Here is a 55,889-nt window from a genome sequence, read left to right as displayed (position 1 = left end):
GACGCTTTCGGCATCGGCAATGTCACCGATTCCTGCTTCGCCACGGCCCCTGCCGCCTGCAACAGCGGCAACTATTTCTACACCGACGGCGTACACCCGACCGCCCTGGGACATCGTCTGATCGCCCGGCTGGCCAACGACTACCTCTATTACGCCGACATCGGCGCGGCGTCGGCCCTGCAGGGCGAGACCGCCTATCGTCACCGCGAGGACAGCCTGGACATGGCGACCGAGAGCCTGTCAGGCCGCGCGCCCTGGGCCGCCGGCACGACCCTGGCGGTCAGTGCGACGATCGACAAGACGGACACGGACGCTCGCGGCGCGGTCGGCGATGCCTCGTCCGAATCCTATGGGGTCCAGATCGCGCTGGAGTCCGGCCCGTCCGAGAACTGGCGCTTCGGCGCCCTGGGCTCGTTCCGCCAGGACGAGGTCAAGTCCGGCCTGCTGAACTTCGACGTCAACACCATGTCGATCGACATCTACGGCGGTTGGCGCTCGGGCGGCATGTTCGTCACGGCGGCGGCCGGCCTGGCCAATAACAACTTCGACGACATCGAGCGCCTGACCTCCCTGGCCCCGCTGGTGCACACCGCCGAGACCAAGGGGACCAGCAGCGGTTTCCGGCTTCAGGCGGGCTACTGGTTCGAGGCGGGCGGGTTCGCCATCTCGCCGCGCGTGGGCCTGACCTCGGCCTCCAGCGACGTTGACGGCTATTACGAGCAGGGAACGGCGGCCCAGTACCAGTACCAGGACCGCACGGTCGAGGCCCTGACCGGCGAGGTCGCGTTGCGAATCGAGGGCGACATGGGCGGCTGGGGCGTGTTCGCCGAAGGCGGCTACCGCGACAACCTCGACGACAGCAGCGATGCGGTCGGCGTCGGCATCTACGGCAACAGCGCCCGCGTTCTGTATCGCGAGGTGGAAGACCCGTTTGGTGGCCAGTTCCTGGCCTCGCTGGGCCTCGAAGGCGACCTGGGGCCGGTCAAGGTCAGCGTCGGCTATCGCGGTCGCTTCGGCGATCATGCCGACAGCCACATGGGCGCCATCCGGTTCGCCCTGCCGCTCTAAGGCGTCTGTTCAGCAAATGGGGCGCGTCGGTCGAGAGGCCGGCGCGTCTTTTTGCTTTCGGACATATGACTTTGGTTCCGGGTGCGACGGTCTGTCGCCCTAACCGCCCCAAAGTCGCCCCAGGTGAGCGCGATAGGGACGCTCCTTCGAGCCCGCGCCGCTGATGTGGCGTTCGCCGCCGCGCTCCGACCGGAGCCGCGACGCATGGGCTGTCCCTGCTCGATGAGCCGATCCTGGAGCGCAGATCCTTGCGACGCCAAATTTTCACGCGCCCGTTCTCGCGCCTGTATCCGACCGTCCGGTCGTTCGTCACCCACACCAGCCAGACCGCAGGTCTGGTCGCGGTCGCCGTCCTGGCGATGGCGGCGGCCCCCGCCCAGCCGAGCGAGGAAGCGCCCCTTGTCGGCTCGGTTCCGACCGCTGTGCCCATCGCCGCCGTGGCCAAGCCCGCCGGTCCTGCGACCCGGCTGATCGCCTTTGGCGAGCCTGTGCCCGGCCATGCGATCAACTCCAAATTCGGGATGCGACGCCTGGGCGGCGAGCGGGGCGCGCGGATGCACAAGGGCGTCGACATCGCCGCCGCAAAGGGCACGACGGTCGTCGCTCCGTCAGAGGCGCGTGTCATCCGTATCGGCCATGACGCCGGTGGCTATGGCAACTTCATCGAGATGCGCCACCCCAACGGCCTGACCACCCTGTATGGCCACCTCAGCCGTATCGACGTGGGCAGCGGCGATGCGATCGTGGCGGGCCAGCGCATCGGCCTGGTCGGCTCCACCGGCTATTCGACCGGCCCCCACCTGCATTTCGAGGTCCGTCGCAACGGCGCCCAGGTCAATCCGACCAAGGTGATCGGCCGAACCTTCCCCGTTCGCGTGGGCTGATACCCCGCGCGGGGGACCAAATCGGCTTGTCAGCCCCATGGGCTGCGCTAGGCTTTCCTTCGGTTACCGGAGGACGATATGGCGGCGGCGCTGACGCTTGAGGCCCTGAGCAAACGCTACGGCGACTTCCAGGCGGTGCGCGACCTGTCGTTCGAGGTCGAGCAGGGCTCGATCTGCGGCTTCCTGGGCCCCAACGGCGCGGGCAAGACCTCGACCATCCGCATGATCCTGGGGCTGCAGGCCGCAAGTGCCGGGCGCATCACCATCCTGGGCGCCGACGACGGCCGCAAGGTGCGCGACCGGATCGGTTTCCTGCCCGAGGAGCGCGGCCTCTACAAGAAGATGACCCCGGTGGACGCCATCGCCTTCTTCGGCTCGCTGAAGGGGCTGCCGGCGCGCGAGGGCCGCAAGCGGGCGCGCGAGATGCTGGACGCCCAGGGCCTGGGCGAGGCCAAGACCAAGAAGATGAAGTCCCTGTCCAAGGGCATGGCGCAGAAGGTGCAGCTGATCGCCTCGGTCGTGCATCGGCCCGAGTTCGTCATCCTGGACGAGCCGTTCAGCGGTCTGGATCCGGTCAACCAGCAGGGTCTGGAGACCGTCATTCGCGACCTCGCGGCCAATGGGGCGACGGTGCTGTTCTCGACCCATGTGATGCAGCACGCCGAACGGCTGTGCGACAAGGTCGTGCTGCTGGCGCGGGGACAAAAGGCGTTCGAGGGCACGGTGGGTGAGGCGAGGGCGACCTCGCCGCGATTCCTTGAACTTGAGGGCGCGATCCCGGTCGAGGCGGCGCAGAGCCTACCCGGCGTCATCGCCGTGACCACGGTCGCCGAGATCGACGGCGTGCGCACGCTGAAAGCCTCGCTGAAGCCCGGCGCCGGGGGCCAGGACGCCTTGAAGGCCGCCTTCCTGACCGGGTTGGACGTGCGCCGGTTCGAACTGCGCGAGCCCAGCCTGCATGACGCCTTCATCGCCCTGACCGGCGACCGGCCCGATGTCGATCAGGCGGTGCTTCAGGGAGAGGCCCGATGAACCGGATGCTGCTGATCGCCCGGCGCGAGTTCCTGGCCTATGCGCGCACGGTCGGCTTCTGGCTGTCGCTTCTGGCCTTTCCGATCTTCGCCGTTCTGGGCGGGGCCGTGCCCCTGTTGTTGCAGACCAGCGAGCCGGTGCGGCAGGTCGCGATCGTCGAGGACGGCCCCGCCGCCTCTGGCCTGGCCGCCGCCGTGCGCGACACGTTGCAGGCCGACACCGACCGGCGAGCCGCCCGTGCGCGCGAGGCGGCCGAAAAGGCGCGGCAGGCCAGCGGCGGGATCGACAATCCGCGCGCCCGCTCGGCCATCGAATCCCTGTCCAGGGACCGCGTGGTCCTGGTCGCGACGCCGCATGACATCGCCACGGCCTTGCCCGGCCCGGCCCAGGACATCGCCGTTCGCAACCACCTGATCGAGGATGCCGTCCGGCCGCTGGACGCCGTCATCTTCCTGACCCGCGTGGATGGAAAGCCCGGCGCGCGGGTCTGGACCGCCAAGCCGTCGGACCGGATCATCGAGGATTTCGTCGGCGAGGCCCTGAAGACCGCCAACCGGCGCCAGGCGTTCGAACAGGCCGGCATCGACCCCGCCGTGGTCGCCCGCACCGACGCCTTCCGGCCCGAGGTGAAGGCCTTCTCGCCCCGCTCGGTCAGCGGCGGCGAGGTGTCGTTGCAGGACCGGATACCCGGCTATATCGGCCTGGGCGCGGGCTTCTTGCTGTGGTCCCTGATCATCACCGGCGCCTCGATCCTGCTGAACAGCGTGATGGAGGAGAAGTCCAACAAGATCCTGGAGGTGCTGCTGTCCTCGGCCTCGGCGACCGAGATCCTGACCGGCAAGGTGCTGGGGGTGGCGATGCTGACCCTGACCGTCATGCTGACCTGGGCAGCGATCGGCGGGGTCGGGCTGGTCATGGCGGCGCCTGAGGCCGCAGCGACAGTTGGGGCGGCCCTGCTGCAAGGCGGCCTGATCTTCTATTTCCTGGCCTATATGGTCGGCGGCTACCTGATGTACGCGGTGCTGTTTGCGGCCATCGGCGCCTTTTGCGAGACGCCGCGCGACGCCCAGACCCTGATGGGGCCGATCATGATGGTGCTGGTGGTGCCGATCCTGGTCATGCAGGTGGCGCTGCAGACGCCCGATGCACCCGTGGTGCGGTACCTGTCCTGGGTTCCCTTCTTCACCCCCTTCCTGATGAGCGCGCGGGTGCCCAGCGATCCGCCGATGATCGAGATCGTCGGCACCCTGCTGGGGATGTTCGCCACGGCCCTGCTGATGGTTTGGCTGGCCGGCCGAGCGTTCCGCGCCGGAGCCCTCTCGGACGTGAAGCTGAGCTGGAAAAGCTTCGTGGGCGCCATGGGTGGGCGGCGCTAAAATCGCACAGCAAAAAGGCCGCCCCGTGAGGAGCGGCCTTTTCAAATCTGGTCTGAAGCCTGGGCTTAGGAGCGGTTTCCACCGCCGGCAGCGCCCGGACCCGGCACGCGGGGCTTCGGAGGCGGCAGCAGGCCTTCGCGTTGCATGCGCTTGCGGGCCAGCTTGCGAGCGCGACGGATCGCCTCGGCCTTCTGGCGGGCGCGCTTCTCCGAGGGCTTCTCGTAGTGCACGTGGCGCTTCATTTCGCGGAAGCTGCCTTCGCGTTGCATCTTCTTCTTGAGGGCTTTGAGCGCTTGATCGACGTTATTATCGCGAACGAAAATCTGTACCAGGTTGAACTCTCCTTTGGCCGCCCGCCGCGTCCTGTGAGGGAGACGGGCAGACAAATAAAATCTCTATCCCGGGGGCGACAGCCCACCGAGCGAAGGCGGGCGAATACACCAAGCCTGCTGTGGTGTCCAGTTCATCCCAAGCCAAACACGTCATTCGGCTGAAGGCTCGCGAACCCTGGCGGGGACGCGTATCATGAAGCCATGACCGAGGCTCCCCACCTGTCGAACACCGCCCCCACCGCCGACTGGGCGGACCAGATGGAACAGGCCGTTCTGGACGCCGCTGTCCAGCGTGCGCCTGCCCTGGGCTGGAACGGGCGGCTGGTCCGCGCGGCCTGCGAGGCCAGTGGTCTGTCGCTGGGCGATCAGGAACTGCTGCTGCCCAATGGCGCGCGCGATCTGGCGGCCCTGCTGTCGCGCCGACACGATGCGCGGGCGCTGAAGGCGCTGGAGCTCACGCCGGCTGCGACCCTAAAGATGCGCGAGCGAATCGCTGCGGCCGTCTCGGCGCGGATGGAGGCGGGGGCCGCCGATCTGGAGGCGACCCGCCGTTGCGCCGCCTTCCTGGCCCTGCCGACCAACGCCGACCTGGGTCTGTCGCTGGCGTGGGAGAGCGCCGATGTCCTGTGGCGCTGGGCCGGGGATACGGCGACGGACTGGAACCACTATTCCAAGCGGACCATCCTGTCGGGCATCCTGATCCCGGCCCTGACCATGCGCTGGTTCGACGGACGCGAGGCGGCCGAGGCCTTCGTGTCTCGACGGATCGACAACGTCATGACCTTCGAGAAGTGGAAGGCGGGCAAGGATTTCGAGGCCCCGCTGAAGCGGGTGACCAGCGTGCTGAGCCGCCTGCGTTACGGCAGAGCGTCCTGATATTCAGCTCATCGCCGCTTTCGCCGGAATGAGCGGGGTTTCAGGCTAGACGGCTGACCCGATTGACGTGGGCCATCTTGCGGCCTGGGCGCGCCTCGGCCTTGCCGTACAGGTGCAGGCGGGCGTTGGGTTCGGCGGCCAGGGCGGGCCACTGATCGACATCGTCGCCCAGCAGGTTGGTCATCTCGACCTGGGCATGAGCCTCGGTAGGGCCGAGGGGCCAGCCGGCGATGGCGCGGATATGCTGTTCGAACTGGTCGCAGAGACAGCCGTCCTGGGTCCAGTGGCCGGTGTTGTGGACGCGGGGCGCGATCTCGTTGACCAGCAGGTCTCCGCCCCCCAGATCGAACAGCTCGACGCCGATGACGCCGACATAGTCGAGGCCTTCCAGGATGGCTTCGGCGATCTCGCGGGCGCGGGCGGTCGTTGCGGCGTCGACCTGGGCCGGAGCGAGGGTGGTGGCCAGGACGCCGTTGGCGTGATGGTTCTGGCCCAGCGGATAGACGGCGACGGCGCCGTCGTGGCCACGGGCGGCGATGATCGACAGTTCGCGAGTGAAGTCGGCGCGGGCTTCGAGGATGGCCGGGCGGCCGCCGATCTCGGCGAAGGCCTTGGCCGCCTGTTTGGCGGTCTTGATCCAGACCTGGCCCTTGCCGTCATAGCCGTCGCGCCGGGTCTTCAGCAGGGCAGGGGTCCCCAGGGTCTCCAGAGCGGCGGTCAGGTCCTCGAGCGTGTCGACGGCGACAAAATCCACCGTCGTGGCCCCGACCGCGTTGAGGAAGGTCTTTTCCAGCACTCGGTCCTGGGCGGTGGACAGGGCGGTGGGGCCGGGCGCGACCAGGGCGCCGCCGCCCGCCAGCTGTTCGGCCGAGGCGGCGGGCACGTTCTCGAACTCGAAGGTGACCACGTCGCAGACGCGGCCCAGCACCGTCAGGGCGGTGGGATCGTCATAGGCGGCGACGATCTGGCCGCGCGAGACACGGCCCGCCGGGCTGTTCTCTTCGGGGTCGAGGATGACCACGTCGAAGCCGAGGCGCGAGGCGGCCTGGGACAGCATCCGGCCCAGCTGACCGCCGCCCAGGATGCCGATGGTCGATCCGGGCGGCAGGGGCAGGCTTATGGAATCCTGGGCGGTTTGCGTCGTCCGGGCCAATCAGTCCTCGACGGTTTCGGCGACGGCGTCCGTCTGGGAGGCGCGCATGGCGGCCAGGCGCTGGGCCAGGCCGTCATCCGATAGGGCCAGGATCTGGGCCGCCAGAATGCCGGCGTTCTTGGCGCCAGGAACACCGATGGCCAGGGTGGCGACGGGAACGCCGCCGGGCATCTGGACGATGGAAAGCAGGGAATCCATGCCCTTCAGGGCCTGGGATTCGACCGGCACGCCCAGGACCGGAAGCTCGGTCATCGAGGCCGCCATGCCGGGCAGGTGCGCCGCGCCGCCGGCGCCGGCGATGACGACCTTGAAGCCGGCGGCCTTGGCGCCCGTGGCGAAATCATAGAGGCGTTTGGGGGTGCGGTGGGCCGAGATCACCTTGGCCTCGAAGGCGACGCCGAGGGCCGTCAGCACGTCGGCTGCGTGTTTCATGGTGGGCCAGTCCGAGCGGCTGCCCATGATGATCGCCACCGGCGTCGTCTTTATCGTCATGTCCCTCGACCCCTGACGCAAAGCGGCCCGTTACAGCACACGCGTTGCGCCCGCAACCAAGGTCGCTAGCATTGCAGTGACGCCGCCCCGATTGAGTCGGCGGGCACAGGAGCCTGACCGACCGTGAGCAACGCGGCCGCCATCGATGTGAATAGCGAACTCGAGCGCCTGCGCGCCGAGGTCGAGGCCCTGCGCGCCCATGCCGCCGGACTGGAGCGCCGCGCCGAGGCGGCCGAGGCGGCGGCCGATCACGACGTGCTGACGCCCGCCCTCAACCGGCGCGGTTTCGTGGCGGCGCTGAACCGGGCCATGGCCTGGTGCACGCGGTATTCCGAGCCCGCCGTGCTGCTGTACGTCGATCTGGACGGGTTCAAGGGCGTCAATGACAGCCTGGGCCACGCGGCGGGCGACGCAGCCCTGGTGCGGGTCGCCGAGCTGTTCCTGTCCAATGTGCGAGAATCGGACGCGGTCGGCCGCCTGGGCGGCGACGAGTTCGGTCTGCTGATGCTGAACGCCGGGCTGGAAGAGGGACGCGACAAGGCCAAACGCCTGACCGCCAGCCTGAACGCCGAGGGTTTTGTCTGGAATGGCGAGAAGACGACCCTGGGCGGATCGTTCGGGGTGCGCCCCTGGGCCGGACAGGCGGATGCGGAAACATGGCTGGCCGAGGCCGACGCGGCGATGTGGGTACGGAAACGGTCGCGCTGACGGCGCGTTTGGCCTGTTGAAGGCATGATCGTGCGGCGTTTGACCTTGTCGGTCTCCGCGCTCAGCTTCTGCCGGATACCGCCTTCGAGGAGCCGCCCATGTCGATGTCTGAAACCCCCACCCTCAGCAAACCTTCGGGCTCGCTGCTGGACCTGATCGGCAAGACGCCGATGGTCGAGGTGACGCGGATCGACACCGGAAAATGCCGTCTGTTCCTGAAGCTGGAGGCCCAGAACCCCGGCGGTTCGATCAAGGACCGGATCGCGGTCTCGATGATCGAGGCGGCCGAGCAGCAGGGCTGGCTCAAGCCCGGCGGCACCATCGTCGAGGCCACGGCGGGCAATACGGGCCTGGCGCTGACCCTGGTCGGCAAGCAGAAGGGCTACAAGGTCCTGCTGGTCATCCCCGACAAGATGTCCAAGGAGAAGATCCAGCACCTGCGCGCTATGGGCGCCGACGTGCGTCTGACCCGCTCGGACGTGCCGCACGGCCACCCCGAATACTATACCGACATGGCCGAGCGTCTGGCCCAGCAGATCCCCGGCGCCTACTTCGTCAATCAGTTCGCCAACGACGCCAATACCCGCGCCCACTTCGAGACGACCGGCCCCGAGATCTGGGCCCAGATGGAAGGCAAGATCGACGCCTTCGTCGCCGGCATCGGCTCGGGCGGGACGATCACGGGCAACGCCCAGTATTTCAAGTCGCAGGATTCGGACGCCAAGATCATCCTGGCCGACCCGGTCGGCTCGGCCCTGGCCGGCCTGATCAACGACGGCGTCGCCGGCCCGGACGGCAGCTATACCGTCGAAGGCATCGGCCAGAACTTCATGCCCGACACCGCCGACGCCGACCTGATCGACGTGGCCTATTCGATCCCCGACGCAGAAGCGATCGCGACGGTGCGCGAGCTGCTGCTGAAGGAAGGCATCCTGGCGGGCTCGTCCTCGGGCACCCTGATCGCCACCGCCCTGCGCTGGTGCCGCGAACAGACCGAGGAAAAGCGCGTCGTGACCTTCGTTTGCGACACGGGCGCCAAATACCTGTCCAAGGTCTACAACGACGCCTGGCTGGCCGATCAGGGCCTGACGGAGCGTGAGCTGCATGGCGACCTGTCCGACCTGATCAACCGCAAATACGCCTCGGGCGACGTGGTGGTGATCGGCCCCGACGACACCCTGGACACCGCCTTCAAGCGGATGAAGGGCGACGGCGTCTCGCAGCTGCCGGTCATTCAGGACGGTCGTCTGGTCGGCATCCTGGACGAGAGCGACATCGTCCACATCATGAACACCGACGAGATCACCCGGAAGGACCGCTTCGCCAAGCCGGTCTCCTCGGCCATGACGCGCGACCTCGACACGCTGCAGGTCACCGAAAGCCTGGACTCCCTGATCCCGATCTTCGACCGGGACCGCGTGGCCATCGTGCTGGACGGCGAGACCTTCGTCGGCCTGATCGCCCGCACCGACCTCATCAACCACCTGAGCCTGAACCGCTGATGGCCGACCTGAAGAACAGCCAGGGTTTCTCGACCCGCGCCATCCACGCCGGTCAACGTCCTGATCCCACGACGGGCGCGGTAATGACGCCGATCTACGCCACCTCGACCTATGCCCAGGAAAGCCCAGGCGTGAACAAGGGCTATGAGTACGCCCGCGGCAAGAACCCGACGCGCGAGGCGTTCGAGGCCTGCATCGCCGATCTCGAAGGCGGGGTTCAGGGCTTTGGCTTCGCCTCCGGTATGGCGGCGACCTCGACGGCGCTGGAACTGCTGGACGCCGGGTCGCACATCGTCACCGGCGATGACCTGTACGGCGGGTCGTGGCGGCTGTTCGAGCGGGTGCGCCGTCGCTCGATGGGGCTGGACTTCGCCTATGTCGATCTGTCGGACATCGCGGCGGTCGAGGCGGCGATCACGCCCAAGACCAAGATGCTGTGGGTCGAGACCCCCACCAATCCGATGATGAAGATCGCCGACATCGCGGCCCTGTCCAAGGTGGCCAAGGCGCACGGCCTGCTGCTGATCGTCGACAACACCTTCGCCACGCCATACTGCCAGCAGCCCATCGCCCTGGGCGCCGATGTGGTCATGCATTCGGCGACCAAATACCTGAACGGTCACTCCGACATCATCGGCGGGGTGCTAGTCGCCGCGAACGTCGAGATCGCCAAGGAAATCAAGTTCCTGCAGAACTCGGTTGGGGGCGTCATGGGGCCGTTCGACGCCTTCCTGGCCAACCGGGGACTGAAGACTCTGGGCCTGCGAATGAAGGCGCACTGCGACAATGCCCTGACCATTGCGCGCTGGCTGGAAGGCCATGCCGGGGTGGCCAAGGTCATTTATCCGGGTCTGATCACCCATCCCCAGCATGAGCTGGCGTCGCGGCAGATGCGCGGCTTTGGCGGCATGGTTTCGGTGGTCATCGACGGCGATCTGGACCGGACCCGGCGGGTGCTGGAACACGTCCAGGTCTTCACCCTGGCCGAGTCGCTGGGCGGGGTCGAAAGCCTGGTCAACCATCCGGCGATCATGACCCACGCCTCGGTGCCCAAGGAGGTCCGCGAGGCCGGTGGCGTCACCGACAGCCTGATCCGCCTGTCGTGCGGGGTCGAGGACGTCGAGGACCTGATGGCCGATCTGGATCAGGCGCTGAACGCCTGATCCATCGGTCGCTTCAGAACTTGAAGGCGACCGCGGCGACCAGTTGGCCGGCGTACTGGTCGGTGGGGTTGGACACGTCGGTGTCGTACCAACGCAGGTCCAGGTCGATGGCGTCGGTGGCCTTGTAGGCGAAGCCGGCGTTCCAGCCGGTGTAGTCGATGCTGTTGTCCTGTTCGCGACGCCCCACGGCGACCGATCCGACCAGGCGGTCGGTGACTTCATAGCCGACGCGGCCCTCGACCCATTGCCAGTCACGCACGCTGCCCGTGCCGTCCGGCGAGACCTGGACCTGGATCCGGGTCTGGATGCGGTCGAAATTGCGGGTCAGGTTGGCCGTGAATTCGACGGCGTCCTCGTCAGCGCCTGGGTTCGCGTCGGTCTGGTATTTGTAGGCGGCGCGCAGGTCCAAGCCGAACCCGGCGACCTTGGTCTTCAGCCCGGCATAGGTCTGAAGCTCCAGATCCGACCCGGTGGAGGAATCAATGGTCTCGAAGCCTATGGGCGCGACGTAGAAAAGGCCGCTTGGGCTGGTCCAGGTCACGGTGCCATAGGCATAGGGATCGCCGTTGGTCTTCGATGCGTCCTTGGAACGGTTATCGGTCGCGGCGCCCAGAGTGGCGCTCCAGTCGCCGTGATCAGAGGACTGGGCCAGAACGGGCGAGGCCAGGGCAAAGGCTAGCGAGGCGGCGGCCATTGCAGAGGCGACGGTCATCATACGGAACGTTTTCATGTGTGACGCTCCTAAGCGGATTTGATGACAGTTCAATCCTGGCTTTGTGACAGTTATTCCGCAGGGTGATGGTTCCTGCGGCTGTCCGTATCAGGCCACGCCGACCTTGGCCGTGAACTGGGTCGCCGCCTCGGCGTATTCGCGACGCAGGCGGGCCACAAGCTCGGCGGTCGGGATCACGTCGTGGATGGAGCCTGCGCCCTGGCCCGCCGACCAGACCGTCTTCCAGGCCTTGGCCTCGTCGCCCATGTCCAGCTTATGCTCGGGCAGTTGCTTGGGGTCGATGCCGTTGTCGACCAGGGACTTGGTCATGAAATTGGCAGGGATACCCGAGACGGCGGGGGTGTAGGTGATGTCGGTGGCCCCGGAATCGATGATCATCTGCTTGTATTCGGCATAGGCCGAGGATTCGGTCGTGTTGATGAACCGGGTGCCCAAATAGGCGAAGTCGGCGCCAATCATCAGGGCGCCGGCCACGTCCTGGCCGGTCGACAGACAGCCCGACAGGATGATGGTCCCCTTGAAGAAGGCGCGGACCTCGTTGACCAGGGCGAAGGGGTTGACCACGCCGGCGTGGCCGCCCGCGCCATTGGCGACCAGGATCAGGCCATCGACCCCGGCCTCGGCCGCCTTCCTGGCGTGGCGGACATTGGCGATGTCGTGGAAGACCTGACCGCCATAGCCATGAACCGCGTCGACCACGTCGCGCACGGCCCCCAGCGAGGTGATGATCAGCGGCACCTGATGCTCGACCGAGACCATCATGTCGGCCATCAGGCGCGGATTGGTCGGGTGGACGATGTGGTTGACGCCAAAGGCCGCAGCATCGGGCTTGAGGCGGGATTTGATCTCGACCAGCCAGTCGCGATAGCCCTCGGTCGTGCGCTGGTTCAGCGACGGGAAGGTGCCGATCACGCCCGCATTGCAGGCCTCGACCACCAGATCGGGGCCCGACACCAGGAACATCGGCGCCGAAATCACCGGCAGCTTCAGGCCCTTTTGCAGGGAAGCGGGAATGGCCATGACGTCGTCCTCCGTTGTCTTTCGCTACGCTTAGCGGGGCGACGCGGGGGAAGGCAACGCTGCTGAGCGACTGCGAGGCGACAGTCGGCGACAGTTAGGCGATGGGCCAACCTGATCTGTCACTCTCCGTGGGAGAGAGAGGACGTCAGCCCACCTTCACCCGCGTCGCCGCTTCGGGCAGATCCTCGCCGAACGCGCGCTGATAGAATTCCGCGATCGTCGGGCGTTCCAGCTCGTCGCACTTGTTCAAGAAGGTCAGGCGGAAGGCCAGGCCGACGTCGCCGTTGAAGATGATGGCGTTCTGGACCCAGGTGATGACCGTGCGGGGCGACATGACGGTGGAGATGTCGCCGTTCATGAAGGCGTTGCGGGTCATGTCGGCGACGCGGACCATGGCGGCGATCTTGCGGCGGCCCTCGGCATCGGCCCATTCGGGAGACTTGGCGGCGACGATCTCGGCCTCAACATCATGGTCGAGGTAATTCAGGGTGGTGACGATGTTCCAGCGGTCCATCTGACCCTGATTGATCTGCTGGGTGCCGTGATACAGGCCCGACGTGTCGCCCAGACCGATGGTGTTGGTGGTCGAGAACAGGCGGAACCACTTGTTGGGGCGGATGACGCGGTTCTGGTCCAGCAGGGTCAGGCGGCCCTGGGCTTCCAGCACGCGCTGGATCACGAACATCACGTCGGGACGGCCGGCGTCGTATTCGTCGAACACCAGGGCGACCGGGCGTTGCAGTGTCCAGGGCAGCATGCCCTCGCGGAACTCGGTGATCTGCTTGCCGTCCTTCAGGACGATGGCGTCCTTGCCGATCAGGTCGATGCGGCTGATGTGGCTGTCCAGGTTCACGCGCACCAGGGGCCAGTTCAGGCGGGCGGCGACCTGTTCGATATGGGTCGACTTGCCGGTGCCGTGATAGCCCTGGACCATGACGCGACGGTCGAAGGCGAAGCCGGCGCAGATGGCCAGGGTCGTCTGCGGGTCGAACCGATAGGAGGCGTCCACCTCAGGCACATGGCTGTCGATGGTGTCGAACATCGGCACCATCATGTCGGAATCGACGCCGAACGCCTCGCGCACGGAGACCTTGCGGTGGGGTTCGAACGTCAGCAGCGGATCGGGGGTCGCGTCGAGGATAGGAGCCATGCTCGTCATCTAGAGGCCGCGCGCGTCGGGCTCAACACGCGCGGCTCCATTGCAGGCGATTATTCCGCGCTGAGATCCACGTCGACGTTGCCGCGCGTGGCGTTGGAATAGGGGCAGACCTCATGAGCCTTGTGGACAAGGTCATCGATGACCGCCTTGTCCAGGCCGGAATCAGTCACCTTGATGGCGATATCCAGGTTGAATCCCTCGCCACGGGTATTGGGGCCGATGCCGACCGTTGTGTGGATTTTCGTGTCCGGGCCGACGGGCGTACCAGCCTTGCCCGAGACCAGACGCAGGGCGCCCATGAAGCAGGCGGCGTATCCGGCGGCGAACAGCTGTTCCGGGTTGGTCCCCGCGCCGCCCTTTCCGCCCATTTCGGAGGGCAGGGACAGCAGGACGTCGATCTTGCCGTCGTCGGTGGTCGAGCGGCCTTCGTCGCGTCCGCCGCCGGTCGAGGTGGCGTGAGCCTTGTAGATGACGTCCATGGTCGAAAATCCTTCTGGGTGAGGGAGGTCTAACCTAGGCGCTCCGAGACGGTTCGCCAGTGCAGACGCAAGTGACGACCCCTCCTTGCAGGACGCGTCGTGGTCAGCCGCGCCCAATGCCCGAATATTTGAAGCCGCGCCGGACCATGTCTTCGGAACGATAGATGTTGCGCAGGTCGACCAGAACCGGCTGGGTCATCAACAGCTTGATACGGTCCAGGTCCAGCGCGCGGAACTGGTCCCACTCGGTGACGATGACCACGGCGTCGGCGCCGGTGACGGCCTCATAGGCGCTGTCCATCATTTCCACACCGTCCAGAAGCTTGCCGGCCTCGTGCATTCCCTCGGGATCAAAGGCGCGGACAACGGCGCCCGCAGCGAGCAGGGCAGGCGCGATGTCCAGCGACGGGGCGTCGCGCATATCGTCGGTGTTGGGCTTGAACGTCAGGCCCAGCAGGGCGACCGTCTTGCCCGCCACGCTGTCGCCCAGGGTCTGGGCCACCCGACCGGCCATGGCCTGTTTGCGGGCGTTATTGACCTCGACAGTCGTCTCGATCAGCCGAACCGGGGCGCCATGCTGCTGGGCCGTGCGGACCAGGGCCAGGGTGTCCTTGGGGAAGCAGGATCCGCCATAACCCGGCCCGGCGTGCAGGAACTTGCTGCCGATCCGTTTGTCCAGGCCGATGCCGCGCGCCACCTGCTGCACATCGGCGCCCACGACCTCGCACAGGTCGGCCATCTCGTTGATGAAGGTGATTTTCATCGCCAGGAAGGCGTTGGCCGCATACTTGATCAGTTCCGATGTCCGTCGGCCGACGAATAGCAGCGGGCTCTCGTTCAGGTTCAGCGGACGGTAGAGTTCGCCCATCACCGAGCGGGCGCGCACGCCGGTGGGACTGTCGATATCCTCGATGCCGATGACCACCCGGTCGGGGCGTTTGAAGTCGCCGATGGCGGCGCCTTCGCGCAGGAACTCGGGGTTGGACACGACGCAGAAGTCCGCATTCGGATTGACCCTGCGAATGATGGCTTCGACCTCGTCGCCCGTCCCGACCGGAACGGTCGACTTTGTGACGATCACGGTGAAGCCCTCGATCAGGCCCGCAATCTCTTCAGCGGCGGCATAGATATAGCTGAGATCGGCATGGCCGTCGCCGCGGCGGCTCGGCGTGCCCACGGCGATGAAGACTGCGTCCGCCTGACGGATCGCCTCGGCGCCGTCGAGGGCGAAGGACAGCCGCCCTTCGCGCGCATTGCTGCGCACCAGATCATCCAGGCCAGGTTCGAAGATTGGGCTTTCGCCCCTCTCCAGACGGTCAATCTTGGAAGCGTCCTTGTCTATGCAGACGACCTCATGGCCGAAATCAGCAAAACAAGCGCCAGACACCAGGCCGACATAGCCGGCGCCAATCATTGCCACACGCATAAGAGGCTCCCCCCGTCGAGCGTTGCTATTCTATTGTGGTGCGATGCAGCAAAGCAAGGTGCAGCGAGAGGGAAGGAGAACCGCGTTCGCGAAAGCCTGCCTTCAAGCAGCAGGCTTTACCAAGGGTTCGGGTTACCGCCCGGCGAGGCTCGCGGCGACCTTTCGGCCCAACTCGACCTGGCTGAACGGCTTATGGACGATGAGGTCCGTTGCGACCTCTTTGAGGGCGTCCAGGTCGGCATAGCCGGTGGCGAACAGGATCGGCACAGCGGGGCGCCGGGAGCGAAGTTCGCGCGCCAGGTCTCCGCCGTTCATGCCGGGCATGGCGAAATCGAGCACCATGGCGTCGATCCGGTCATGAGTTTCGACCAGATCAAGCGCTGCGCTGCCACCGCCCGCCTGGATCACACGATAGCCCAGGTCGCTCAGGATACCGGCCGTCACCTCGCGAACGGCGTCGTCGTCGTCCACGACGAGGACAACGAGATCGGCGCCGCTGGCTCGATGAAGAACGTGCGTCTCTTGTTCCTCGTTGATCGGGCCTGCGCTGGCGCGGGGGAGAAACACCTTGATCGTCGTGCCGTGACCGACCTCGGTGTCGATGCTGACACCGCCTCCGGACTGCTTCGCCAGTCCGAAGACCTGGCTAAGGCCCAAGCCGGACCCCTTGCCCACCTCTTTAGTCGTAAAGAAGGGTTCAAAGGCGCGAGACAGAACCTCTGGCGTCATTCCTGATCCCGTGTCGGACACGGCGACCATGACGTAGTCGCCGGCCGGAGGTTCTTCAGATTGAACAGGCTCGGTTCGGACGACGTTCGCGGTCGAAACGGTGAGCGAGCCGCCTACATCCATCGCGTCGCGGGCATTGATCGCCAGGTTCAGGATGACGAGTTCGATCTGGGTCGGATCGATCAGTGCAGGCCACAAGTCGTCGGCCAGAAGCGGCGGCTGAATGTTTACGCTGCCGCCGATGGCGCTTTGCAGCATATCTCGCATGCTGCGAACGGTTTCGTTCAGATCGACCGAGCGCGGCTCGAGTTTCTGGCGCCGGGAAAAGGCCAGGAGTTGCGCCGTTAGACGGGAGCCCCGCTGGGAGGCTTCGTCCACCATGGATAAGCGTTTAAGCAGCGCCGGGTCCTCAATCCGCTTTCTCATCTGCTCGACATTGCCGATGACGACGGTGAGCAGATTGTTAAAGTCGTGGGCCACGCCCGAAGTCAGTTGACCAACGGCTTCCAGCCTTTGCGCTTGGCGGAGCGCCGTCTCGACCCGCTCGCGCTCTGCGATTTGCGACGCCAACTGCCGATTGGCCGCTTCAAGTTCAGCGGTGCGGTCGGTCACCCGTCGTTCGAGCAGCATCTCGCCCTTGAGTATCTGCTCGATCCGTTCGCGCGCCTCATACTGGCGATAGCGGCCACGCAGAGCATTTCTCACAGCGCTGACCAAGGTCGTGGGATGGAAGGGCCGTTCCAAGACATTGACGTTGCCCAAGGTTGTCGACAGCCGCTGCGCCAGTGGATTGCGTTCGATGCTCTCGCCCCTCCGGGTCAAAAGCAAAATAGGAAAGTCGGACCAGGAGGGCTGATCCGCGATCCATCGCGAGAGAGCCGACACGTCGCGGTCCCGTAGAGCCTCTTCGGCGATCACTGCCAAACCCGCGCCCTGTTCCATCCCCTCCAGAAGAGCCGCCAGATCGGCGCAGACGAGCGACGGCGCATTTGCTTCGGCCAGTATTGCGGCGGCGATGCCGGCGTCTCGTCCCGTAGGAGCCAGCACCAGCGAGCGCTCGGAAAGGGCGCCCCCGCTACTCATGCGGAGGCGTCGCCCATCAGGCCTGTTCCTTGGCCGACGAAGTTCGGGACGCCGCGTAACACGCCCTGGAACCCGCTCAGCGGCTCGCCGAGCGTGAGACCGTCTTCCCCGATGTCGAACTCGCGGATGGTTTTCTCATGCCTGCCCGATCGCTTCTTGATCACCGACACCGCGCGCCGGACATGGCCAAGCGCTTCGAAGTAACGAAGCAGGATGACGGTGTCCGCCAGATAGGTCACGTCCACCGGCGCCTTCATGTCGCCGACCAGTCCGTGCTGGGCCACTGTCAGATAGGTCGAGGCGCCCTGACGGTTCAAATATTGCAGCAGTTCATGAATGTGCAGAACCAGGAACTGCTCCTGCGGCATCGCCGCCTGGTAGCCGTTCAGACTGTCGATGACGACGGTCTTGATATCGTGATCGACGACAGCTTTGCGGACTTGAGCAGAGAATTCGCCTGGCGAAAGCTCGGCGGCGTCGATCTGTTCGATGGTCAGATCGCCAGAGGCCCGCATGGCCTGCAGATCGAACCCCAGTTTCAGCATGCGATCATAGAGCAGGCCCAGTTCCTCGTCGAAGATGAACAGCGCCGCCTTTTCGCCTCGTTGAACCGCGGCGACCGCGAAAATGATGGCGAACAGCGATTTACCTGTACCTGCAGGGCCCAGGATCAGAGCGCTTGACCCCCGTTCAAGCCCGCCTCCGAGCAGAGCGTCGAGGCCTGACACGCCGCTGGAAACCGCAGAGCGATCGAAAGTGGTCTTGTGCTCGGAGGCCACAATGCGTGGATAGACGCTTAGTCCGCCCGTCTTGATCGTGAAGTCGTGATATCCGCCCCGGAACCGCCGCGCACGATATTTGAGGATGCGCACGCGCCTACGCTCGGCCCCATATTCGGGCGTCATTTCCTGCAACTGGACGACCCCGTGAGCCACAGAATGCACGGTCTTGTCGTTGACGTCGGTCGTCAGGTCGTCGAGCAGCAGGACGGTTGCGCCATGTTTGGCGAAATAGTGCTTGAGCGCCAGAACTTGGCGCCGGTACCGCAGCGAGCTCTGCGCCAGAAGGCGAATCTCCGACAGGCTGTCGATGACGACGCGCTTGGGCTTGCTGGCTTCGACCCGCTCGAAGATCATCCGGGTGGTCTCGCCGAGTTCGAGGTCCGACGAGTAGAGCAGCGACTGCTGCTGTTGTTCGTCCAGCAGACTTTCCGGTGGAACAAGTTCGAAAATGTCCACGCCTTCGAGATTCCAACCATGCGACCTGGCCGTGGCGCGCAGTTCGTCCTCCGTCTCGGACAGGGTGATGTATAATGAGCTTTCACTCTGCGACGCGCCTTCCATGAGGAAGCTCATCGCCGCCGTGGTCTTGCCCGTGCCGGGGTTGCCTTCAAGCAGATAGACCCGGTCGCGTTCCAGTCCGCCCGCCAGTATGTCGTCTAGCCCCTGAATGCCGAAGGCGGCTTGTGATGTCGCGTTCGTGTCGTCCGTCATGGCCCCTCTCGAATACAGCCGAGGCGAAACGCACGGATATGGATAAGGTTACGGCTGAAGGTCGGTGCGCATTCGCCGCGGCATCAAGGCGCCAACGGATCCGGGTGCCCTGGCGCGAGCAAATGGCGTTAGAGAACCCCGCGAATCAAGAGTCCAGACGCCATTCCGCTATGGCCGCGCAGGACGGGGCCCCTGAGGGGACGGTCTGGATTGTTGAGGGATTTTAAGGCCCGAGTGGCTCCGCGGGTAAGCGAATTTCGTCCGTACACGTCGTTTCAGTTCGTTTCCTGAAAACCTCTTAAGTTTGAATCAGCTGAATGTGATCGACGCGAATTCGGTTCACATCGTTTCAGGCCGTTTCAGGCGAGCGCTGTCGCATTTGGGGGTGGATTTTCGGGTTGTTTTCCAACTGGCTCCGCAACTAGGAGTCTGACTTCCAACGCTTTATTGGAGGTCTTCGATGGCAAGACAGATCAACAGACTGACCGACCGCGCGGTGCGGGCGATGCGGACTCCGGGCTACCATCCCGACGGTCTCGGCCTGCATCTTCAGGTCCTGCCGACCGGCGGGAAGACCTGGATCTACCGGTTCATGATGCATCGCCGCAGCCATGAGATGGGGTTGGGCTCTTTGTACGACGTCGGTCTCGCCGAGGCCCGCGAGAAGCGGGATCAAGCGCGCAAACTGATCAAGTCCGGCGTCAATCCCCTACAGCAGCGCCACGCCCCGATGGTCATCGCTCCACCCATCTCCGAACTGGGGGAGGGGACGGTCGTCGCACTCAAGCCCGGCAAGCCGGCACCGAGCCTGCTGGTCTGCTGGAAGGAGTTCGTTGCCGGGCAGGAGGCGGTCTGGAAGGGCGACAAGACCAAGGATGGATGGATGCGCTCGATCGAGAGCCATGCCGCGGTGATCAAGCATCGGCCGGTCGACCGGATCGACGTGGAAGCGGTGCTGCTGGTTCTCCGCCCGATGTGGACGACCAAGGCCGAAAGCGCCGGAAAGCTCCGCGATCGCCTGGAGCGCGTGCTGGACTACGCCAAGGTGAAGACGTACCGCACTGGCGACAATCCCGCCGTCTGGAAGGGGAACCTCTCCCACATCCTGCCGCCCAGGCCCAAGCTACAGCGGGGTCACATGCGGGCGTTGCCGTATCAGGAAATCCCGGCCTTCATGCAGCGGCTCGCCGCCAAGCAGGGGATGGCCGCCAGGGCGATGGAGTTCACCATACTGACCATCGCGCGCGAGACCATGACCCTGGAGTCCACCTGGGGCGAGATCCACGAGGACCTATGGAGCCTCGAGGCGCAGCGGATGAAGATGCGCCCCTTCCGCCAGCCGCTTTCGTTCGGGGCCTTGAAGGTGCTCGACGGTCTGAGGCCGGCGAACCCGCGTCCCAATCAATTGCTGTTTCCGGCGCCGCTGACCGGAGGGGCGTTATCCAATACGGCGATGGACAAGGTGCTGAAAGACCTGGGGGCTGACGCTACCCCCCACGGCATGCGATCGACCTTCCGGGATTGGGCCGGTGACGAGACCGACTTCGCACGCGAGACGATCGAGGAATGTCTGGCGCACCTGGTCGGGGACGACACGGAGCGGGCCTATCGGCGCAGTGATGCGCTCAGGAAGAGACGGGCGGTGTTGGACGCGTGGTCGACATACTGTCTCGGTCGGAAATAGGCTTTACACCGACAGGGTCGGCGGTTCGAACTCGTCGCCGCCTAAGGCATTCTTCTACAAGAATCAGTGCGTTTTTCCGATTTTGCTGAGCGTATTTGTCCTGTCTACGGAGCAAAGCGGGTCGATGATATGGGGGCAGTTTCTGCCGGTTTCGCTGAAATCCCCTGCACGGTCTTGAACAGCGGGAGGACGTTCACTGCGGCGTTCCGAAGCGACGTCTTTGACAGCCGCTCCTGCAGAGCCTGAACCAGATCGAGCGCATCACATCAATGGATCCTGAGCCTAACCCCGTCCACTTTTGCGGGGAATATCACTCTTGGCTGAAGTTCTGCCGGAAAGCGCCAAGTGCGAGGTCCGTGCCCGTGCCAGGGCGTCATCGACGAGTGCGCGCTGTCCTGCCGGCAGATATCGAATGTAGTATTTCTGGACCGTCACAGGATGATCCTGGATGGCGAACGCCGCAAGGTGGATGGAGCCTGTGGTCTTCAGAATCTGGGTGGCCACTATGCTTCGTATTGTATGTGGCCCGTGAGGGAGGAGGCCGTCCACCAGCCCGCGGCCGGTCCACGGATTGAGGATGCCGTATTGGGCCATCGCCACCCACCAGGCACGCTGCAACTCACTGTGCGTCATCGGCCGACTTTCTTTCCTCTGCACGCTTACGAACACCGCGTCCTCTGCACTGCCGAAGCGCGACAGTAGAGGGCGCGCCTTCTCGAGGTAGATCGCGATCCGCTCATGCAGGTGATCCCAATCAGGCAGCGCCACCCGGAAGGGCTCGCTGCCGAACTGCGCGCCTCGGCTGTTCTTAAACGCCGCGCGAGGAACTATGACTTCCCAGCCGCCCGACCTCTCCCGTCTCAATTCACCGCGCGTTCCAAGAAGCCCCGCGCCTGAGTTCGGTAAGCCGATCTGTCCGATCCGCAGTTCTCTGATGTTACGCGACCTCAAGGCGGTGTGCATGCCAATGCGCAGCAGGAGGTAGTCGCGCACATGTCTGGCCCAATCCAGAGGCGCGGTCTGCGGATCGGGCGACTGTGACCACATATATTCTGCAATCGCTCCGATCATGAACAGCGGATTGGGGGCGTCCAGTATGGGTGCGATAGGTCGCAATGGATCGCGGACGCGAACCGAGAGCCTGGCGACGTCGGCGACCCGCATCGACAGATGGTCATGGGCCCGCGCGCAGAACGCCGGCCAGTCCTGCTGGGCCGCCGTGACGTCGTCGTCGCTGACGACGCCAGCCATGCGCCGCAATCGTCCGGCGAGATGGGGGGCCTGCGGGAGCCAGCCTGACCGCGGGTCCAATAGCGTACGTCCCAAGGCCAGAAAGAGGGTGTCCCCGCGGCTCAGGTGACCCTTGCGACTGTCGGCGGATCCGATCGCTATGTCCCAAACCCGAGGGACGGCAAGCATGGCGAAGCTCAACAAGACGGGCGCTGCTTTGGCCTTGCCGACCACTTCTCCATGGTGATCGATGGCGGCGGCGAAGAGACAGCCCAGCTTGGCGCCGTGAGCGCTGGCGGTCTCGCGTGACCAGGCCGCGGTTCGCCGCAGGCCAGGCGGATTGAATCGTGCGGTCTTGAAGCCTGACAGGTCGCGCCATTCTTCGATTAGACAGGGAGGGGAGGGGCGGCTCCATAGGCGGAGCTGGCGTGGCGTCGGCGGCCTTGCCGTCGTTTCCCTGCCGTGTTCCCACACTGTGTGTCGGCGCAGGTCGAAGCCATTGAATCTCTGATGCCGCATCGCAATCTTGTGGGGATCGGTGGCGAAGGTCTCTGTCAGCCAACGTCCGATCTCCTGCTGCTCGCTCGACGTCCTGGCGGAGAAGTCGGCTGGAATGTGCCAATCGATCAACCAGCGAGGAATGCTAAGCCCCATCGGCCGTTTGGCATCGATCCTAGGCATGCCGAGGTCGAGATGATTCACCCGCCTTGCGCGGGATGTCAGGTATCCCGGTCGAAGCGACAGCAGGGGTTCTAAGCGCGCCAGGGATGCGAAGCTGGACGCGGCCTGCGGGACCGAATTCCCGTTCATCCAAGATTCCAACACGCCTTTTCGGACTTCGGCGCCCCTGCAGAGAGTCTTCCGGTCCAGGCCGCTGCGCGAGATCGCTTGGTTGAGAGCGCGGGCAAAGGCGGCGGCGCGGAGCGTACGGCGTGGGGAGCGTGAGAGGGCCGTCACGCTCAATCAACTCGAACGATGTTGTGCGCGGACTCGAGTGCGTCGAGCGAGATGAGATGAGCCGCGTTCATCATGTGCGATGGCCTCTATCTGACAAGCCGCCGACTTATAATGCTAGTTATATGCTGTCGAGTCATAGGCAGCACATCGCCACTTTCCAGGGATGGAGAAAGCGCGGGGACGAACACGGGCGATCGTTGGCGCCAACGTGCGTCGGCTGCGACGCGCCGATGGCCATAGTCAGGAGGCGCTCGCCGATCTGGCGGGCGTCCACCGAACGTTCGTGGGCCATATCGAACGCGGCGAGACCAACATTTCCCTAGACACTTTGGAACGGGTCGCCGACGCCCTGGGGGTGAAGGTTTCGCTTCTGCTGGAGCCGTAAGCAGCCCTTGCGTCGGGCCTTGTCAGTTGTGGCTGACGATCGTGGTGCGGTCTCTGCCGATGGCGAGGGACCTGCGCGCCGCCTCGGTGAGGTGCGGGAGACGTAAAGTCCCACCATCTGCAGCATCCCATATGGTCAGACGAGCGCGCAGATACTCGTGCGGTTGATGCCTGATGCGGTGGCCTTGACCCCCAAGGTGATCCATCTGATGTGCGGCATCAACGACACTGCAGGCAACACCGGCCCAACGACCCCGGCTGACTATAAGAATAACATCACAGCGATGGCCGCAGTCGTTCGAGACCACGGCATCAGCTTGATCCTCGGAAGCATAACGCCGGCTGCTCGATTTTCATGGGGGCGGGATCTCCCGGATCCTCGTCCGCGGGTTGGCCAACTCAATGAGTGGTTGCGGACATTCGCGGTGCAACAGGCGCCGCCTTCGCCCACTATCACCATGCCGTCGGTACGTCAGACGGGGCGCTGCGAAGCGATCTAACTCGGGATGGAGTGCATCCTCTAACGCCGGGCTATGAGCTGATGCGACCCGTTTTGCGGGCGGCTTTGATCCGAACCGGGCGATGAGGCGTGCGGAAGATTGAGAGCTCAAGCGGCTATTTCGCAGAACTCTCCTTAGACGCGAAGTTGGGGGGCGATCATTTTCGAATATGACTCTTCTCGGTCTTTGGCCACGTCCGCTTCCAGCCATATTGCACGTCAGGGCTCCACAGGCGCGTTCATAACCGGTCCCTTCAAGGCATCTATGATTGCCCGTAGCGCCGGGGGCGGATTGCGACGGCCCGCGTAGTAGAGATAGTTGGGCGGCAGCATCGGACGCCAGTCGTCCAGCACGCTCACCAGCGCTCCGGAGGCTAGGTAGGGCGCCGCTTGGGTTTCGATCATACAGGCGAGGTCCGCCTCGGATCGGGTCGTGCGTGCGAGTTCCAGTTTCAGGTCCTGGGGGGCCAGTTCGCGCATCACCACAGCGCGGTCCAGAAGCCGCCCTGCCTCCATGCGTTCGCCGAGGTTCGGCGACAGAGCCCGCGCGCCTGTCACCACACGAATGCCGTTGTCACGGGGCATGGCGACGAGCGTCGAGCGCGGCGCCGCAGCGGCGTCCGCCTCCTTGACGTCGATCAGACCGAGCCTCGCCTTGCGGCCGTCCCCGAGGCGAACCAGCACGGCGTATCGCAGCCGTCCGAGCGAGCTGCAGCCCTTCATCCAGTAGGCGGCGTCGACCAGACCGATCGCGCCTTTATCCGGACCGTGGTCGCCCGAGATCAGGTTGGAGACATCCGTTGCGCGCAGCAGGTTGGTCAGCCCCTCTCGTTCCGGCGTCTCCAGCGACCAGAACCGCTTGCCGCGCGGCAGGCGGGGCCGATCCGGGTCGAGGCGTTCGGTCGCGAGTTGGGACCAACGTCGCCGCAGCGATTGAGACAGAAGACGCTGGATAAGCTCCGGCCGGTTGGAGCGGTCCTTGCCCCGGTCGAAGTCTCCGGCGAGCCCGGCCTGATATCCCGCCATCAGACCTTCCAGCATCCGAGCCGTGGTCACGCCCGGCAGGTCCGAACCGCGCGCCGCCGAGGCCAGAGACAGGCCCAGCCGGATGATGTCATGCGCCGGGTTGCCGATGGCGGTCTGATCGAGATCTCGGATCTGGATCCGCACCCGGCCCTTGCCGTCCGCGAGCGGGCCCATGTTGCCGAGATGACAGTCGCCGCAGATCCAGACCGGCGGCCCCTCGGGAATCCCCGTCGGCGAGTTTTCAAGCCAGGCGTAGAACTGCTTCGTACTGCCCCGCACATAGGCGTGGGCGGATCGCGCCATCTTCAGCCGGCGTGTCTGGGTCAGAAGGCGCTGACGGTCGGCCGGGGCGATCAGGGCGGGCGATTTCATGCCGCCGCAAGCTCCGTCAGCACAGCTTCCACGAAGGCGGGGTCGTGAGGCATCCCCTCATCGGCCTCGACGATCAGTCGGTCGTTTGACCATCGCCGCTCGGGCGTCAGGGCGAGGGTGTCGGCAAGGGCCTTCGCAACGGGCGGGCTGACAGTGAAGGCGGTGGCCTTGGGCCCCGAGGTGATCTCCGTCACTCCGGCCGCGATGGCCAGGGCCGTCAGACGGGCGGCGCTCAACAGCATCGACGCGCCTTCGGGCAGGGGGCCGAACCGGTCCTCGACCTCTTCGTGGAAGGCGTCGATGTCCTCCACGGCTGTCAGTCTGGCGAGACGCGCGTAAAGGTTGATGCGGGTGGTGGGGTCCGGGACGTAGTCGACAGGCAGACAGCCTCCTGAGGTCAGATTGAGTTTGGGCGGCGCCGGGTCCGGGGCCGGCTCGCCGCGCGCGATCTTGAGGGCGCGGGCGAGCACCCTTTGATACAGGCTGGCGCCGATCAGCCGGATATGGCCGGCCTGTTCGTCGCCGACAAGGTCGCCCCCGCCCCTGAGGTCGAGGTCCCGCGCGCTGATCGCGAAGCCCGATCCCAGCCGGTCCAGAGCCTCCAGCGTCTGCAGCCGCGACAGGGTGTTCTCCGACAACGGCGCCTGCGGGTCGCTGAGCAGATAGGCATAGCCCTGGCGCCGGCCGCGACCGACCCGGCCGCGCAGCTGGTGCAGCTGCGCGAGTCCGAACCGGTCCGGGCGCCAGACCACCATGGTGTTGGCCCGCGGTACGTCCAGACCGTTCTCGATGATATTGGTGGCCAGCAGGACATCGCCGTCGCCTGCCGCGAAGCCGGTCATCACCGCATCCATCTTGTCGGGGGCCAGTTCGCCGTGGGCGACGAGGACCTTCAGCTCAGGGACCAGTTTGGAAAGCTGCTGTTGCAGCGAGCCCAGGTCCTCGATGCGGGGGGCGACAACAAAGCTCTGTCCGCCGCGTGACGCCTCGCGCATCAGGGCGATCCGAACCGATCCGCCGTCGAAATCGGTCAGGAACGTGCGGATCGGACGGCGTCGCGCCGGGGGACTGGCGATGACGCTGACATCCTGAATCCCCACCATTGCGCCCTGCAGGGTGCGGGGTATCGGGGTGGCGGTGAGGCCGAGGACATGCGGCGCACGCGCCGACAGGCCGGCCTTCATCTTGGCCCCGAACCGGTGCTCCTCGTCGATGACCACCAGACCCAGATCGGCGCAGGACAGGCTCTGCGAGGCAAGGGCCTGGGTGCCGACCACGACCCGTAGCGAGCCGTCCGCCAGACCCGCCTTGACCTTGCGGGCCTCGGCGCCGTTCGTCATCCGAGACAGCTGTCCGACGGCGATCCCGGCGTCCTCGAAGCGCCGTTGGAAGAGAGAGTGATGCTGGCGCGCGAGGACCGTCGTCGGCGCCACGATCATAACCTGTCGGCCGGACAGGGCGACGGCGGCGGCCGCCCGCAAGGCCACCTCGGTCTTGCCGAATCCAACGTCGCCGCAGATCAGACGGTTCATGGGTTTGCCGGATGCCAGGTCGGACACGACAGCCTCGATCGCCGCCATCTGGTCCGCCGACTCGGGGAAGGAAAAGCCTGCGGCGAACGTCTCATAGGCCGCGCGCGGCGGCGCGATCGCCGGCGTCGAAATGGCCGCCCGAGCCCGGGCTTGCTCGACCATGATCGCCGCCGTCTCGTCGATCCGGGCGCTGACCTCGGCGCGTCGCTTGATCCAGCCCTCGGTGTTGAGGCGGTCGAGCGTCACCGCGCCGGCCTCGGAGCCATAGCGCCAGATGCGCGAGAAGGACTCAACGGGAGCCAGCACCGTGGCGCCGCCGTGATACTCGAGCCGCAGCACGTCGCGCTCCACGCCATCGGCCTCGATCATCTCCAGCGCCTGCAGAACGCCCAGACCGTGGTCCTCGTGGATCACGACGTCGCCGGCTCTCAGCTCGGTCTCGCCGAAGGGATTGGTTGTGGCTGCGGTCGCCCGCGCGATGCGGCCGCCGGTGACGTCGGAGGGCGTGACCACGACGAGACCCTGCGGGTGGTCGATGAACCCCTGATCCAGGTCCGCCGTCAGGGCGACCAGCGCGCCCGGCGATGCCTGGCGGGCCTCGTTCCAGGACTCGATGGTTTGGGGAGGCTCGACGCCGCTTCGCTTCAACAGGCGGGTGACGACCCGGAGCTCGTGGGTCAGGCCGACAAGGACGACACGGCGGTCCGCCGCGCGCTGCTGCTCGATAAAGGCCCTCAACGCGGGGCCCGACGCCTTCTCCCGGGCAAACTTCGGCGCCGGCGTCACGCCCTGCAAGGACACGGCTTCGGAGGTCGACAGCTTGGCCATCAGCTCTTCCGGCGTCAGATAGACGCTCTCGGGCGGCAATGGACGCGGACCGTCCGCGTCGCCAAAGGCGCGTCGGGCCTCGTAGGCCTCGGCTGTCTGTCGGTCGATCCGAGCGATACGAGACTCCACGGCGGCTTCATGACGGATCGTGGCGGAAGGCAGGAAACCGAACAGGCTGGACAGGCTGTCGTAGCGCTCGGACAGGCGGTGCTCCAAGCCTGGGGTGTCCGGACCCTCGTCCTCGACCGCCCGCCGTTCGTTCGCCGGATCCAGCCGCAGCGAGGAGGCCGCCTCGCCGCTGCGCTGGCTGACCGCGTCGAACGCCTTGACCGAGACGATGACGTCGTCTTCGGACAGGGAAATCCGGAACGGGTTAGAGGCGGCAGGCGGATAGACGTCTATGACCTCGCCCATCAGGGCGATTTCGCCGGGCTCGTCGATACGGTCGTCGGTCACATAGCCCCAGTTTCGGGCGAACGCCTCCAGCGCGGGGCGATCGAGACGATCGCCGACCCGCAGGTGAAAGACGTCGCCAACCACATCGTGGGGCGGCGTGCGCTGCATGGCGGCCTCGGGACTGGTCACGACCCATCGCGGCCGTTCGACCGTGCGGTCTTTCAGCGCTGCGAGCACGGCCATCCGCCGCCCCATGCTCTCTCGCGAAGGGGCGGCCCTGTCATAGGGCAGGCAATCCCACGGCGGCAGGACCAGAATGTCCGGCCCTGCGGCAGATCCCAGAGCGCCCAGGGCCGAGGCGATCTCGTCCGCGCGCCGTTCGTTCGTCGCCAGGAAGATCAGGTCGCCCGGATGATCAGCGAGTTCATCCATGAGCCGCGCCGCGACCGCCGCAGCCGGGGCCTTACGCGGCGCTTCGGCGGTGTCTGTCGGTATCGGCCCGTCTACGAGGGAGAGTTCGCCGATGATCGTGGCGGTCGTCTGGTCGGGCGAGGAAGAGGACATTTGCAGGACAGTCGATTTCATCGTGAGGATCAGCCGCCGGGCCGGCTGAGGTGTTGTGAAGCATCACCGCAGGGCGGTTGCGACTTCGAGGCCGGGCGGCCGCATGTCGATCGGTGCGGGCAGGGATGCAACGAAGGTGTCGATGGCGAGGTGGTAGCTGTCCGCCCGCTCCAGGAATCCCATGTGATTGACGCCGTCGATGACGTCGAGCTCGGCTGACGGCGCGTCGGCGGCCATGACCTGGCTGGCGTCAGGCTTGGTGACGATGTCGAGCGCACCGCCGAGAACGAGCAGAGGAACGCCGAGGTCACGCAGAGCTCCGGTCGCGTCCCAATCGAACATGGCCAGATTGCCCCGCGCCTGGACGCCCGGCGGATTGCGGGTCGCCAGAAGGGTTGTGTGTTCAAGTTGGCTGCGGGTGACATAACGACCGACGCCGAGGCGGTTGGCCATGTGCGCCGATCCGCTCAGATAGCCCTGCCAGGCGCCGAGCCAGAACAGCGGCTGAAGCCAGGCCATGAGGTGGAAAACGGGCTCGATTACCGGCTTCTGCAAGGCTTTGAGCAGACCCGGGAAGATCATCGTCCGAAGCGGGTTGGTGTAGGTGGTGTTGATCAGGACCACGCCCGACACGCGGTCACGAACGAAATCGGGGTGGTCGCGGACCAGCGTCTGGATCGTCATCCCGCCGATGCTGTGACCGACAAGGACGACGCGCCCATCGCCTGAACTAATGACGACCCGCCGCAGATCCTCGGCGAAGGCGGGCAGGGTGACGCCGGTCGGCTTCACCTTCGAACGGCCAAGGCCTGGCAGATCCCAGATAACCAGCGGGTGACGGATCCCCAGGGCTCGGGACGCATAGTCCCAGATGGTGCTGTCCAGACCCCAGCCGTGGGTCAGAACCAACGGAACGCCCGATCCCGCGCCACGGCGCTCGACATAGAGGCTCGCCTCCACGCCATCGATGAAGGCGCCGTCCTCCCGACGTGCGACGGACGGGTCGGTGTCGCTACGGGCCAGCAGCAGCATGATGATCGGTCGGCCCATGAACGAAAAGGCCAACAGGCCCAGCCCGGTCCAGAGGCGCCAGGCGTCACGCACGAAGATCAGACCGGCGCCATCGCCGGCCGGGATCAGATACCCTTCCCACCAAGTCCAGAGCAGCCAGGCCGCCGTTCCCAGAATGAGGAGAGACAGCAGGCCGAAGACCAGCTTGAGAAGGGGGATGAGGGGCATGAGGGGTCCTGACTGGCCCACCAACCGACCCGGCGCCGCATCGTTCCCGGGCGGGGGAGGTTATTCGCTGGAAAGCCGTAAATTCAGGCGCTCAGCCCCGCTCGCCCTATCCTTTGAGGGTGCGAGCCCCCCAAGCCCGCCGACACCGGCCGTGATGTTCGGGAGGAAATGCATGCGGGATTATCATTTCACGCTTCAGCTCCGGCGGGGTGATGGCTTCCAACTGGAATGGGTCGCTGCGAGCGATGATGAGCATGCGGCGGCGCTGGCCGAACTGCGTCTTCTCAGTGACGTCAGTTTCGCGTCCGTGGGTTTCGAGGCATATCGTCGGTGTCACATCAGTGCCGATGCGCCAGACCGGTACGATCTGGGCCGTGGCGGACCCGATAGCCAGACTGAGCAAGACGAGAATGAGGGGACCTTGCAGAGCCTGATGTGAGGAGAGCGCGGGCCGTCTCCCTGCTCTCGATGTCTGACGAGCATAGGAGCGCTGTCGAATGGGGCGCTAGCCCCTTGGCCTGCCAAATGATTTAACGCCAGGGCCGGAGATGCTCCAGACATCGCTGAGTGCGTGATCGCATTCGCCCGGACAGACATTCCTTAACTAGCGCTCGGTAGTCTTCGCATTGAACGGAGTACAGAGTGATGCCCTGCACGGCCTGCAAAGATGGAACCGGATTTGAACTTCCGATCACCATGGCGTTCCAGCCGATCGTCGATGTGCGATCCCGGACGGTCTATGCCTACGAGGCTCTGGTGCGTGGGCGGGATGGTCAAGGCGCAGGCGCAGTGCTTGCCCAGGTGTCGCCAGAAAATCGATACGCCTTCGACCAGCTGTGTCGCAAGACCGCGATTGAGCTCGGCGCGGGGCTCGACCTCGCGGCTTCAGGCGCGCACCTCTCGATCAACTTCCTGCCCAATGCTGTCTACGAGCCCCGTGCCTGCATACGGGTCACGCTCGAGGCTGCCATGCGGACGGGCTTTCCGATTGACCGGATCATCTTCGAGTTCACCGAAGACGAGCAACTGGACACCCCGCATATCCTGAACATCCTGCGGTCCTACCGCGCCATGGGGTTCAAGACCGCCATCGACGACTTCGGCTCCGGCTACGCCGGTCTGGGTCTGCTGACGAAATTCCAGCCGGACATCGTCAAACTGGACATGGACCTGATCCGCGGCATCGACAGCGATCCGGTCAAACGGACGATCGTCAGCCACACCCTGGGCATGCTTCGCGATCTCGGTATTGAGCCGGTATGCGAGGGCATCGAGACCGTGAGCGAGCATGACGCGCTCGAGGACCTCGGCGTCTCGCTGATGCAGGGCTATTTGCTCGCCAAACCGGGTGTGGAAACCCTGCCGGCCGTGACCTGGGTCGCGCCTGAACATCGGGCCGCCCGACACGGCTGAGCCGCGCACGACGCCGACCTGACGGGAGCAAAATGGTCGCCGCAGGCGTTCACCGATCCTGCAACAGAATGACGGTGACCCATGACTTCGAAGATGACGGCGACCTTCGCCACCCGCCGAGAGGCCGAGCTCGTCGTCGAGCGGCTCGTGCAGGCGTTCGACCTCGCCCGCGAAGCGATCCATGTCGGCCCCGAGGGCGACGACAACTCCGCCGGCGAGGCGACGTCCGGCGGAGACGACAAGGCGGCGGAACCCAGCGTCGAGGCGAGGACCGACGCGCCCTTGGAAGGTCGCATCGTCGTCACGGTCGATGCGGCGGATCGCGGCGACATCGAGGACATCCGTCGCGCCTTCAAGGAGTTCGACGGGGCCGCACCCGCCTGAGCGTGGCCGAACCCGGGCTTGCCGCCGACCTGGTCAGGAGGCGCTAAGCGCCCAGGCGGTCCGCTGATTGAAGCAAAGGCGCGGCCGATGGCGCCACCCCCCTATGGCGCCGACCAGCCCTTGACGGTGACGGACGCCGCGCGAGGGTCCGCGTCGAACCGCAGGAAGGCCTTGGCGTGGCCGTGGCCGGGAACATAGTCGACGGTCGCGCTCGCCTGTTCGGCCCCGAGGACGCCTTCGATATCGACGGCGGAGGCGGTGTCGTCCCCCTCATTCACGACCTTGATGACCGCGACATGGCCGGCCGCGGTGGCCTCGATGGCGACGATCCGCGCACTCAGGGCCGGAGGGGCCGCCGGCTGGAGCGCTTCCCAGATCACGACGCCGGTGATGGCGGCCGTGACCACCCCGCCGAGGATGGCCATGGCCCACTGAAGCGCCGGAGTGGTTCGGAGCGGGGCGGCCTTGGGGGGTGTCTTGCGAGGAGCCATGGGGTCAGACCAGAAGACGGGCGGCGGCGGCGCCGATTGCGGCGGGGAAGCCGAGGACGATCACGGTCTGGATCACGCCGGTGAAGGCATGGGCATCGGTGCGACCGAAGATGAAGAGCACGAACAGGCTAACGCCGAGCGCGATGGCGTAGCCGGGCAGGGTGTAGTGACAGAAGGCCTTGAGAGGTTCGCCAGCTTCCTCCTGACCCGCGAAGCCCGCGTTGTAGACGATCAGATGCAGCAGCAGGACCGAGACGGCGATCAGGCTCAGCGCATGAATCGGCGTGGCCTTGTAGGCGATCAGGATCATCTCCTCGGTCGGGGCGACATTCATGGCGAAGAACAGGGCGCCGGCCGCCATCAGGAACAGCTCACCGACGTAGGAGGCCTCGTCCTCGTCCGAGTCGCCGCGGCCCGAGCCGTTGAGCTGACGACGGGCGAGAAGGGCGCCCATGGCGCCGGGTATGGCTTGAAGCGCGACCATGCCGACGGCCTCCCGCGGCGGCGCGTCCCACTGCACGACGCCAAACAGGATCAGGAGGACCGAGGCGGTGATGCAGCCGACGGCCAGGGCGACAGCGGTGTCGAGCAGATCGTTGACCAGGCCCCGTCGCTTCGAGAAGCCGGCGTAGAAGGCGAGTCCGTAAAGCAGCGGCAGGCTGATCAGGATGTAGGCGAGAAGGCGCCATCGCTCCATGACCACGCCCTGCTGCCACATCTCCATGGTCATCAGCAGGGGTATGCTGAACACCAGGGCTCCAGCGAATGCGCGCCCAAGATCACGCAGATAACTGCGATTGGCGCGGAGACGGGTTGCAGCGACGGACATCATCCGCGGCAACGCTTCACCGACGAGTTGGCTCCGCACGTCCCGCAGGTCTGTTCGATGTCTCAAAACAAGGTCACGGCGATGCGCCAGCCGCAAGCCGCCTCACCAACAGGCTTGCAGGCGCGGCGACCGCCGGCGTCGATCGATCATTCGATCCGGGTCAGGGCCGTGCGCCTTGGGCCGCCGGTCCCGCCAGGCCCGGCGGAGGCACGCCGTCGTTCTCGGGCGCATCGGGATCGCGTCCCTGTGTCCGATCGAGGCGGCGCATGATCGGCGTCACCGTCAGCCCGTGCAGGAGGATCGACAGCAGGATGATGAGCCCGACGATGGCCCACAGCCGCTCCGGCTGGGGAAAGGCCGCATGGTTCAGCGCATAGGCGACATAGTAGATCGAGCCGACGCCGCGGATGCCGAAGAAGGCCAGCGTCAGTTTCTCGCTGCGTGTCGCCTTGACGCCGATGAGCCCGATCAGGCCCGCCAACGGGCGCACGACCAGCAAGACCGCGACGGCGATGCCGACGTCGATCCAGGTCAGGGTCGATAAAAGGCCGCCGACCAGGGCGCCGCCGAAGAGGAGGAGGAGGACCATCATGGCCAGCCGCTCCACCTGCTCGGTGACGTCGTGCATCTCGCGCTGGAATTCGTGATCGCGATGGGCGTGGCGCAGGGTCAGGGCCGTGATGAAGACGGCGAGGAAGCCGTAGCAGTGGACCATCTCCGTCAGGCCGTAGGAGATAAAGGTCGCGGCGATGGCGATCAGCCCGTCGCCGGTCCGCGCCAGCTTGCTCTTGGAATCGATGCGGAAGGTCAACCAGCCGAAGATCCGGCCCACCAGCCAACCGCCGACCACGCCGACGCCGATCTCCCAGGCGACATTATAGGTCAGCCAGTCGACCAGCCAGGGCTCTCCGGTCTGGGCCGCCAGGGCCAGGGCGATGGCGAGGTGGACAAAGGGGAAGGCCAGTCCGTCGTTGAGCCCGGCCTCCGACGTCAGGCCGAAGCGGACCTCGTCTTCTTCCCCGGTCTTCGGCGGGCCGACCTGGACGTCCGCCGCGAGGACCGGGTCGGTCGGGGCCAGGCTCGCGCCCAGAAGGATCGCCGCCACCCAGGGCAGTCCGCCCCACAGGCCGAGCAGCGCGATCGCCACGATGCTGAGCGGCATGGTGATGGCGAGGAGCCGCCAGGTCACAGCCCAGTGTCGGAAGTGGAAGACACGGTCGATCTTCAGTCCAGCGCCCATCAGCGCGATGATGACGACGAACTCGGTGAACCGCTCGGTGACCTCCGGGTAGTCGACCGGCACGGGGTTGAGGGTCACCGCAGGGATGGAGAAGATCGCCGCGCCCAATCCGATGCAGATGATGGGCAGGGAGAGGGGTATCCGCTTCAGTGCGGTCGGGAGCCAAGCCACGAGTGCGATCAGCAGACCCGCCCCTGTCAGGCCGACGATGTAGGGCGAGGGCGCGAGATCGGCGAAGTTCATGCTGCTCAACGGCGTATGGGCCCATGCGTTCACGCCAGCCTGTTGTTCGTTTAGAGGGCCGCCCCCTCGCACAGCCGCCCGCAGAGGCCGGATCAGCCGTGTCGGCCAGCGCAAGCCTGCCTGGGGATCGGCGGTTCAAATCCGGGCCCATGCTGCAGGCTGCGCAGGGCCTCGTTCCCGACCCCGTCCAGAGCCGCCAGTCTCATGCGACAGTTCACGATGTCTGGAGGGCAGAGACTGCGGAAAACCGCCCCGGATGATTCCGGGGCGGTGGCGCGGGTCACTAGCGGAGCGCCAGTCTCAGGCGGCCGAAGGACCAGGCCTGGGCCTCTCGGGCGTCGGCCACCACATCCGCCATGGAGAAGAACTCGTGGACGGCGCCGTCCCAGACCCTGCGCTCGACAGGAACCCCGGCCGCACGCAGGGCCGTCATCAGGGTCTCCCCATCCGACCGCAGGGGATCGATCTGGGCGTTGACGATGGTCACCGGTCCCAGACCGCGCAGATTGGCGGCCACGAGATTGTAGCGGGAGTCGGTCTGATCGGCTGGGCTGCGAAGGGCGTACTGGCCGAACCAGCCGAGCGTCGGCGTGCGCAGCGGCAGGCTGGCTGTATTCTCCAGCTTCGAAGGCAGTTGAGGATTGGAATCTGCGATCGGATAGACGGCCAGGATGGCCTTCGGCTGGGTCCAGCCGCCATCCCGCGCGGCGATGGCGACATTGAGCGCCAGGTTGCCGCCGGCGCTCTCGCCGGCGACGGCGATGTTCATCGGGTCGCCGCCCCAGGCCCGGGCGTTTTCCTGAACCCATTTCCAGGCATTGTTGGCGTCCTCGTAGAAGGCGGGGAACCGGTGTTCCGGACCCTTGCGGTATTCGACCGAGACGACGATGGCGTTGAGGGTCTTGGCCATCGCTCGCGGTGTGGCGTCATAGACGTCGAGGTCGGCGATGACCCAGCCGCCCCCGTGGAAGTAGACCACGACAGGCAGGTTGGCGCCGGTGGCGCCGGCGGGCTTGTAGACCCGGACCGGCTGGGTCGCACCGCCGGTCGGATAGGTCAGGTCTGTCGTGGTGACACTGGCGTCAGGCCCGGTCGGCATCCCCATCATGGTCTTGACGCGATTGACCGCGTCCGCGGGCGAGGGCTGGCTCCGGGCCTGGGCGACGGTCAGGCTCTCGATGGGTCGGGCGCCTAGGGCGGCGTGGGCGTCGAGGACGGCCTGCATGTCTGCGTCGGGCCGGGCCGTCATCCCCAGGGGCGCGACGGCGCTCATCGGCGGCGACGGGGGCCGGGTCTCCATCCCCCTGCCGGGGGCGCAGGCGGAGAGGGTGGCGACGAGGGCGGCCGAGGTCGCCAGGAGGGTCAGTCGAGAGGTCATGGGTTTGCTCGATGAAGAGGTGAAATCGGGAGGGGCGGCGCGGCGCGCGTCAGCGCATCAGTCGCTCGACCAGGGTCAGATGGGTCTGGACGACGGTGACGGCGGCGGCGGCGGCGGCCTTCAGTTCGGGCGTGTCCCCGGTCTCGGCATAGGTCTTCATCAGGCCGAGCGCCTCCTTGTGGGCCATCAACTGCTGGGTGAGATAGAGGTTGTCGCGCTCGGCGCCATCGAAGCGGGCCAAGCTCGCCAGCATCGCCGACTTGGGGGCGTCCAGCATGGGTGTCGGCGGCGTCAGGCCGGCGCGCAGGGCGGCAGCCGCAGCGTCCTGGGTTGTCTTGGTGTGATGGTCGACCATCATCTGGGCGAAGCGACGGATCTCCGGATTCTGGGTCGTCGCCAGCACCAGTCGGCTCGACTCGACCTCGTAGAGATCGCCGGCGCCGCCCAGGATGAGGAAGGTCGGCGCGGGGGGTGTCGGCGCGAGCGTTCCGGCGGGGGTCCACCGATAGGCATAGTCCTGGGCCGAGGCCGCGCCAGCGAACAGGCAGGCGGCCGCGGCCGCCGCGAGCAGGGATTTCATCATCGGATTTCCGTTAAGTTCTTCAGTTGACGAGGAAAGCCTGAACGAACGGCGTTGGTTCCAATGTTCGCAAAGCCTGCCTATATCCGGTGATGACGCCCTTGCCGCCGCTCTTTCCACTCGCTGACCTCGGACCGCCCGGCCTGAAATATGAGGCCGCCCTGATCACGGAGGCGGAGGAGTCCGCTCTGATCGCCCGCTTCATCGGTCTCGCGTTCGAACCGTTCGACTTTCGGGGGTTCAAGGGCAACCGGCGCACGGTGTCCTTCGGATCAAGCTATGACTTCACCCATAGCCGGATGCAGCCGGCCGAAGCGATCCCGGCCTGGCTGCTCCCCTTGAGAGATCGGGCGGCCGGGTTTGCCGGGATTCGGGCGGACGCTCTGGGGCAGGCCATGGTCATCGACTATCCGCCGGGCGCCGGCATTGGCTGGCATCGTGACCGCCCGGACTATGGTCGGGTCGTCGGCGTCTCCTTCGGATCGCTGGCCGTGCTCAGGTTGCGTCGACGCACGCCAACGGGATGGGATCGGCAGGCCGCTCCGCTCGCGCCCCGCTCGGCCTATCTTCTCGACGGCGCCGCCCGTGAGATCTGGGAGCACAGTATCGCGCCCGGAGCAGTCCAGCGTTACTCCGTGACCTTCCGGACCTTGCGTTGAGCCCGGTCTGGCGCCGACGGCCCGGCGGCGAGCGCTCTTCCCAAGCCCCCGGACGATGACGTGGTCACCGCTCCCGTCTCCGCTGCGCCAGGCCATCTGCAGGGCGTCACCGCGTCCTGGACAGGCGGGTGATCAAGGCGGAGACCGCGCGGGCGTGGCCGCGATCCGGATCTCCGGCCGGATAGAGGGCCAGCGGAATCCGGGGCTGCAGTCCGTGGCCCTCGAGCGCCCGCCCTTCCGGATCGACATAGGCCTCCATCGGCATGGCGAAGGACCAGCCGTTCGGCAAGGTGACCGACGTCTGGTCGGAAAAGGCGCCTCGCGTGGCCGTCCCGGCGTGTGTCACATTGGGAAGGACCCGCATCATCTGGCTGAAGGTCTCCCCGGCGCTGACCGTGATGTCGCTCGTCAGCAGCCAGACCGGTCCGTGGTATCCGGGTCGGTCGGACGGCTCGACGACGATCGGCTGATAGGGCTCTCCGCTGCCCCAACCGTGCTTGAGATAGGCGAGGCGAGGGGCCTCGGCGAAGCGTCCGGCGATCTTCAAACTCGCCGCATCGTAACCGCCGCGGTTGTTGGAGACATCGACGACGACGGCCCGGGCGTGGGCAAAGGCCGTCATGGCCGCGTCGAGCGCCTCATCCAAGGGCGCAAGTGTTTCGGCGTCGTCCGGGTCGAACCCGCCCATGGTGACGATCGCCAGGTATCCGACCCCGTCCCTCAGCCCCCAGAAGATCCGGTTGTTGGCGGCGACATGGCCCTGGCCCCCGAGGATAGTGTCCTCAACTCCGGACCGCCATGCGCCGAGCCAGACGCGCTCCGGCCGATCGCCGGGCCGGGCATGGATCGCATCCAGGGTCTCACCCTGTGAAACCGCGAGGCTTCGTCCGCCGCCTTCAAGATCCGCCGAGAGCGCGATATGGGCGTCGTCCAGCCCGCCCAGCAGGGTTTCGGCTGCGGCGAAGGCCGCTTCAGGCGACGCGGTGTCGGGCAGGCGATCAAGTATGGCGTGGCGGCGGGCGTCGAAGTCGACGCGGCGCGCGTCAAAGCCGGGGTAGCGTTCGCTCATGAGGTCGGCGATCGCCCTGACGGCTCGAGAGGCGTCGGCGGAGGCCTCCTGGCATTGCGGCGGCAGGTCCGCCACAGCATCGAAGACATAGGCCGTGGCTTGAGGCTCTGCATCCGACGTGACGGCGAGGGCTCCATCGGGTCGCTGGGTCGTATGACGGAAGACGGCGTCGGGCTCGGCTCCGGCATCGAGCCAACAGGCCGACCCCGCCGTCTGGTAGAGACGGGATGGCGAAACCCTGCGGTCGAGGACCCAACCGTAGCCGCGTGACTGGTAGACGCCGGAGGGGATGGACGAGGCCGGCGAGGTGGTCAGGACCACGGCCGCAAGAAGGGAGATCATGGGCCATCATCGCGGCAAGATCCGCCGCCGTCGAGCCTCCTGGCGTCGACGATCGGCGACAGCCGACCCTGGGGCGGGCGAACCTTCGCGGTGGCATCGATCGACGAACATCCTGCCGAGCCGAACACCTGGAAAGCCTAGCCTAAGGTCCAAGGGGGCGAACGGCTTGAGGCGCTGGGGTCTTCAGTTCGCACTGCCGGGTTCCGCCTGTTTGCGATGCATCTCCGCGAGCACGGTCTGGGGCGTCACCGCCGCTGTCGCGGCCTGCAGCTTGTTCATGAGACCTGCGACAACGTCACCGTCGCCGCGCTGCATGGCCCGGTATCCGATCTCGGCGACCTTGGCGGGATCCATCTTGGATGTGGACTGGCCGACGGCGGTGTCATCGAGGCCCGCCCGGTGGAAGAACTCGGTGTCGGTAGGGCCCGGCATCAGGACCGTCACGCTGACGCCCGTGTCCTTCAACTCGTTGCGTAAGGCGAAGGAGAAACTGTCCACATAGGCCTTGGAGGCGTTGTACACGGCGGCGAAAGCGCCCGGCATCAGGCCGGCGATCGATCCCGTCAAGAGGATTTGCCCGCGCCCGCGGCTTCGCATGTCGCGCCCGACGAGATGGAGGAGGCGGGTGGTCCCGGTGATGTTGGTGTTGATCACGTGCAGGACGTCTTCAAACCTCTGGTCGAGGAAGGCTTGCCCTAGACCGTGACCGGCATTGGCGGCGAGTGCGTCGATCACCCGACCCGCGACGAGGTCGTAGAGCGACTGGACCCCAGCCTCCGTCGACAGGTCCGTCTGAAGCGTCTCGACCCGTGCGCCGAGTGTTTCCAAGACCTCTTTCGCATCGGCAAGCGGCGTGTCGGCGGCGACCACGAGATCGAAGCCATCCGAGGCGAACAGCTTGGCGAGCTCATAGCCGATGCCGGTCGAGGCGCCGGTCACCAAGGCGAGCGGGCGAGCCGAAGTCGCCATTTTAAGTCCATCATCCGACACAGGAATCTCCGCTTCTAGGTCCAGGCCCAGAAGTCGCAAACCCTGAGCGATGTTCCGTATTGCGACGCTGGAACGGCATCACGCCGAGACGGTTGGAAAGGTCAGCAGACGGAGTTCGCCATGTCTTCCAAAGATCCGATTTCGACCGACGCCGAGGTCGCCTCGCCCGCCTTCCTCGACAAGGACAATGTCGAGGGCGATCATTCCTCGGCCAGTATCCGCGCGGCGATGATCAACCGCCCCCGCCTTGAGCTCTATGACTACTGGAGCGACATCACCAATCTGCCGAGCTTCATGGAGAACGTGAAGTCGGTCGAGGTTCTCGGGCCCGGCCGATCGCAGTGGACCATCGCCGGACCCGGCGGAATGGACGTCGAACTGGTCTGCGAGATCACCGAGGACATTCCGGGCGAACGCATCGCCTGGACCTCGAGCGAAGGATCGGACGTCGACCACGAAGGCTGGATCGCGTTCCGGGACAACGCCTTCGGGCGCGGAACCGAGGTGCGGCTGTCCATCAGCTACGACCCGCCCGCGGGCGCGATCGGCAAGGTCGTCGCCAAGGTCCTGCAGCGTGAACCCCGGGTTCAGGCCCGACGGGAGCTCCGCCGGTTCAAACAGCTGATGGAGACCGGCGAGGTCTCAACATCGAAGGCTCCGGACGCCGCGCCTCGCGGTGAGCGACACCTCTGAGCCCCGCGGCCGAGGCCGCCCTTTCATTTTACTGAAGACGAGAACATCATGCGCGCACTCACTTGGCACGGCAAACACAACGTCAAGGTCGACACCGTTCCCGATCCCAAGATCGTCAACCCGCGCGACGCCATCATCAAGGTGACGGCGACCGCCATCTGCGGCTCGGACCTGCATCTGTACGACAGCTATATTCCGGGCATGTCCAACGGCGACATCCTGGGCCACGAGTTCATGGGCGTCGTGGAGGAGGTGGGTAAGGAGAACACCACCCTGAAGGTCGGCGACCGGGTGGTCGTGCCCTTCGTCATCGCCTGCGGCAAATGTTTCTTCTGCGACCACAAGATGCCCGCCGCCTGCGATAACTCCAATCCCGCCGAGAAGGCCGACGCCTCCGAGATCGCCTACGGCTACGCCATGACGGGCGCCTTCGGCTATTCCCATCTCACAGGGGGGTATGCGGGCGGTCAGGCGGAGTATGCGCGGGTGCCGTATTCAGACTATGGGCCGATCGTGATCCCCGATGGGATCGAGGACGAACGGGTCCTCTTCCTGTCCGACATCTTCCCCACGGGATGGCAGGCGGCCGAGAACTGTCAGATCAAACCGGGCGACACGGTCGCCATCTGGGGATGCGGCCCTGTCGGTCTGTTCGCCATCAAGAGCGCCATACTCCAGGGGGCCGGCCGGGTCATCGCCATCGACCATCATCCGCGCCGACTTGAACTGGCCAAGGCCAACGGAGCCGAGGTGCTCAACTATCACGAGGTCAGGGTGCGGGAGGCCTTGACCGAGATGACCGCCGGCATCGGTCCCGACAGCTGTATTGATGCGGTCGGCATGGAAGCCCACGGTTTTTCACCGGATAATGTCATCGACGCCATCAAGACCAGCGTGCGGCTCGGAACGGACCGCGCCCATGTGCTGCGCGAGACGATCATGGCGGTCCGGAAGGGCGGCACGATCTCCGTCCCCGGCGTCTATGGCGGGTTCGCCGACAAGATTCCGGTGGGCGCCTTCATGGAGAAGGGTTTGACGATCAAAACCGGCCAGACCCATGTGCAGAACTACCTGCCCCAGCTGCTCCAGCTGATCCTCGAAGGCAAGATCAACACGACCGACCTCATCTCCCACCGTCTGCCGCTGGAGCAGGCCGCCGAGGGCTACAAGAATTTCAAGGACAATCAGAACGAATGGACCAAGGTGGTCCTGCTGCCTCACTAGATCGCAGCACCAGCCCATGTGACCGGCAGACATCCCCTTCATCCTGGGCGCCCAGCATGACACCCCCCACCTCTCGCCGGACGCCGAGACGGCGCTTCGGGGCGTGGGCTCCCTTGATCCGGATGCGCTCGCTCCAGTGGCGGCGATGGAAGAGAATCCGGCGACGGCCCGAGAGCTTCGCCGCCGCGTCGTGATGCTGAAGCGGGTGCGGGCCGCAGGTTCCCGGCAATACCGCCGGGAATGGCGGTGTTGACGGGGGGGTGAACCGGGAGCTCGACGCGCCGTTAAACCGCGAGGACAAGGCCATGGCGAACCCCTTCAAACGTGACGCGGATTACGAGACACCCCCGTCGAAGCGCGCGGCGCGCCTAAGCGCCAACCTGACCAAGGGCGCGCCTAAGCGCCAACCTGACCAAGTGAGACCACGTCTGGACAAGGCGCACGACCGACAGGAAGCGGGTATCGACGAGGGGGTGGAGAACAACCTTCCCCGCCAGCGGCCCGGTCGTCGTCAAGCGCATCAGCGCAACAGCACCGGAGCCTGAACGCTTGAGGATCGCAACCTTCAACATCAACGGAGTGAACACCCGTCTTGCGAACCTGACGGCTTGGTTGAGGGCTGAGGCGCCGGACGTGGTCTGTCTGCAGGAACTGAAGGCGCGCGGCGAACACTTTCCTGAAAAGGCGATGCGTGACCTTGGCTATCACGCCGTGTGGGAGGGGGAGCACCGCTGGAACGGCGTGGCGATCCTCAGTCGGGGCGGGCCTCCGATCGTCACCCGCCGACGGCTTCCCGGCGACACTTCTGATTGTCAAAGCCGCTATATAGAGGCGGCGGTGGAGGGAGTGTTGATCGCCTGCCTTTATCAGCCCAACGGCAATCCGCGACCGGGTCCGAAGTTCGACTACAAGATGGCGTGGGCCGAGCGGCTGAACCGCCACGCGGCCAGCCTGTTCGGAACGGGGGCTCCCGTCGTCCTGGCCGGCGACTTCAATGTCGTGCCGACTGACGCCGACATCTACAACACCCGATCCTGGAAATCGGACGCCCTGCTTCAACCGGAGAGCCGAGCAGCCTTCGCTGCTTTGCTTGACCAGGGCTGGACTGACGGTCTGCGCGAGCGATTTCCCAAGGATCCTCCGCCCTGGACCTTCTGGTCCTATTTTCGGGCGTCCTGGGCGCGCGACGCGGGACTGCGTATCGATCATCTTCTGCTTAACCCCGAGGCCTCGGCTCGGCTGACAGACGCCGGCGTCGACCGCGAGGTGCGAGGCGAGGAAGGGGCGAGCGACCACGCGCCCGCATGGATCGATCTGAGGTCGCGGGAAGGCTGAGCGAGCGGAGCAGGACACGAACCGGATGTTGGAATGATAATCCGGCCTCCAAGCCTTCACCGGACCAAGACCGCACCCGGCGCGCCATGACACGGGGATGCCGCACGAGACGAAGCGAAACCCACTGTCGCCAGATGACGATGGGCAAGGCAACAGATGATGGATGATGACGGTCGATCATGCGTGCCCAACAGGCGCTGATCTTGGAATGGCTGATATCGGGTCCCGGAAGGATTCGGGTAAGATTAAAGTCTTCCGGGAGAAATGGAGCGCCGCTGTGGAGGGAGCCGAGAACTATTCGGCATCAGTCGCTATGGCTGGATAACGAGCACGCCGGCGCGAGGGCGGACGTTCGGAATGTCTGCTGAGGGGGGAGCAGACACTGTGGGCGTTGTTGCTTAGTGCGTGCGATGACAGGCGCAGGCCAGCGCCTTCAAGGCGTCCCGGTCCCGGATGATCACCTTGCCCCTGGTTCCACGCGCCAAGGCTCCGCTGGCTTTCAGGTCAAGCATGGCCCCGCTGATGGTCGTTCTTTGAACCCCAAGAAGGCTTGCGAAATCCGCTTGGGTCACCGCGAAACTCGACTGTCCGGTTCTCTCCTGCAGCGTCAGTATCCATCGTGCTAGACGGGGCAAGATCAGGTGAAAGGTCGCGCAGATGGCGAGACTATGAGCCTCCAGCTGGTTGTGATGGGTCACTTCAAGAAGCTGCGCCGCGACTCTAGGGCTGCGGACGGCAAGATTTCTCAAAACGTCGGCCGGAACCGCCCAAACGACCCCGGGAACGTGAGCGACGGCGTCCCAGCCCAAAGGTTCCAGCGCCATGAAGGCCGCAAGGCCTGTGACACCCTCGCGCCCGACTGAACTGACGGCCAGGCTTTCACCGCTCGGAAGCCGCATGATGTTTGCGATCTGCGCGGAGACGGGAAAATGGATGACATCGACGTGGTCACCTGCAGAAAACAGGACGTCCCCGATCTCGACTTCGCGCCTCGCCAGAGAGGGACGCAGCACATCCTGGTCGGCAACGGCCATGCTGGCGAAGAGCCAGTTGTTGATGAGTGCTGTCTCAGGCATCAGGGCCTCCGGGGAGCGGAACGAAAATCGTTCGCCAGCCGGTGCTCAAGAGCGGGTGACGTATAAACCACGCACATACGAGCGCAGTGTCTCAGCCTGTCGTTCTAAGCGTCACAGTACAAGCTTAGGCGTAAACTCACATTGCCGAAACTGGTTCCATTGAGACCGATTTGGCGGTTCCGGAGCGGGCGTTGACGACCCGTTCCCCCGCCTTTTTCCGGAAGACAGGACAGCGCCTTTATTGATCCTTCTGCATGGCTTGGCTGGATTGATTCTGGCCTTGTCGCCGACGGTCTTCGGAGAGCGGTCCGCCGTCGCCATAAATCCGGACATCATGGGCTGTGAGACCGGCGGCGCCGTCGTTGCCCCGGGATGGCCGCTGAGCCGCCGATTTAGGAGGCGGTCCGCGCCCTTGCTCGCAGGATCAGGCCGTAAGCCACCGTCGCAGAGATGCCGGCGACGATCGAGCCGAAACCGAACATCAGCTTCGTCTCAAAAGGCGCGAACGCCCAAAGGCCTGCATAGATCAGTCCGCTGATCGCCAGCGACCAGCCGCCGAGGCGGGCGATCTGTCGTGCACATGTGTTCGGGGCCAGGGTCTTGGGCATGCGATTGCCGTACCAGGCGACCATCAGGCCAGTTGCCCCCATCACGATGCGAGTGACTGTGTCGGTATCGATGGCTCCCAGTCGGCGAGCCAGCGTGGCCGCCAGAGCAATAGCGATAATGCCGCCGGCCCAGGCGATGCTGTTGACGCGGTCTCTGTTCATTTCGCAGTCTCCTTGGTGAGGACGGGGGCCCCCGCGCCGGTGTCGAACGACCCGACGAAGCCCAGGAGGGCGTCCTCGAGCACGGACAATTTCAGGTGGTAGATGATCGACTTGCCCGACTTCTCGGCGTGCACCAGGTCTGCTTCCTTGAGCACGGTGAAGTGCGCCGACATGGTCGGCTTGGAGACGTCGAACTGATCACTGAGGTCGCCGGCGCTCAGCGGCCCTTTGCGGAGCAACTGCAGCACCCGCCGGCGGGTTGGGTCAGACAAGGCTTTGAAGACGGAACTCATGCTAAGACAATTAGCTAAACGTCGAAACGAGTCAAGAGTCCATGTTCCAGGAGGCCATGCCCTCATGGGCGCGTTACTGGGTATCGATCATCTTCTGCTGACCCCCAGGCCTCAGCTCGGCTGACCGACGCCGGTATCGACCGCGAGGTTCGAGGCGACGATGGGGCGAGCGACCACGCGCCCGCCTGGATCGACCTGCGGTCGGGGGAAGGCTGAGCGAGCGGATCAGGACGCGGACCGGAGCCTTCACCAAAAAACGCCGCCAACCTTCAAAGGCCTGATTTCCTGTCCCGGATGAGGCCGGAATGATCCAAATCTTCCTGGCGAGAATGGTGCGTGAAGCAGGAAATATTCGGCATCCGCCGCGAGGGCCAGGCCGATGCTCGAGCCCCTCAACCATGCTGTAGTAGGTTGGCTCGCACGCTGGCGTACAGCTGACGACATCTCCGATGAAGGCCCCGCCCGGCGCGAAGTAAATGCCCTGCGCGCCATCGACGGTAGAGCCGAAACGGAGGGCTTGAGCGGCGGCGGGGCTGGAAGCGGCTTCTGGCACATCGACGAGTGACCCGTCAGCCGCGATGCGCCTCAATCGCCCGCCTGAAGGCAGGGCGCTCGGGTCGTCCATCGCCGCCCGAACCTCATCGGCGGAATATCCAGCGAAGGCGGCGATGGCTTGCGCATCGCCTTCGAACAGAACCAGGGTGACGGCGTCCTCGACGCCCGTGCCAAACAGGCGTGTCTGAAGATCCTGGGACAGGTGGGCGAGTTCGACCGTGTCGAGCTCGAGCGCTGTCGGGTCGGTCAGCAGATAGCTGTAGTGGCTCAAAGACTTTGACACGCGCGGGAAGGTCCAGCGGACCTCAAGAAAACACGTGGCGTACTTCGCCACCAGCGGCCCCAGCCGTTCCGGCGGCACGTCGGTGCGGTTGCCGTCCAGCAAAACTCGGAGACAGGCAACCGCCGCCATTCAGTCATCTCCTAGGGCCGGGTCGGCGTCTCGCAAGCCACAGAATTCCTCCAGGGCCGTGAGGCAAACCGGAACAGGTTCAAAATCTCTCACCGGCCCTTGCCGGTAAAACCGGATCCGCCTCTGTCGCGTCGCCCGCCAAGGCGGTCTCGATCGAAGAGAACAGGGACGATGGGCTGATGGGTTTGGTGAGGTGACCGTCCGCGCCTGCGGCCGCGCCCGCGCGGATATGTTCCGGGGATGCGTTTGCGGTCAACATGATGACTGGCGTCCTCCTCCGACCGGTGCGCCCCTCGATGGCTCTGATCGCGCGGACGGCGGCAAGTCCGTCCATGACGGGCATCTGCATATCCATGAGCACCAGGTCGAAGTCGCCCGCTTTCCAGGCCGTCAGCGCCTCTTGACCATCAGTCGCGGTAGTGACCGATACCCCTGCGCCGGCGAGGATGATCTGGACGACCGTCAGGTTTGTTGGATGATCGTCAACGATCAGGAGCCTCCGCGCGGTCATCGCCGCCGATGGCGCTTGCTCCACGTCGCCGCCGGCGGTCCCGTCCTCCGGCAGATCCAGTTCGAACCAGAACCTCGATCCTTCTTCCGCTTTGCTCTCGCAGTCGAGGGAGCCGCCCATCATCTCCACCAGGTGTCGCGAGATCGACAGGCCCAGGCCCGTGCCGCCGAATCTACGGGTGATCGTGCCGTCGGCCTGCTGAAAGCGGTCGAAGATGCGGGCTTTCTCGTCTTCGCCGAACCCCACCCCGGTGTCTGTGACGCAGAAGCGCAGTCGGCCTTCTGCCGTCTTGGTCAACGACAGACTCACGGACCCATGCGGTGTGAATTTGACTGCGTTGGAGAGCAGGTTGGTCACGACCTGCCGGATACGGACCTCGTCGCCGATGACGAAGCGATCGGCGGCATCGTCGATGGCCACCGTCAGGCTGAGGCCCTTGGCCTCTGCGATGGATCGGGTCAGACTTGCCGCACTCTGAATGAGGTCACCTGCGTGGAAGGTGGCAAGTTGGATCTCCAACTGCCCGGCTTCCACCTTGGCCAGATCGAGTATGTCGGACAACAGCCGCTCCAGCGTCTGCCCCGAGGAACAGATGAGCTTGGCCGCCTCCTTCTCGCGTGGCGGGAGAGGGGCCGCCGCCACAACATGCGCCATGGCGAGAATACCGTTAAGCGGCGTTCGGATTTCGTGGCTCATATTGGCGAGGAACTCGCTCTTCGAAATGCTCGCGGCCTCGGCCTCCTGCTGTTTTATGACGAGGGCGGCGGTGGTTTTTCGGAGCTGAGCGTAGGAGCGTACGGCATTGACGGCCGAACTGAGCGCGTAGGCGACGAGGAGGCCCGTGCAGGTCAGCAGCCCCAGCTTGTTTTTCCAGGTCGCTTCAAAAAGGGGAAGCGCCAGTAAGGCGACCGCTGGCGGGACCCCGGTGACGAGCATCTGAACGAGCGACCTGTGACAGCCCCGGATCATGTAAATGAGGACACCGCCGATCAAGGCGACCCCTGCCGCCTTTCCGTGCCCTCCGTCCGAAAACCACCACAGCACACCGGCCCCCACCCAGGCGCAGGTTGATAAGAGAGTCGCCGCCAAGCGAAGAAGACGGAAGGCTGCGGGATGCCTCTGCTGGTTTTTCGGCTCGGTCGCGATCCAGAGGAGGCCGTCTCCGATCGCGAAGGCGGCGGCCCAGGTCACCATTAGGCGCCAGTCTAGGACCGTCAGTCCGGAGCAAAACACGACCAGGCCGACGATCAGACGCGTTTTTGCCTGAGCCCGGGTGTCGGCGCCGGTAAGGTCGAAATCGCTGTCAAAGCCAAGCTTGTGGTGCATGGGGTTACTTCCTGCGCACAGCTTGGGCCGTCAGCATGAAGACTGTGTAAAGACAAGATTTTGCTCGCGTTTTTCGTGCGAGGAACCAGTCGGTTGTCGAAAACGGGCGCTCAGTATTCGCCGCCGCGCCAGAGTGATCGCCGGGTTCAGACGCTCAGGCCTTAACCTTGTGAGGGCGCGTTCATTCGGAGCGCTTCACCAGGGATATGGGCCCAGGACAGGCCGTCTGCCGCTCATATCCGTCTGACCGCTGACCTTGCGCCCAGCACCGGGAGCTGTTGGCCGAACTCGGTAAGGCGGCGTTTTCGCATGTCGCTCTCGACCGTCGCGGAGACGGCGTCTCGTCACCGCGTCATGGCTGCATCCGCCCAGACGACCGGAAGCGCGCCCACTGGATCGCCGTCGGCGCGAGCGATGATCTCGAGGATCGCGACATCGGCGATCTCGGCCGTCACGGTCCGGGACGCCGTTCCGAACGCCTGCGGCTCGGAACGGGCGAGAAGTCGACCGTCGCCGTAGACGAAGAAGGTGACCCGCCGGTCGCGGTCGACCGCGCTGTCGTCGATCCCGACCCGAGCGCTGAAGCGCGTGAAGCCCCGATTGCGCACCTCGAAGCGCGAGTTTGCGAGTGCGCCGAGGCCGGTGTCGTAGCGCACGCCGGCGACCCGGAGGGGTTCGCCGAACGGCCCGCGGTCCGCCTGGGCTCCGCCGAACCCGCCATACTGGGGGTGTTCCCCGGAGCCGCGTGTGCCCTGCCAGCTGACGACCGACCGATGGATGAAGGGGTCGTGCTGGGGCGTGGTCACCCCGTCTTCCGCCGGGTTCACATTGCCCGGTTGTTCCGACAGATAGAGTCCGTCGGCGAGGATGCGCTCGCCGGAGGCCCTGAACACCAGGGTCTGGCGCGGCTCGACCCGAAAGGCGGTCTCCCTGGTGAAACCTTGCCGGGCGCCCGTCCATAGATCGGTCAGCGCCACCGGGGCGTCCTCGCGGAACTTGAGATGCCGGGCGCTCAGCTGGGCGTCAACCGGCGCCAGGCCGCGATTGAAGATCGCCACGCCCTTGTCGCCGTCGGCCAGGGTCTTGACGAAGATCTGCAGGTCGCCCGACTGGAAGGCCGCCACCGCCTGATGGCCCGCCGGATCCTGGTTGAGGGCGACGATGCCGGGGTTGCCGAACAGGGCCAGTTGTTCGGCCGTGGCCTTGCGCAGGTCGAAGCCGATGATCAACGGCGCATTCATCATCGCCCACAGGGCGAAATGCGACCGGGCCTCCGTCATATGGTCGGCGTCGAAATCGCCCGAACCCACGAACAGCATGTCGGGGTCGTTCCAGGCACCGGGTCCGGCATAGAGGGCGCGGGTGGACACCGTGTCCAGATTGGTGAGCATCCGGGTCCATTGCGGCGTGATGTCGTCGCTGGTGCGCGAGATGTTGCCGAGGTTCTTGCCCCAGGCGCGCACATTGGAGGAACCCCACAGGCAGAGGGAATAGAGATAGTCGCCGTCCGGATTATGGGTGTGGAGCGCCTCGCCGACCTCCTCGTAGAGCGTCTGCACAGCGGCGATGTCCGTGCGCCCGATCGCATTCATGTCGATCAGCGGCGGAAAAACCCGATAGTCCCCCTTCAGGACATGGTCGGTCTCGGGGCCAAGGCCGCGCACGCCGCAGCCGTCGACCTTGATGAGGTCAAAACCCCATTCGGCGAAATACAGGGCGATGTCCTGATCGACGTGACCATGGAGGCCGACCTCGCGTTCGGCGATCGTGCCCTCAGGCTGGTTGGCGAAGGTCGGCGTATAGACCTGACCGCAGGAGTTTCGGCCGATGTCGGAATAGATGCCGGCTCTCAGCCCCATTGCGTGCAGTCGATCCGTCAGCGGCCGAAAGCTGGTCTGGTCGTCCGGGCCGACGTGGGCCGACGGGAATTTGTCGGTTCGGACGACCATCCGGCCATCGGACTCGCGCCGCTTCAGCCACCACCCGTCATCGATATTGACATAGCGATAGCCGCGGTCCGCCAGACCGCTTTCGACGAGGATCGTGGCCGACGCCATGATCTTCTCCTCATCGATATCGCTGTAGAAGGCGTTCCAGCTGTTCCACCCCATGGGCGGGGTCGGCGCCGATCCTCGCGTGTTGGCGCTCCATCGGCCGCTGGGCTCCAGGCTGTCGGTCTGGGCCATGGCGGGGACGGACGCCAGCAATGCCGCGGCCGCCGAAACCGCCGCGCCGAGCCGCGCCAGCCCCGTCGGACGCTTGCGCTCGCATAGCCGGGATGACTGGTCGGACGGCGTCGTCGCAGAGCGGGGGAGCAGGGGGGACGGCTGGTCGAAGATGCGCATGACGACTCCCATGCGGCGGGCCCCGCACATTTGTCAGACATATTGGGAAGCCCGACAGCTGACAATCCTGTCATTGGTCAGTGGGTGAGCCCGACGGGATATAGCCGGGCCAGTCTATGACGGCGTTTGCGGGTTCAGGAACCCGATCTTGCACTCGGGACTGGGGTCGCCCGCAAGGCAGTCCGACCACCGAAACAACCGTTCGATCTGGACGACGGGGCCGGTTCGACCGCCGCCGCCCGATTCAATCTGTGTCATCCCCGTAATCCGGCCGACGATCGTGACATTGGTATGCTCGCCAAGCAGCGTCGGGTCATAGGCGCCAGCGGCGCAAGCCTCGAAGCTTTGATAGGTCGGCTCGTTCGTCCAGAGCGGTAGGCCATCTTCGTCGCTCCGGGCATACAATAGGGTCAAGCATTCGCCTTGATCGGTTGCGGCGATCCGCATGACGGCGCCCGCCCAACGGATGCGGCGGCCCATGTTGCGCTCTTCGACCGCCTGTTCGGGGCTCAACTGAGCAACCGAAACTGTTCTCAGAACCTCGAAGTCATCGTCAGCGGAGCCGTCCTCACCGGGCGCCGGAGCGGCATCCGGCGTCGGGGACCTGAGAGGCGAGGTTGTCATCAACAGGGGGGTCGGCTCGACCGGAGTTGGGGATCCGGCGCATCCCCACAGGAGTACACAGCCAAGCAGAAGGCCTGGACTGAGTCGCTTCAACATCTTGATGGGGCGTTTTTCCATTGGGTAGGGACTTTCGTGACGGGTCGGGGCGCCGGCGGCAAGCCTGTGTCAGAGGTTACAAGGCACGATTGTTCGCCGCATCAGTCGTTGGCATTCCTGGCCTGTACGAGCAAGATCGTGCCCTAGCCGAGGGAGACCTGACTGCGATGATGCCCAAGACACGACGATTCCGTCTCCGGGCGAAGGGATCAATCCTGGCCTCCGCCCTGGCCTGCGCGCTGATCGTTTCGGGCGGAGGGGCGTCGAACGCCATGGCCGAGACCGGCCGGCCGGGTGAGGAGATCGTCCTCGCCTGCCAGATCGAGGGACGTGACCGGCAGGCGTGGGTGTCCCTGACCGAAACCGGCGCAACCTATCGCTACGGGCCTTCACAGGCCGCACCGGAGCTGACCCTGTCGAGCCCCCTGGCCGATCTCGATTATGTCCGCCAGACGGGTGCAGCCGGTACGGTCGACGAGATCGTGACCTTCGCCAATGGGGACACCGACTACCGGTTCGCCACGGGTTTTCGTAATGGCCCGCAGCCTGACCCCACAGCCCTTCGCCCTTTCGGAAACCTGACCGTCAGTCGTAGCGGCAGGGAGGTTGCGACGCTGTCCTGCGATCCCGACAGCATTGAGCGCGCTCCGGACCGTCTGCTGGCGCGCATGCGCGACATCGGGCGAGAGCGGGCTTCAGACGGCGTGTCGTTTCCAAACTATGATCTCCATCCCCGGATGGCGGCGGCCGAGTCTGCGCCATGCGAAGCTGAGAACAACGTGGACACCTGCTGGAGCCGGGGTGTGAGCGCGGCTCGCGGTGGCGATCTTCGGGCGGCACTGGACCACTACGACATGTCCTGCGCCGCCCGCATCATGACGTCAGGATGCTACGAGGCCGGAAAGCTCTATCTTCAGAACCGGGAATTGCGGGACTACACGCGTGCGAGACAGAGCCTGACGCGAACCTGCGAGGGCGAACATCCCGGGCAGGGCCCATACGCCTGCAAATACCTCGGCTGGATGTATCTCACCGGAACCGGCGTCGAACGTAATCTGGACCTGGCCTTTGTGGAGCTGGCGAAGGCCTGCTTCCTGCACAACGACGCCATTCTGATCGATGGCGAAGGCTGCCACTTCCTCGGGGAGACGATCTTCGAAAAGCGCGACGGCTGGTCCCGCGACAACACCGATTACCTCGCCTACATTGCGTTTGCCCAGGGCTGCACCGACGATGCCGAGACCGTGTGTAACGAAGCCCGCGCACTTCTCCAGCGAGGGCAAGCGAGAACCGCGCCCTGGGTCAGGCGCTGCGATCAAACCGCGGGGCACTACGGCGCCATCAAATCGTGCGCCGAGCTGATCACTACCTCGACGGACTTCGACGTCCGACAGACGGTGCGACGGCAGCTCAAGTTGCTTTTCGGCCAGGCGTCAGCCTCCATGGATACGCCCCAATGACCGGCATTGGACAGTCGGGCGCCTAACAGAGGTGGGCTTCCATAGGGTCGAGCGGCATTGGCGCGTCGGTTGCCCGCCATCGCGAAGGACTGCCGGCGTTGACGCAACGGCGACATCGGCTAGCAGTGGGCTATGCTCCTGCTCACTCTGCTTCTCTGGACAAGTGACCCCACGAACGTCGAGGCGGCAGGGCGTCTGGACTATGGGGTCTCACGATGTGGCGTTTTCGGCTGGGAAGCCGATGAGACTGAACGCATGGCGCGTCTTGAGCAGTTGATAGCTCACGAGACAGGTCGAAGCCGTGAGGACGTCATCCGGGAGTTCAGCCTAGGCGTCCGGTACGCCTTCAGTCGGGAGGGCGAAGCCCTGGAAGCGGCGAGGCCATCCGGGTTCTCGCAGTGGGCCGCTGAAACGGAAATCCGTTGTGACCTTATCGCGCAGGAGCACCCGACCTTGCTCCGCCGCACACCGGATACCGCAGCGCGTTGGGCTCAACTTATCGCGGTACAGGCCGAATAAATAGCATCCCCCGATTCCGCGGAGTCTCTCAGACTTCATGGCTCGTTTTCTCGCGCCGTTTCCGATTCCCGTAAGGAGCAATCCTCTGACGTCTGGCTAAAGCCTTGAAACAGCGTTGCGTCCGCACCGACAGGCCCTTAGCAGGAGATCTGATCAATAGTGGTCTTTCGCCTGCCCATCGGATAACAATGAACGATCAAGATCGCATCGAAGCGCTGTTGGACCTGATTGACGACGGCCGCTCTCCTTCAGTCGATCGGGGCCAGCAGCTCGCAGTTCTCGGCTTGGCTTTCGCCGGCCCAAAAGGACGGTACCGACCAACCGTGGCTGGCTGGAGCCTCTTGGGTGATAAGGGACGCGCATTTCGATCGGTGGACGAATAGGTCAGGCTTGGTCGCAACCCGCGATCTGTCCTCTTGGATCGGGCGCCGCCGCGCTGAGCCGAGCGAGGATGAAAGGCAACCGCTCCGGAATCTCGCGGGCCAGGAAGCCTAGAGGCGCGCCAGCGGCCGCCAGAGCCAAGCCGGCTTGGGCGTGAAGGACGACGCCCCAAAGGGCAGCGACGATAGGCGCCGCGCCTCGGGCGAGAATCCCGCCAATGGCGCCGGCCAGAACGTCGCCGGACCCGGAGGTGCCGAGGCCCGCCACGCCTCCGTCATGTCGCCACGCCGCCCCATCCGGCGAGACGACAAAGGTGGTCGCGCCTTTCATGACCACGACGGATCGGAACAGGGCTGCCGCCTCGCGAGCGGCGACGAGAGGATCGGCGAGGATGGCGTTCTTGTCGCGGCCAAGGATGGCCGCCATCTCGCCCGCGTGAGGCGTAAGTATCGTTCGACCCGCCGCCCACTCTGCGAAGGCGCTCGCCTCGTTTTTCAGGGGCAGGGCGCCGGCGTCGATGACGGCGGGAACGTCGGGACCGCTCTCCAGTAGTTTGCGCGCCAAACGCCTCCGAGCGGAGCCGGTCTCCATGCCCGGCCCGATGACCAGCGCCGAGGCCTTGGCCGCATCAGAGATCAGTGGCGCGGCACGTGTTGCGTTCGCCACAATGATCCGCGCTTCGGGAACGGCGATAGCCATGCCGGTGGCCGAGGCCCGGTCTGCGCGGATCTGAAGCTTGCCGGCCCCGACGCGCAGGGCCGCTACGCCGGCGAGGATCGCGGCTCCGGCCATGAGAGCGTCGCCGCCGACAACCAGAACCGCACCTCGGTCCTCTTTGTCGCCATCGGTTGCAAGCCGGGGGAGCGGATAGTCGACCAGGGTCGCCGCGTCGAGGCGTGTCGTCATCGCGCGGCGACCTTGGCGTCGGGCGTGAAGGTCACTGGAGCCCCTTCATGTTCGAGTGGGGCGATGAAGTTGTAGAGGTCGAGCTTCAGCCCCCCATCGGCGTCGCGCGAATAGCTCGTAACGCCGCAGTTGGCGACGTCGCCATCGGCGTCGATGGCGAGGATGTCGGTCTCGGTCAGGCCCTCGAGCAAATACCGAAGACAAAGGACCACGACCTGATGGCCGACAATGAGGACCCGTTCGTCGCGGTGGTGCAAACTGAGGGTGTCCAATGCCGCGCGAAGTCTCAGAATGACGTCGCACCAACTCTCGCCCCCCGGGGGGCGGTGATAAAATTTGCCGAGCCGGCGCCGGGCTTCGGCCTGCTCGGGATACTGAGCCTCGATGCCCTGGGTCGTCAGCCGGTCGAGCACGCCGAATTCCCGTTCCCGCAGGCGTTCGTCGATGCAGAACCCGAGGTCCCTCTCGACCAGACCGCCAGCCTCTGCAATTGCGGTCGCGGTCTGCTGGGCGCGGAGATAGGTTGAGGTCAGGACGACGGTCGGGCGGTCGTCTTTCGGCAGGGCCGCAAACCATTTGCCCAAGGCCTCTGACTGTTCGTGCCCTAATTCGCTGAGCGGCACATCGACATCGCGGATATCGAGATCAATCTCCCCCAACCCGGCGGCGTGCGCCCGGTCGCGGGCGACATTGCCCGCGCTCTGGCCGTGACGGACGATCCAAAGACGGGAGGGCCATGGCGAGGTCACGATACGGGCTCCAGGTCGAGTGTCGGGGTGCGGCCTTGAATGACCGCGGTGACCTCGCGGAACAGGGTCATCGCCGTGCGATCATCCATGTCGTCGATATCGGTGGATCCGACCAAGGCGTCCAGACGACGGATTACGTCGCCGCAATCCTCCGGGGCGGACGAACCCGCTTCAGCCACCCAGCCTGCGATGGCGCCAATCGTCTGCAGGGCCTCCTGCTCAGACATCTGCGCGCCGTCGAGCAGGGCCACGGCGGCGATTTCGCGGATTTCACGCAGGGCGCGACGACAAGAGAGCGGGTCATTCGAGGTCATCGGCGTTCAACACGTCGGCAGGCGTCAGGTTCATGTCACCTCAGAAATGCCCGCCAACGTCGGTCGCGACGGCCGGCCGGTCAGCGCAGAAGACATGGACGCCGAGCCGACAGAAGCTCAGCGACGGCGCCCATCCGTCGCGACTTCGGTGTTTGGGGACCGATGTAATGTGGCGAGCTCGGAACACTTGAAGTCGAGAAGGGCTTGATACGGCACCTCTGAAAGGAAATGCCCGATGATCAAACCCCTACTCACGCTGGCGGCGACAGCGGCGCTGCTGGCGGCCTGCGGTAACAACAACGAGGCCACCGGTCCTGTTGACGGGCCGGCGGTTTCGACGTCTGAGACGCCGCGCAATCCCGCCGTGGACACCGCCGACACCTCTCAGCAGGCGGCGCTGACGCCCGGCGCCAACTCCTTCACCGAGGCTCAGGCTCGGTCGGCGATCGAGAAGCAAGGCTACTCTGATATCGGCGCGCTCAGCCAGTCTGAGACCGGTATCTGGGCCGCTGCGGCGACACGCGATGGCAAGCCGGTGACCGTGTCGGTCGATTACAAGGGCGTCGTGACCGCTCAATAGGCGGCGATGCCCCACCTCGACAATCCCAACCTACAGGAGCGCCCCATGGCGACCGTTACCCGACTCTATGACACCCACACCCAAGCCCTCGACGCTGTCTCTGACCTGGAGGCTGCGGGCATCAAGGCCGACGACATCAGCATCGTCTCCAACAACACCGACAACTGGCATGCGGGTCACCAACACCCCGACTCCGCAAAGGGCGGCCCCCTTGGCGACCGCAATGGCGACGGCGAGAATGACGTCGCTGACGGAGCCGGCAAGGGCGCCACGACGGGCGGCTTGGTCGGCGGGGCCGGCGGCTTGTTGGCCGGCCTTGGCATGCTCGCCATCCCAGGCCTAGGTCCGGTCGTGGCCGCTGGCTGGCTTGCATCGACGGCCGTCGGCGCGGCGGTCGGCGCCGCGGCGGGGGGCGCTACGGGCGGCCTGCTTGGCGCGCTGAAGGAAGCGGGTCATTCCGACGAGGATGCCAATGTCTACGCGGAAGGCGTCCGACGCGGCGGCACGCTGGTCAGCGTAAAGGCGGCCAGCGAGGATTCGGCCGCAATCGAGCGTATTCTCCAGGGACGCAAAGGTATCGACGCCCTGTCCCGTGGCGAAGCCTATCGAGCGTCTGGCTGGAACGCCTTCGACGGCAGCGCTGAGCCCTATACCCGCGAGGAGATCGCCCGTGAGCGGGCCCT

General features: G+C 65.5%; 53 protein-coding genes (2 of these 53 only partly in view). 22 read left to right on the top strand and 31 right to left on the bottom strand.

What is annotated here, in order from left to right:
* The 4 genes from ACO05L_RS10910 to ACO05L_RS10895 form a co-directional block, all read left to right on the top strand.
* Positions 1-1,068, top strand: partial view of an autotransporter domain-containing protein gene (locus tag ACO05L_RS10910; RefSeq protein WP_421729200.1) — the 3' portion only. It extends 744 nt beyond the left edge of the window; the window shows 1,068 of its 1,812 coding nt (coding positions 745-1,812); its start codon lies beyond the left edge, outside the window; the stop codon is at positions 1,066-1,068.
* A 248-nt stretch (positions 1,069-1,316) separates the two neighbouring features.
* A complete protein-coding gene (locus tag ACO05L_RS10905) occupies positions 1,317-1,952 on the top strand; it encodes a M23 family metallopeptidase (RefSeq protein ID WP_421729199.1) in 636 nt (211 codons plus the stop codon).
* Positions 1,953-2,030: 78 nt separating this feature from the next.
* Positions 2,031-2,984: an ABC transporter ATP-binding protein gene (locus ACO05L_RS10900; RefSeq protein ID WP_421729198.1), complete on the top strand. Its 954-nt coding sequence runs from the start codon at positions 2,031-2,033 to the stop codon at positions 2,982-2,984.
* Positions 2,981-4,360, top strand: coding sequence for an ABC transporter permease (locus ACO05L_RS10895; protein ID WP_421729197.1), 1,380 nt, complete (start codon positions 2,981-2,983; stop codon positions 4,358-4,360). Before ACO05L_RS10900 ends, ACO05L_RS10895 begins: the two co-directional genes overlap by 4 nt.
* Before the next feature lie 65 nt (positions 4,361-4,425).
* Here the strand turns inward: ACO05L_RS10895 and rpsU are convergent, their stop codons facing one another.
* Entirely contained in the window at positions 4,426-4,692 is a 267-nt protein-coding gene (gene rpsU, locus ACO05L_RS10890) for a 30S ribosomal protein S21 (RefSeq protein ID WP_421731677.1), read from the bottom strand.
* Positions 4,693-4,893: 201 nt separating this feature from the next.
* Here rpsU and ACO05L_RS10885 point away from each other — a divergent pair, with 201 nt between their 5' ends.
* The gene (locus ACO05L_RS10885; RefSeq protein WP_421729196.1) at positions 4,894-5,568 is read left to right on the top strand and encodes a COQ9 family protein; all 675 of its coding nucleotides are present in this window, start codon (positions 4,894-4,896) and stop codon (positions 5,566-5,568) included.
* A 40-nt stretch (positions 5,569-5,608) separates the two neighbouring features.
* On the opposite strand, the gene ACO05L_RS10880 is transcribed toward ACO05L_RS10885, so the two are convergent.
* Together ACO05L_RS10880 and purE are read right to left on the bottom strand one after the other, a co-directional pair.
* Positions 5,609-6,625: a 5-(carboxyamino)imidazole ribonucleotide synthase gene (locus tag ACO05L_RS10880; protein WP_421731676.1), complete on the bottom strand. Its 1,017-nt coding sequence runs from the start codon at positions 6,623-6,625 to the stop codon at positions 5,609-5,611.
* A gap of 96 nt (positions 6,626-6,721) precedes the next feature.
* Complete coding sequence (gene purE / locus ACO05L_RS10875; protein WP_421729195.1) at positions 6,722-7,213, bottom strand: 5-(carboxyamino)imidazole ribonucleotide mutase; 492 nt, start codon at positions 7,211-7,213, stop codon at positions 6,722-6,724.
* A gap of 123 nt (positions 7,214-7,336) precedes the next feature.
* On the opposite strand from purE, the gene ACO05L_RS10870 reads away from it, so the two are divergent.
* The 3 genes from ACO05L_RS10870 (at position 7,337) to ACO05L_RS10860 (ending at position 10,586) form a co-directional block, all read left to right on the top strand.
* A complete protein-coding gene (locus tag ACO05L_RS10870) occupies positions 7,337-7,921 on the top strand; it encodes a GGDEF domain-containing protein (RefSeq protein ID WP_421729194.1) in 585 nt (194 codons plus the stop codon).
* Positions 7,922-8,019: 98 nt separating this feature from the next.
* Positions 8,020-9,423 carry a pyridoxal-phosphate dependent enzyme gene (locus tag ACO05L_RS10865; protein WP_421729193.1) on the top strand — a complete coding sequence of 468 codons (1,404 nt, stop codon included), beginning with the start codon at positions 8,020-8,022 and terminating at the stop codon, positions 9,421-9,423.
* Positions 9,423-10,586: a cystathionine gamma-synthase gene (locus tag ACO05L_RS10860; protein ID WP_421729192.1), complete on the top strand. Its 1,164-nt coding sequence runs from the start codon at positions 9,423-9,425 to the stop codon at positions 10,584-10,586. The genes ACO05L_RS10865 and ACO05L_RS10860 overlap by 1 nt, the downstream gene beginning before the upstream one ends.
* Before the next feature lie 13 nt (positions 10,587-10,599).
* Here the strand turns inward: ACO05L_RS10860 and ACO05L_RS10855 are convergent, their stop codons facing one another.
* From ACO05L_RS10855 to ACO05L_RS10825, 7 genes are all read right to left on the bottom strand, one after another.
* The gene (locus ACO05L_RS10855; RefSeq protein WP_421729191.1) at positions 10,600-11,316 is read right to left on the bottom strand and encodes a TorF family putative porin; all 717 of its coding nucleotides are present in this window, start codon (positions 11,314-11,316) and stop codon (positions 10,600-10,602) included.
* Positions 11,317-11,406: 90 nt separating this feature from the next.
* On the bottom strand, positions 11,407-12,339 hold the full coding sequence (locus tag ACO05L_RS10850) for an NAD(P)H-dependent flavin oxidoreductase (RefSeq protein ID WP_421729190.1): 933 nt from the start codon (positions 12,337-12,339) through the stop codon (positions 11,407-11,409).
* A gap of 145 nt (positions 12,340-12,484) precedes the next feature.
* Positions 12,485-13,489: a cobaltochelatase subunit CobS gene (cobS, locus tag ACO05L_RS10845; RefSeq protein WP_421729189.1), complete on the bottom strand. Its 1,005-nt coding sequence runs from the start codon at positions 13,487-13,489 to the stop codon at positions 12,485-12,487.
* 59 nt (positions 13,490-13,548) lie between these two features.
* Positions 13,549-13,977, bottom strand: coding sequence for an organic hydroperoxide resistance protein (locus ACO05L_RS10840; RefSeq protein WP_421729188.1), 429 nt, complete (start codon positions 13,975-13,977; stop codon positions 13,549-13,551).
* 103 nt (positions 13,978-14,080) lie between these two features.
* The gene (locus ACO05L_RS10835; protein ID WP_421729187.1) at positions 14,081-15,403 is read right to left on the bottom strand and encodes a UDP-glucose dehydrogenase family protein; all 1,323 of its coding nucleotides are present in this window, start codon (positions 15,401-15,403) and stop codon (positions 14,081-14,083) included.
* A gap of 132 nt (positions 15,404-15,535) precedes the next feature.
* A complete protein-coding gene (locus ACO05L_RS10830; protein ID WP_421729186.1) occupies positions 15,536-17,215 on the bottom strand; it encodes a response regulator in 1,680 nt (559 codons plus the stop codon).
* Complete coding sequence (locus tag ACO05L_RS10825; RefSeq protein ID WP_421729185.1) at positions 17,212-18,708, bottom strand: ATPase domain-containing protein; 1,497 nt, start codon at positions 18,706-18,708, stop codon at positions 17,212-17,214. Before ACO05L_RS10825 ends, ACO05L_RS10830 begins: the two co-directional genes overlap by 4 nt.
* 460 nt (positions 18,709-19,168) lie before the next feature.
* Between ACO05L_RS10825 and ACO05L_RS10820 the strand changes: the two genes are divergently transcribed.
* Positions 19,169-20,392, top strand: a complete 1,224-nt coding sequence (locus ACO05L_RS10820) for a tyrosine-type recombinase/integrase (RefSeq protein ID WP_421729184.1) — start codon at positions 19,169-19,171, stop codon at positions 20,390-20,392.
* Between the two features lie 282 nt (positions 20,393-20,674).
* Here the strand turns inward: ACO05L_RS10820 and ACO05L_RS10815 are convergent, their stop codons facing one another.
* The gene (locus ACO05L_RS10815; RefSeq protein WP_421729183.1) at positions 20,675-22,432 is read right to left on the bottom strand and encodes a hypothetical protein; all 1,758 of its coding nucleotides are present in this window, start codon (positions 22,430-22,432) and stop codon (positions 20,675-20,677) included.
* 355 nt (positions 22,433-22,787) lie between these two features.
* Between ACO05L_RS10815 and ACO05L_RS10810 the strand changes: the two genes are divergently transcribed.
* Together ACO05L_RS10810 and ACO05L_RS10805 are read left to right on the top strand one after the other, a co-directional pair.
* A complete protein-coding gene (locus tag ACO05L_RS10810) occupies positions 22,788-22,964 on the top strand; it encodes a helix-turn-helix domain-containing protein (protein WP_421729182.1) in 177 nt (58 codons plus the stop codon).
* 166 nt (positions 22,965-23,130) lie between these two features.
* Complete coding sequence (locus ACO05L_RS10805; RefSeq protein WP_421729181.1) at positions 23,131-23,463, top strand: GDSL-type esterase/lipase family protein; 333 nt, start codon at positions 23,131-23,133, stop codon at positions 23,461-23,463.
* 218 nt (positions 23,464-23,681) lie between these two features.
* Here ACO05L_RS10805 and ACO05L_RS10800 read toward each other — a convergent pair whose 3' ends face one another.
* From ACO05L_RS10800 to ACO05L_RS10790, 3 genes are read right to left on the bottom strand one after another with little or no spacing between them, the layout of a single operon-like run.
* A complete protein-coding gene (locus ACO05L_RS10800; protein ID WP_421729180.1) occupies positions 23,682-24,860 on the bottom strand; it encodes a DUF2252 family protein in 1,179 nt (392 codons plus the stop codon).
* Positions 24,857-28,201 carry a helicase-related protein gene (locus tag ACO05L_RS10795; RefSeq protein ID WP_421729179.1) on the bottom strand — a complete coding sequence of 1,115 codons (3,345 nt, stop codon included), beginning with the start codon at positions 28,199-28,201 and terminating at the stop codon, positions 24,857-24,859. Before ACO05L_RS10795 ends, ACO05L_RS10800 begins: the two co-directional genes overlap by 4 nt.
* 42 nt (positions 28,202-28,243) lie before the next feature.
* Positions 28,244-29,419 carry an alpha/beta fold hydrolase gene (locus ACO05L_RS10790; RefSeq protein WP_421729178.1) on the bottom strand — a complete coding sequence of 392 codons (1,176 nt, stop codon included), beginning with the start codon at positions 29,417-29,419 and terminating at the stop codon, positions 28,244-28,246.
* A gap of 172 nt (positions 29,420-29,591) precedes the next feature.
* On the opposite strand from ACO05L_RS10790, the gene ACO05L_RS10785 reads away from it, so the two are divergent.
* From ACO05L_RS10785 to ACO05L_RS10775, 3 genes are all read left to right on the top strand, one after another.
* Positions 29,592-29,858, top strand: coding sequence for a hypothetical protein (locus ACO05L_RS10785; protein WP_421729177.1), 267 nt, complete (start codon positions 29,592-29,594; stop codon positions 29,856-29,858).
* Positions 29,859-30,064: 206 nt separating this feature from the next.
* Positions 30,065-30,832 (top strand): EAL domain-containing protein, encoded by a 768-nt coding sequence (locus ACO05L_RS10780; protein WP_421729176.1) that lies wholly within the window; start codon positions 30,065-30,067, stop codon positions 30,830-30,832.
* An 81-nt stretch (positions 30,833-30,913) separates the two neighbouring features.
* A complete protein-coding gene (locus tag ACO05L_RS10775) occupies positions 30,914-31,216 on the top strand; it encodes a hypothetical protein (protein ID WP_421729175.1) in 303 nt (100 codons plus the stop codon).
* A 101-nt stretch (positions 31,217-31,317) separates the two neighbouring features.
* On the opposite strand, the gene ACO05L_RS10770 is transcribed toward ACO05L_RS10775, so the two are convergent.
* The 5 genes from ACO05L_RS10770 to ACO05L_RS10750 all read right to left on the bottom strand — a co-directional run bounded on the left by ACO05L_RS10770 (position 31,318) and on the right by ACO05L_RS10750 (position 35,980).
* A complete protein-coding gene (locus tag ACO05L_RS10770; protein ID WP_421729174.1) occupies positions 31,318-31,707 on the bottom strand; it encodes a hypothetical protein in 390 nt (129 codons plus the stop codon).
* Between the two features lie 4 nt (positions 31,708-31,711).
* Complete coding sequence (locus ACO05L_RS10765) at positions 31,712-32,458, bottom strand: TIGR02587 family membrane protein (RefSeq protein ID WP_421729173.1); 747 nt, start codon at positions 32,456-32,458, stop codon at positions 31,712-31,714.
* A gap of 238 nt (positions 32,459-32,696) precedes the next feature.
* Positions 32,697-34,019, bottom strand: coding sequence for a cation:proton antiporter (locus tag ACO05L_RS10760; RefSeq protein WP_421729172.1), 1,323 nt, complete (start codon positions 34,017-34,019; stop codon positions 32,697-32,699).
* Between the two features lie 283 nt (positions 34,020-34,302).
* Positions 34,303-35,397, bottom strand: coding sequence for an alpha/beta hydrolase (locus ACO05L_RS10755; protein WP_421729171.1), 1,095 nt, complete (start codon positions 35,395-35,397; stop codon positions 34,303-34,305).
* 49 nt (positions 35,398-35,446) lie between these two features.
* Positions 35,447-35,980, bottom strand: coding sequence for a DUF4142 domain-containing protein (locus ACO05L_RS10750; RefSeq protein WP_421729170.1), 534 nt, complete (start codon positions 35,978-35,980; stop codon positions 35,447-35,449).
* An 89-nt stretch (positions 35,981-36,069) separates the two neighbouring features.
* On the opposite strand from ACO05L_RS10750, the gene ACO05L_RS10745 reads away from it, so the two are divergent.
* Complete coding sequence (locus ACO05L_RS10745) at positions 36,070-36,636, top strand: alpha-ketoglutarate-dependent dioxygenase AlkB (RefSeq protein ID WP_421729169.1); 567 nt, start codon at positions 36,070-36,072, stop codon at positions 36,634-36,636.
* A gap of 106 nt (positions 36,637-36,742) precedes the next feature.
* Here the strand turns inward: ACO05L_RS10745 and ACO05L_RS10740 are convergent, their stop codons facing one another.
* Positions 36,743-38,047, bottom strand: a complete 1,305-nt coding sequence (locus ACO05L_RS10740) for a S41 family peptidase (protein WP_421729168.1) — start codon at positions 38,045-38,047, stop codon at positions 36,743-36,745.
* A gap of 183 nt (positions 38,048-38,230) precedes the next feature.
* Positions 38,231-39,016 (bottom strand): SDR family NAD(P)-dependent oxidoreductase, encoded by a 786-nt coding sequence (locus ACO05L_RS10735; RefSeq protein WP_421729167.1) that lies wholly within the window; start codon positions 39,014-39,016, stop codon positions 38,231-38,233.
* 141 nt (positions 39,017-39,157) lie between these two features.
* On the opposite strand from ACO05L_RS10735, the gene ACO05L_RS10730 reads away from it, so the two are divergent.
* The 4 genes from ACO05L_RS10730 (at position 39,158) to ACO05L_RS10715 (ending at position 42,289) form a co-directional block, all read left to right on the top strand.
* A complete protein-coding gene (locus tag ACO05L_RS10730) occupies positions 39,158-39,730 on the top strand; it encodes an SRPBCC family protein (RefSeq protein WP_421729166.1) in 573 nt (190 codons plus the stop codon).
* Positions 39,731-39,778: 48 nt separating this feature from the next.
* Complete coding sequence (locus tag ACO05L_RS10725; protein ID WP_421729165.1) at positions 39,779-40,954, top strand: zinc-dependent alcohol dehydrogenase; 1,176 nt, start codon at positions 39,779-39,781, stop codon at positions 40,952-40,954.
* A 305-nt stretch (positions 40,955-41,259) separates the two neighbouring features.
* Positions 41,260-41,499: a hypothetical protein gene (locus ACO05L_RS10720; protein WP_421729164.1), complete on the top strand. Its 240-nt coding sequence runs from the start codon at positions 41,260-41,262 to the stop codon at positions 41,497-41,499.
* A gap of 4 nt (positions 41,500-41,503) precedes the next feature.
* Positions 41,504-42,289, top strand: a complete 786-nt coding sequence (locus ACO05L_RS10715; protein ID WP_421729163.1) for an exodeoxyribonuclease III — start codon at positions 41,504-41,506, stop codon at positions 42,287-42,289.
* Between the two features lie 398 nt (positions 42,290-42,687).
* Here the strand turns inward: ACO05L_RS10715 and ACO05L_RS10710 are convergent, their stop codons facing one another.
* The 7 genes from ACO05L_RS10710 to ACO05L_RS10680 all read right to left on the bottom strand — a co-directional run bounded on the left by ACO05L_RS10710 (position 42,688) and on the right by ACO05L_RS10680 (position 50,057).
* Positions 42,688-43,365, bottom strand: coding sequence for a Crp/Fnr family transcriptional regulator (locus tag ACO05L_RS10710; protein ID WP_421729162.1), 678 nt, complete (start codon positions 43,363-43,365; stop codon positions 42,688-42,690).
* 392 nt (positions 43,366-43,757) lie between these two features.
* A complete protein-coding gene (locus ACO05L_RS10705; protein ID WP_421729161.1) occupies positions 43,758-44,135 on the bottom strand; it encodes an ammonium transporter in 378 nt (125 codons plus the stop codon).
* Positions 44,132-44,428 carry an autorepressor SdpR family transcription factor gene (locus tag ACO05L_RS10700; protein WP_421729160.1) on the bottom strand — a complete coding sequence of 99 codons (297 nt, stop codon included), beginning with the start codon at positions 44,426-44,428 and terminating at the stop codon, positions 44,132-44,134. The genes ACO05L_RS10705 and ACO05L_RS10700 overlap by 4 nt, the downstream gene beginning before the upstream one ends.
* Positions 44,429-44,501: 73 nt before the next feature.
* On the bottom strand, positions 44,502-45,395 hold the full coding sequence (locus ACO05L_RS10695) for a hypothetical protein (RefSeq protein WP_421729159.1): 894 nt from the start codon (positions 45,393-45,395) through the stop codon (positions 44,502-44,504).
* Positions 45,396-45,474: 79 nt separating this feature from the next.
* Complete coding sequence (locus ACO05L_RS10690; RefSeq protein ID WP_421729158.1) at positions 45,475-47,232, bottom strand: ATP-binding protein; 1,758 nt, start codon at positions 47,230-47,232, stop codon at positions 45,475-45,477.
* A 344-nt stretch (positions 47,233-47,576) separates the two neighbouring features.
* Complete coding sequence (locus ACO05L_RS10685) at positions 47,577-49,577, bottom strand: NPCBM/NEW2 domain-containing protein (RefSeq protein ID WP_421729157.1); 2,001 nt, start codon at positions 49,575-49,577, stop codon at positions 47,577-47,579.
* A 114-nt stretch (positions 49,578-49,691) separates the two neighbouring features.
* Entirely contained in the window at positions 49,692-50,057 is a 366-nt protein-coding gene (locus tag ACO05L_RS10680) for a Slp family lipoprotein (RefSeq protein ID WP_421729156.1), read from the bottom strand.
* Between the two features lie 407 nt (positions 50,058-50,464).
* Between ACO05L_RS10680 and ACO05L_RS10675 the strand changes: the two genes are divergently transcribed.
* The gene (locus ACO05L_RS10675; RefSeq protein ID WP_421729155.1) at positions 50,465-51,757 is read left to right on the top strand and encodes a tetratricopeptide repeat protein; all 1,293 of its coding nucleotides are present in this window, start codon (positions 50,465-50,467) and stop codon (positions 51,755-51,757) included.
* Between the two features lie 903 nt (positions 51,758-52,660).
* On the opposite strand, the gene ACO05L_RS10670 is transcribed toward ACO05L_RS10675, so the two are convergent.
* Genes ACO05L_RS10670 through ACO05L_RS10660 form a run of 3 tightly spaced genes read right to left on the bottom strand, consistent with a single transcriptional unit; the run spans position 52,661 to position 54,626 of the window.
* Complete coding sequence (locus ACO05L_RS10670; protein WP_421729154.1) at positions 52,661-53,563, bottom strand: NAD(P)H-hydrate dehydratase; 903 nt, start codon at positions 53,561-53,563, stop codon at positions 52,661-52,663.
* Positions 53,560-54,312, bottom strand: a complete 753-nt coding sequence (locus ACO05L_RS10665; RefSeq protein ID WP_421729153.1) for a histidine phosphatase family protein — start codon at positions 54,310-54,312, stop codon at positions 53,560-53,562. The genes ACO05L_RS10670 and ACO05L_RS10665 overlap by 4 nt, the downstream gene beginning before the upstream one ends.
* Positions 54,309-54,626, bottom strand: a complete 318-nt coding sequence (locus ACO05L_RS10660; RefSeq protein ID WP_421729152.1) for a hypothetical protein — start codon at positions 54,624-54,626, stop codon at positions 54,309-54,311. Before ACO05L_RS10660 ends, ACO05L_RS10665 begins: the two co-directional genes overlap by 4 nt.
* 235 nt (positions 54,627-54,861) lie before the next feature.
* On the opposite strand from ACO05L_RS10660, the gene ACO05L_RS10655 reads away from it, so the two are divergent.
* Together ACO05L_RS10655 and ACO05L_RS10650 are read left to right on the top strand one after the other, a co-directional pair.
* Positions 54,862-55,206, top strand: a complete 345-nt coding sequence (locus tag ACO05L_RS10655; protein ID WP_421729151.1) for a hypothetical protein — start codon at positions 54,862-54,864, stop codon at positions 55,204-55,206.
* Positions 55,207-55,212: 6 nt separating this feature from the next.
* A protein-coding gene (locus tag ACO05L_RS10650; RefSeq protein WP_421729150.1) for a hypothetical protein crosses the window boundary here: on the top strand, positions 55,213-55,889 show its 5' portion. It continues 10 nt past the right edge of the window; only the first 677 of its 687 coding nucleotides appear in the window; the start codon lies at positions 55,213-55,215; its stop codon lies beyond the right edge, outside the window.

It is taken from the genome of Brevundimonas sp. (assembly GCF_965227765.1).
Taxonomy (GTDB): Bacteria; Pseudomonadota; Alphaproteobacteria; order Caulobacterales; family Caulobacteraceae; genus Brevundimonas.
The sequence above is the reverse complement of the archived record's forward strand: the minus strand, read 5'-3'. Positions and strand labels throughout refer to the sequence as shown.

What these genes read in the sequence shown, in the direction of transcription:
- ACO05L_RS10900 (WP_421729198.1), top strand. Translation starts at nt 2,031, where the DNA reads ATGGCGGCGGCGCTGACGCTTGAGGCCCTGAGCAAACGCTACGGCGAC.
- ACO05L_RS10895 (WP_421729197.1), top strand. Translation starts at nt 2,981, where the DNA reads ATGAACCGGATGCTGCTGATCGCCCGGCGCGAGTTCCTGGCCTATGCG.
- ACO05L_RS10885 (WP_421729196.1), top strand. Translation starts at nt 4,894, where the DNA reads ATGACCGAGGCTCCCCACCTGTCGAACACCGCCCCCACCGCCGACTGG.
- ACO05L_RS10880 (WP_421731676.1), bottom strand. Translation starts at nt 6,625, where the DNA reads ATGCTGTCCCAGGCCGCCTCGCGCCTCGGCTTCGACGTGGTCATCCTC.
- purE (WP_421729195.1), bottom strand. Translation starts at nt 7,213, where the DNA reads ATGACGATAAAGACGACGCCGGTGGCGATCATCATGGGCAGCCGCTCG.
- ACO05L_RS10865 (WP_421729193.1), top strand. Translation starts at nt 8,020, where the DNA reads ATGTCGATGTCTGAAACCCCCACCCTCAGCAAACCTTCGGGCTCGCTG.
- ACO05L_RS10860 (WP_421729192.1), top strand. Translation starts at nt 9,423, where the DNA reads ATGGCCGACCTGAAGAACAGCCAGGGTTTCTCGACCCGCGCCATCCAC.
- ACO05L_RS10855 (WP_421729191.1), bottom strand. Translation starts at nt 11,316, where the DNA reads ATGAAAACGTTCCGTATGATGACCGTCGCCTCTGCAATGGCCGCCGCC.
- ACO05L_RS10850 (WP_421729190.1), bottom strand. Translation starts at nt 12,339, where the DNA reads ATGGCCATTCCCGCTTCCCTGCAAAAGGGCCTGAAGCTGCCGGTGATT.
- cobS (WP_421729189.1), bottom strand. Translation starts at nt 13,489, where the DNA reads ATGGCTCCTATCCTCGACGCGACCCCCGATCCGCTGCTGACGTTCGAA.
- ACO05L_RS10840 (WP_421729188.1), bottom strand. Translation starts at nt 13,977, where the DNA reads ATGGACGTCATCTACAAGGCTCACGCCACCTCGACCGGCGGCGGACGC.
- ACO05L_RS10835 (WP_421729187.1), bottom strand. Translation starts at nt 15,403, where the DNA reads ATGCGTGTGGCAATGATTGGCGCCGGCTATGTCGGCCTGGTGTCTGGC.
- ACO05L_RS10830 (WP_421729186.1), bottom strand. Translation starts at nt 17,215, where the DNA reads ATGAGTAGCGGGGGCGCCCTTTCCGAGCGCTCGCTGGTGCTGGCTCCT.
- ACO05L_RS10825 (WP_421729185.1), bottom strand. Translation starts at nt 18,708, where the DNA reads ATGACGGACGACACGAACGCGACATCACAAGCCGCCTTCGGCATTCAG.
- ACO05L_RS10820 (WP_421729184.1), top strand. Translation starts at nt 19,169, where the DNA reads ATGGCAAGACAGATCAACAGACTGACCGACCGCGCGGTGCGGGCGATG.
- ACO05L_RS10815 (WP_421729183.1), bottom strand. Translation starts at nt 22,432, where the DNA reads ATGAACGGGAATTCGGTCCCGCAGGCCGCGTCCAGCTTCGCATCCCTG.
- ACO05L_RS10805 (WP_421729181.1), top strand. Translation starts at nt 23,131, where the DNA reads ATGCCTGATGCGGTGGCCTTGACCCCCAAGGTGATCCATCTGATGTGC.
- ACO05L_RS10800 (WP_421729180.1), bottom strand. Translation starts at nt 24,860, where the DNA reads ATGAAATCGCCCGCCCTGATCGCCCCGGCCGACCGTCAGCGCCTTCTG.
- ACO05L_RS10795 (WP_421729179.1), bottom strand. Translation starts at nt 28,201, where the DNA reads ATGAAATCGACTGTCCTGCAAATGTCCTCTTCCTCGCCCGACCAGACG.
- ACO05L_RS10790 (WP_421729178.1), bottom strand. Translation starts at nt 29,419, where the DNA reads ATGCCCCTCATCCCCCTTCTCAAGCTGGTCTTCGGCCTGCTGTCTCTC.
- ACO05L_RS10785 (WP_421729177.1), top strand. Translation starts at nt 29,592, where the DNA reads ATGCGGGATTATCATTTCACGCTTCAGCTCCGGCGGGGTGATGGCTTC.
- ACO05L_RS10780 (WP_421729176.1), top strand. Translation starts at nt 30,065, where the DNA reads ATGCCCTGCACGGCCTGCAAAGATGGAACCGGATTTGAACTTCCGATC.
- ACO05L_RS10775 (WP_421729175.1), top strand. Translation starts at nt 30,914, where the DNA reads ATGACTTCGAAGATGACGGCGACCTTCGCCACCCGCCGAGAGGCCGAG.
- ACO05L_RS10770 (WP_421729174.1), bottom strand. Translation starts at nt 31,707, where the DNA reads ATGGCTCCTCGCAAGACACCCCCCAAGGCCGCCCCGCTCCGAACCACT.
- ACO05L_RS10760 (WP_421729172.1), bottom strand. Translation starts at nt 34,019, where the DNA reads ATGAACTTCGCCGATCTCGCGCCCTCGCCCTACATCGTCGGCCTGACA.
- ACO05L_RS10755 (WP_421729171.1), bottom strand. Translation starts at nt 35,397, where the DNA reads ATGACCTCTCGACTGACCCTCCTGGCGACCTCGGCCGCCCTCGTCGCC.
- ACO05L_RS10750 (WP_421729170.1), bottom strand. Translation starts at nt 35,980, where the DNA reads ATGATGAAATCCCTGCTCGCGGCGGCCGCGGCCGCCTGCCTGTTCGCT.
- ACO05L_RS10745 (WP_421729169.1), top strand. Translation starts at nt 36,070, where the DNA reads ATGACGCCCTTGCCGCCGCTCTTTCCACTCGCTGACCTCGGACCGCCC.
- ACO05L_RS10740 (WP_421729168.1), bottom strand. Translation starts at nt 38,047, where the DNA reads ATGATCTCCCTTCTTGCGGCCGTGGTCCTGACCACCTCGCCGGCCTCG.
- ACO05L_RS10735 (WP_421729167.1), bottom strand. Translation starts at nt 39,016, where the DNA reads ATGGCGACTTCGGCTCGCCCGCTCGCCTTGGTGACCGGCGCCTCGACC.
- ACO05L_RS10730 (WP_421729166.1), top strand. Translation starts at nt 39,158, where the DNA reads ATGTCTTCCAAAGATCCGATTTCGACCGACGCCGAGGTCGCCTCGCCC.
- ACO05L_RS10725 (WP_421729165.1), top strand. Translation starts at nt 39,779, where the DNA reads ATGCGCGCACTCACTTGGCACGGCAAACACAACGTCAAGGTCGACACC.
- ACO05L_RS10720 (WP_421729164.1), top strand. Translation starts at nt 41,260, where the DNA reads ATGGCGAACCCCTTCAAACGTGACGCGGATTACGAGACACCCCCGTCG.
- ACO05L_RS10710 (WP_421729162.1), bottom strand. Translation starts at nt 43,365, where the DNA reads ATGCCTGAGACAGCACTCATCAACAACTGGCTCTTCGCCAGCATGGCC.
- ACO05L_RS10705 (WP_421729161.1), bottom strand. Translation starts at nt 44,135, where the DNA reads ATGAACAGAGACCGCGTCAACAGCATCGCCTGGGCCGGCGGCATTATC.
- ACO05L_RS10700 (WP_421729160.1), bottom strand. Translation starts at nt 44,428, where the DNA reads ATGAGTTCCGTCTTCAAAGCCTTGTCTGACCCAACCCGCCGGCGGGTG.
- ACO05L_RS10695 (WP_421729159.1), bottom strand. Translation starts at nt 45,395, where the DNA reads ATGGCGGCGGTTGCCTGTCTCCGAGTTTTGCTGGACGGCAACCGCACC.
- ACO05L_RS10690 (WP_421729158.1), bottom strand. Translation starts at nt 47,232, where the DNA reads ATGCACCACAAGCTTGGCTTTGACAGCGATTTCGACCTTACCGGCGCC.
- ACO05L_RS10685 (WP_421729157.1), bottom strand. Translation starts at nt 49,577, where the DNA reads ATGCGCATCTTCGACCAGCCGTCCCCCCTGCTCCCCCGCTCTGCGACG.
- ACO05L_RS10680 (WP_421729156.1), bottom strand. Translation starts at nt 50,057, where the DNA reads ATGGGCCGCCGCATCCGTTGGGCGGGCGCCGTCATGCGGATCGCCGCA.
- ACO05L_RS10675 (WP_421729155.1), top strand. Translation starts at nt 50,465, where the DNA reads ATGATGCCCAAGACACGACGATTCCGTCTCCGGGCGAAGGGATCAATC.
- ACO05L_RS10670 (WP_421729154.1), bottom strand. Translation starts at nt 53,563, where the DNA reads ATGACGACACGCCTCGACGCGGCGACCCTGGTCGACTATCCGCTCCCC.
- ACO05L_RS10660 (WP_421729152.1), bottom strand. Translation starts at nt 54,626, where the DNA reads ATGACCTCGAATGACCCGCTCTCTTGTCGTCGCGCCCTGCGTGAAATC.
- ACO05L_RS10655 (WP_421729151.1), top strand. Translation starts at nt 54,862, where the DNA reads ATGATCAAACCCCTACTCACGCTGGCGGCGACAGCGGCGCTGCTGGCG.